Source organism: Acidocella aminolytica 101 = DSM 11237, from assembly GCF_900129125.1.
Classification (GTDB): domain Bacteria; phylum Pseudomonadota; class Alphaproteobacteria; order Acetobacterales; family Acetobacteraceae; genus Acidocella; species Acidocella aminolytica.
In genome coordinates, this window is sequence record NZ_FQVJ01000010.1 from 55,727 (window position 1) to 111,385 (window position 55,659).

55 protein-coding genes (2 of these 55 only partly in view) are annotated in these 55,659 nt (G+C 60.6%); 33 read left to right on the plus strand and 22 right to left on the minus strand.

Translation table 11 applies throughout. From position 1 onward, the window contains the following. Positions 1-1,458: the 3' portion of a hybrid sensor histidine kinase/response regulator gene (locus BUB54_RS07305; protein ID WP_082075636.1), read on the plus strand. The gene continues 633 nt to the left of window position 1, outside the view; 1,458 of the gene's 2,091 nt are visible here — the last part of the coding sequence; its start codon lies off the left edge, out of view; it ends in the stop codon at positions 1,456-1,458. Between the two features lie 3 nt (positions 1,459-1,461). Here BUB54_RS07305 and epsC read toward each other — a convergent pair whose 3' ends face one another. Further along, the gene (epsC, locus tag BUB54_RS07310; protein ID WP_048878572.1) at positions 1,462-2,403 is read right to left on the minus strand and encodes a serine O-acetyltransferase EpsC; all 942 of its coding nucleotides are present in this window, start codon (positions 2,401-2,403) and stop codon (positions 1,462-1,464) included. A gap of 295 nt (positions 2,404-2,698) precedes the next feature. On the opposite strand from epsC, the gene BUB54_RS07315 reads away from it, so the two are divergent. From BUB54_RS07315 to BUB54_RS07340, 6 genes are all read left to right on the plus strand, one after another. Continuing rightward, the gene (locus tag BUB54_RS07315; RefSeq protein WP_048878573.1) at positions 2,699-4,693 is read left to right on the plus strand and encodes a DUF2849 domain-containing protein; all 1,995 of its coding nucleotides are present in this window, start codon (positions 2,699-2,701) and stop codon (positions 4,691-4,693) included. Then, the gene (locus BUB54_RS07320; RefSeq protein WP_052948346.1) at positions 4,680-5,060 is read left to right on the plus strand and encodes a DUF934 domain-containing protein; all 381 of its coding nucleotides are present in this window, start codon (positions 4,680-4,682) and stop codon (positions 5,058-5,060) included. The genes BUB54_RS07315 and BUB54_RS07320 overlap by 14 nt, the downstream gene beginning before the upstream one ends. A gap of 153 nt (positions 5,061-5,213) precedes the next feature. Beyond that, positions 5,214-6,653, plus strand: a complete 1,440-nt coding sequence (locus tag BUB54_RS07325; protein WP_175556477.1) for a Hint domain-containing protein — start codon at positions 5,214-5,216, stop codon at positions 6,651-6,653. A 163-nt stretch (positions 6,654-6,816) separates the two neighbouring features. Continuing rightward, the gene (cysK, locus tag BUB54_RS07330; RefSeq protein WP_048878574.1) at positions 6,817-7,731 is read left to right on the plus strand and encodes a cysteine synthase A; all 915 of its coding nucleotides are present in this window, start codon (positions 6,817-6,819) and stop codon (positions 7,729-7,731) included. Positions 7,732-7,777: 46 nt separating this feature from the next. Beyond that, positions 7,778-9,142 carry an oxygen-independent coproporphyrinogen III oxidase gene (hemN, locus tag BUB54_RS07335; protein ID WP_073211400.1) on the plus strand — a complete coding sequence of 455 codons (1,365 nt, stop codon included), beginning with the start codon at positions 7,778-7,780 and terminating at the stop codon, positions 9,140-9,142. Next, the gene (locus tag BUB54_RS07340; RefSeq protein WP_048878576.1) at positions 9,126-9,638 is read left to right on the plus strand and encodes a ferritin-like domain-containing protein; all 513 of its coding nucleotides are present in this window, start codon (positions 9,126-9,128) and stop codon (positions 9,636-9,638) included. Before hemN ends, BUB54_RS07340 begins: the two co-directional genes overlap by 17 nt. Before the next feature lie 142 nt (positions 9,639-9,780). On the opposite strand, the gene BUB54_RS07345 is transcribed toward BUB54_RS07340, so the two are convergent. Further along, positions 9,781-10,464 (minus strand): CBS domain-containing protein, encoded by a 684-nt coding sequence (locus BUB54_RS07345; RefSeq protein ID WP_217652452.1) that lies wholly within the window; start codon positions 10,462-10,464, stop codon positions 9,781-9,783. A 179-nt stretch (positions 10,465-10,643) separates the two neighbouring features. Next, on the minus strand, positions 10,644-12,554 hold the full coding sequence (locus BUB54_RS07350) for a sigma-54-dependent Fis family transcriptional regulator (RefSeq protein WP_073211404.1): 1,911 nt from the start codon (positions 12,552-12,554) through the stop codon (positions 10,644-10,646). A gap of 288 nt (positions 12,555-12,842) precedes the next feature. Between BUB54_RS07350 and BUB54_RS07355 the strand changes: the two genes are divergently transcribed. After that, positions 12,843-14,267: a bifunctional aminoglycoside phosphotransferase/ATP-binding protein gene (locus tag BUB54_RS07355; RefSeq protein WP_052948348.1), complete on the plus strand. Its 1,425-nt coding sequence runs from the start codon at positions 12,843-12,845 to the stop codon at positions 14,265-14,267. Between the two features lie 37 nt (positions 14,268-14,304). On the opposite strand, the gene ssb is transcribed toward BUB54_RS07355, so the two are convergent. After that, positions 14,305-14,814, minus strand: a complete 510-nt coding sequence (gene ssb / locus BUB54_RS07360; protein WP_048878578.1) for a single-stranded DNA-binding protein — start codon at positions 14,812-14,814, stop codon at positions 14,305-14,307. Between the two features lie 124 nt (positions 14,815-14,938). Between ssb and uvrA the strand changes: the two genes are divergently transcribed. Both uvrA and BUB54_RS07370 read left to right on the plus strand, forming a co-directional pair. Then, the gene (uvrA, locus tag BUB54_RS07365; protein WP_048878596.1) at positions 14,939-17,806 is read left to right on the plus strand and encodes an excinuclease ABC subunit UvrA; all 2,868 of its coding nucleotides are present in this window, start codon (positions 14,939-14,941) and stop codon (positions 17,804-17,806) included. 4 nt (positions 17,807-17,810) lie between these two features. Further along, positions 17,811-18,530 (plus strand): C40 family peptidase, encoded by a 720-nt coding sequence (locus BUB54_RS07370; protein ID WP_048878579.1) that lies wholly within the window; start codon positions 17,811-17,813, stop codon positions 18,528-18,530. Between the two features lie 204 nt (positions 18,531-18,734). On the opposite strand, the gene BUB54_RS07375 is transcribed toward BUB54_RS07370, so the two are convergent. The 7 genes from BUB54_RS07375 to BUB54_RS07405 form a co-directional block, all read right to left on the minus strand. Continuing rightward, entirely contained in the window at positions 18,735-19,235 is a 501-nt protein-coding gene (locus BUB54_RS07375; RefSeq protein ID WP_048878580.1) for a type II toxin-antitoxin system RatA family toxin, read from the minus strand. Then, positions 19,232-20,185 (minus strand): lipoyl synthase, encoded by a 954-nt coding sequence (lipA, locus tag BUB54_RS07380; protein WP_048878581.1) that lies wholly within the window; start codon positions 20,183-20,185, stop codon positions 19,232-19,234. The genes BUB54_RS07375 and lipA overlap by 4 nt, the downstream gene beginning before the upstream one ends. 48 nt (positions 20,186-20,233) lie before the next feature. Beyond that, entirely contained in the window at positions 20,234-21,628 is a 1,395-nt protein-coding gene (lpdA, locus tag BUB54_RS07385) for a dihydrolipoyl dehydrogenase (protein WP_048878582.1), read from the minus strand. Positions 21,629-21,716: 88 nt separating this feature from the next. Next, the gene (locus BUB54_RS07390; RefSeq protein WP_048878583.1) at positions 21,717-22,988 is read right to left on the minus strand and encodes a pyruvate dehydrogenase complex dihydrolipoamide acetyltransferase; all 1,272 of its coding nucleotides are present in this window, start codon (positions 22,986-22,988) and stop codon (positions 21,717-21,719) included. Between the two features lie 18 nt (positions 22,989-23,006). After that, the gene (locus tag BUB54_RS07395; RefSeq protein WP_048878584.1) at positions 23,007-24,344 is read right to left on the minus strand and encodes a pyruvate dehydrogenase complex E1 component subunit beta; all 1,338 of its coding nucleotides are present in this window, start codon (positions 24,342-24,344) and stop codon (positions 23,007-23,009) included. 5 nt (positions 24,345-24,349) lie between these two features. Then, the gene (gene pdhA / locus BUB54_RS07400; RefSeq protein WP_139284829.1) at positions 24,350-25,309 is read right to left on the minus strand and encodes a pyruvate dehydrogenase (acetyl-transferring) E1 component subunit alpha; all 960 of its coding nucleotides are present in this window, start codon (positions 25,307-25,309) and stop codon (positions 24,350-24,352) included. A gap of 288 nt (positions 25,310-25,597) precedes the next feature. Further along, a complete protein-coding gene (locus tag BUB54_RS07405; RefSeq protein WP_158320096.1) occupies positions 25,598-25,885 on the minus strand; it encodes an FtsB family cell division protein in 288 nt (95 codons plus the stop codon). Positions 25,886-26,128: 243 nt separating this feature from the next. On the opposite strand from BUB54_RS07405, the gene BUB54_RS20720 reads away from it, so the two are divergent. Further along, entirely contained in the window at positions 26,129-26,596 is a 468-nt protein-coding gene (locus BUB54_RS20720; RefSeq protein ID WP_073211409.1) for a hypothetical protein, read from the plus strand. Positions 26,597-26,632: 36 nt separating this feature from the next. On the opposite strand, the gene hemF is transcribed toward BUB54_RS20720, so the two are convergent. Then, positions 26,633-27,484, minus strand: coding sequence for an oxygen-dependent coproporphyrinogen oxidase (hemF, locus tag BUB54_RS07415; protein ID WP_048879386.1), 852 nt, complete (start codon positions 27,482-27,484; stop codon positions 26,633-26,635). A 104-nt stretch (positions 27,485-27,588) separates the two neighbouring features. On the opposite strand from hemF, the gene petA reads away from it, so the two are divergent. The 6 genes from petA (at position 27,589) to BUB54_RS07445 (ending at position 32,731) form a co-directional block, all read left to right on the plus strand. Continuing rightward, positions 27,589-28,146, plus strand: a complete 558-nt coding sequence (gene petA / locus BUB54_RS07420; RefSeq protein ID WP_048879387.1) for a ubiquinol-cytochrome c reductase iron-sulfur subunit — start codon at positions 27,589-27,591, stop codon at positions 28,144-28,146. A 10-nt stretch (positions 28,147-28,156) separates the two neighbouring features. Continuing rightward, the gene (locus BUB54_RS07425) at positions 28,157-29,230 is read left to right on the plus strand and encodes a cytochrome b N-terminal domain-containing protein (RefSeq protein ID WP_048879388.1); all 1,074 of its coding nucleotides are present in this window, start codon (positions 28,157-28,159) and stop codon (positions 29,228-29,230) included. Beyond that, positions 29,227-29,934: a cytochrome c1 gene (locus BUB54_RS21430; RefSeq protein ID WP_073211412.1), complete on the plus strand. Its 708-nt coding sequence runs from the start codon at positions 29,227-29,229 to the stop codon at positions 29,932-29,934. The genes BUB54_RS07425 and BUB54_RS21430 overlap by 4 nt, the downstream gene beginning before the upstream one ends. 77 nt (positions 29,935-30,011) lie before the next feature. Continuing rightward, positions 30,012-30,500: a uracil-DNA glycosylase family protein gene (locus BUB54_RS07435; RefSeq protein ID WP_342351559.1), complete on the plus strand. Its 489-nt coding sequence runs from the start codon at positions 30,012-30,014 to the stop codon at positions 30,498-30,500. A 25-nt stretch (positions 30,501-30,525) separates the two neighbouring features. Beyond that, the gene (locus BUB54_RS07440; RefSeq protein WP_048879390.1) at positions 30,526-31,764 is read left to right on the plus strand and encodes an MgtC/SapB family protein; all 1,239 of its coding nucleotides are present in this window, start codon (positions 30,526-30,528) and stop codon (positions 31,762-31,764) included. Between the two features lie 337 nt (positions 31,765-32,101). Further along, positions 32,102-32,731 (plus strand): carbonic anhydrase, encoded by a 630-nt coding sequence (locus BUB54_RS07445; protein WP_217652455.1) that lies wholly within the window; start codon positions 32,102-32,104, stop codon positions 32,729-32,731. Positions 32,732-32,774: 43 nt separating this feature from the next. Here the strand turns inward: BUB54_RS07445 and BUB54_RS07450 are convergent, their stop codons facing one another. Both BUB54_RS07450 and rfaE1 read right to left on the minus strand, forming a co-directional pair. Continuing rightward, positions 32,775-33,458 (minus strand): GNAT family N-acetyltransferase, encoded by a 684-nt coding sequence (locus tag BUB54_RS07450; protein WP_048879392.1) that lies wholly within the window; start codon positions 33,456-33,458, stop codon positions 32,775-32,777. Continuing rightward, on the minus strand, positions 33,455-34,915 hold the full coding sequence (gene rfaE1 / locus BUB54_RS07455; protein WP_048879393.1) for a D-glycero-beta-D-manno-heptose-7-phosphate kinase: 1,461 nt from the start codon (positions 34,913-34,915) through the stop codon (positions 33,455-33,457). Before rfaE1 ends, BUB54_RS07450 begins: the two co-directional genes overlap by 4 nt. Positions 34,916-34,982: 67 nt before the next feature. On the opposite strand from rfaE1, the gene hslO reads away from it, so the two are divergent. From hslO to BUB54_RS07500, 9 genes are all read left to right on the plus strand, one after another. Next, positions 34,983-35,945 carry an Hsp33 family molecular chaperone HslO gene (hslO, locus tag BUB54_RS07460; RefSeq protein ID WP_048879394.1) on the plus strand — a complete coding sequence of 321 codons (963 nt, stop codon included), beginning with the start codon at positions 34,983-34,985 and terminating at the stop codon, positions 35,943-35,945. Then, a complete protein-coding gene (locus BUB54_RS07465) occupies positions 35,942-36,697 on the plus strand; it encodes a hypothetical protein (protein WP_048879395.1) in 756 nt (251 codons plus the stop codon). Before hslO ends, BUB54_RS07465 begins: the two co-directional genes overlap by 4 nt. Further along, positions 36,697-37,041 carry a cupin domain-containing protein gene (locus BUB54_RS07470; protein WP_048879396.1) on the plus strand — a complete coding sequence of 115 codons (345 nt, stop codon included), beginning with the start codon at positions 36,697-36,699 and terminating at the stop codon, positions 37,039-37,041. Before BUB54_RS07465 ends, BUB54_RS07470 begins: the two co-directional genes overlap by 1 nt. Positions 37,042-37,126: 85 nt before the next feature. Further along, on the plus strand, positions 37,127-37,393 hold the full coding sequence (gene rpsT, locus BUB54_RS07475; RefSeq protein WP_048879397.1) for a 30S ribosomal protein S20: 267 nt from the start codon (positions 37,127-37,129) through the stop codon (positions 37,391-37,393). A gap of 384 nt (positions 37,394-37,777) precedes the next feature. Next, complete coding sequence (dnaA, locus tag BUB54_RS07480; protein WP_082075697.1) at positions 37,778-39,223, plus strand: chromosomal replication initiator protein DnaA; 1,446 nt, start codon at positions 37,778-37,780, stop codon at positions 39,221-39,223. Positions 39,224-39,395: 172 nt separating this feature from the next. Further along, positions 39,396-40,520, plus strand: a complete 1,125-nt coding sequence (gene dnaN / locus BUB54_RS07485; RefSeq protein WP_048879398.1) for a DNA polymerase III subunit beta — start codon at positions 39,396-39,398, stop codon at positions 40,518-40,520. A 59-nt stretch (positions 40,521-40,579) separates the two neighbouring features. Then, complete coding sequence (gene recF, locus BUB54_RS07490; protein WP_241869404.1) at positions 40,580-41,740, plus strand: DNA replication/repair protein RecF; 1,161 nt, start codon at positions 40,580-40,582, stop codon at positions 41,738-41,740. 29 nt (positions 41,741-41,769) lie between these two features. Continuing rightward, positions 41,770-42,585, plus strand: coding sequence for a TIGR00282 family metallophosphoesterase (locus tag BUB54_RS07495; RefSeq protein ID WP_048879399.1), 816 nt, complete (start codon positions 41,770-41,772; stop codon positions 42,583-42,585). A gap of 74 nt (positions 42,586-42,659) precedes the next feature. Further along, entirely contained in the window at positions 42,660-43,052 is a 393-nt protein-coding gene (locus BUB54_RS07500) for a flagellar biosynthesis repressor FlbT (RefSeq protein ID WP_048879400.1), read from the plus strand. Here the strand turns inward: BUB54_RS07500 and BUB54_RS07505 are convergent. Then, positions 43,049-43,603, minus strand: coding sequence for an LOG family protein (locus BUB54_RS07505; RefSeq protein ID WP_048879401.1), 555 nt, complete (start codon positions 43,601-43,603; stop codon positions 43,049-43,051). The two genes, BUB54_RS07500 and BUB54_RS07505, sit on opposite strands and share 4 nt — an antisense overlap. Before the next feature lie 53 nt (positions 43,604-43,656). Here BUB54_RS07505 and BUB54_RS07510 point away from each other — a divergent pair, with 53 nt between their 5' ends. From BUB54_RS07510 to BUB54_RS07520, 3 genes are read left to right on the plus strand one after another with little or no spacing between them, the layout of a single operon-like run. Further along, a complete protein-coding gene (locus BUB54_RS07510) occupies positions 43,657-44,640 on the plus strand; it encodes an Ig-like domain-containing protein (protein ID WP_048879402.1) in 984 nt (327 codons plus the stop codon). Between the two features lie 17 nt (positions 44,641-44,657). Then, on the plus strand, positions 44,658-45,347 hold the full coding sequence (locus BUB54_RS07515; protein WP_048879403.1) for a phosphatidylserine decarboxylase: 690 nt from the start codon (positions 44,658-44,660) through the stop codon (positions 45,345-45,347). Further along, positions 45,344-46,186: a CDP-alcohol phosphatidyltransferase family protein gene (locus tag BUB54_RS07520; RefSeq protein ID WP_048879404.1), complete on the plus strand. Its 843-nt coding sequence runs from the start codon at positions 45,344-45,346 to the stop codon at positions 46,184-46,186. Before BUB54_RS07515 ends, BUB54_RS07520 begins: the two co-directional genes overlap by 4 nt. Positions 46,187-46,269: 83 nt before the next feature. Here the strand turns inward: BUB54_RS07520 and BUB54_RS07525 are convergent, their stop codons facing one another. Further along, a complete protein-coding gene (locus BUB54_RS07525; protein WP_048879405.1) occupies positions 46,270-46,509 on the minus strand; it encodes a DUF2188 domain-containing protein in 240 nt (79 codons plus the stop codon). A 41-nt stretch (positions 46,510-46,550) separates the two neighbouring features. Continuing rightward, the gene (locus tag BUB54_RS19920; RefSeq protein ID WP_048879406.1) at positions 46,551-47,576 is read right to left on the minus strand and encodes a GNAT family N-acetyltransferase; all 1,026 of its coding nucleotides are present in this window, start codon (positions 47,574-47,576) and stop codon (positions 46,551-46,553) included. 98 nt (positions 47,577-47,674) lie between these two features. Between BUB54_RS19920 and BUB54_RS20725 the strand changes: the two genes are divergently transcribed. The 3 genes from BUB54_RS20725 (at position 47,675) to BUB54_RS07545 (ending at position 50,224) form a co-directional block, all read left to right on the plus strand. After that, positions 47,675-47,818, plus strand: a complete 144-nt coding sequence (locus tag BUB54_RS20725) for a hypothetical protein (protein ID WP_158320125.1) — start codon at positions 47,675-47,677, stop codon at positions 47,816-47,818. A gap of 97 nt (positions 47,819-47,915) precedes the next feature. Next, the gene (locus BUB54_RS07540) at positions 47,916-48,608 is read left to right on the plus strand and encodes an SDR family oxidoreductase (protein ID WP_048879407.1); all 693 of its coding nucleotides are present in this window, start codon (positions 47,916-47,918) and stop codon (positions 48,606-48,608) included. A gap of 47 nt (positions 48,609-48,655) precedes the next feature. Beyond that, entirely contained in the window at positions 48,656-50,224 is a 1,569-nt protein-coding gene (locus BUB54_RS07545) for a peptide chain release factor 3 (protein ID WP_048879408.1), read from the plus strand. A gap of 27 nt (positions 50,225-50,251) precedes the next feature. On the opposite strand, the gene BUB54_RS07550 is transcribed toward BUB54_RS07545, so the two are convergent. The 4 genes from BUB54_RS07550 to BUB54_RS07565 are packed head-to-tail and all read right to left on the minus strand — an operon-like array spanning position 50,252 to position 54,815. Then, positions 50,252-51,304, minus strand: a complete 1,053-nt coding sequence (locus BUB54_RS07550) for an AI-2E family transporter (protein WP_048879409.1) — start codon at positions 51,302-51,304, stop codon at positions 50,252-50,254. After that, positions 51,301-51,867: a PqiC family protein gene (locus tag BUB54_RS07555; RefSeq protein WP_048879410.1), complete on the minus strand. Its 567-nt coding sequence runs from the start codon at positions 51,865-51,867 to the stop codon at positions 51,301-51,303. Before BUB54_RS07555 ends, BUB54_RS07550 begins: the two co-directional genes overlap by 4 nt. A gap of 2 nt (positions 51,868-51,869) precedes the next feature. Next, positions 51,870-53,567, minus strand: coding sequence for a PqiB family protein (locus BUB54_RS07560; RefSeq protein ID WP_048879411.1), 1,698 nt, complete (start codon positions 53,565-53,567; stop codon positions 51,870-51,872). Then, positions 53,568-54,815 (minus strand): paraquat-inducible protein A, encoded by a 1,248-nt coding sequence (locus tag BUB54_RS07565; protein ID WP_048879412.1) that lies wholly within the window; start codon positions 54,813-54,815, stop codon positions 53,568-53,570. Positions 54,816-54,961: 146 nt separating this feature from the next. Between BUB54_RS07565 and BUB54_RS07570 the strand changes: the two genes are divergently transcribed. Next, on the plus strand, positions 54,962-55,207 hold the full coding sequence (locus BUB54_RS07570) for a hypothetical protein (protein WP_139284826.1): 246 nt from the start codon (positions 54,962-54,964) through the stop codon (positions 55,205-55,207). A 122-nt stretch (positions 55,208-55,329) separates the two neighbouring features. On the opposite strand, the gene BUB54_RS19925 is transcribed toward BUB54_RS07570, so the two are convergent. Then, on the minus strand, positions 55,330-55,659 hold the 3' portion of the coding sequence (locus tag BUB54_RS19925) for a transposase (protein ID WP_158320126.1). It continues 108 nt past the right edge of the window; 330 of the gene's 438 nt are visible here — the last part of the coding sequence; its start codon lies beyond the right edge, outside the window; the stop codon is at positions 55,330-55,332.

The following is a 55,659-nucleotide window of genomic DNA, read 5'->3' on the forward strand; positions in this document are numbered from 1 at the left end:
GATGATATTACCGCCGACCCGCGCTATGGGCTGAATTTGCCGCTGAGCGGGATGCCGAAAGGGCATTTGCCGGTGTCCAGCTATATGGCCGTGCCCGTGGCCTCACGCGAGGGGCGGCCGATTGGCACGTTGCTGTTGGGGCACCCGGCGCGCGCGCGTTTTACCGCCCGGCATGAGGAACTGATGAGAGGCTTGGCAGCGCAGGCGGCGATTGCCATTGAGAATGCACGGCTGATCCAGCGTGTGCGTGAAGCCAATGAAACGCTTGAGCAACGCGTGGCCGCCAGCACCAAGGAACTGACCGAGGCGCATGAGGCGTTGCGCCAGGCGCAGAAAATGGAGGCGGTGGGCCAACTGACCGGCGGGATTGCGCATGATTTTAATAATCTGCTGCAGGGAATCAGCGGCAGCCTGGAATTACTCGGGCGGCGCCTGGAGCAGGGGCAGACGCAAGGGCTGGAGCGGTTTTTGCGCGGGGCGCAGGATTCTGCCCAACGCGCGGCGTCGCTCACGCAAAGGCTGCTGGCGTTCTCCCGCCGCCAGACGCTCGACCCGCGACCTGTGGATGCCGGGCGGCTGGTGAAGGGGGTGAGCGATCTGATCCAGCGCGCCGTTGGGCCAGCTATCACGCTGGATGTGATGGTGCCCGAAGAGTGCTGCGCCGTGCTGGTGGATGCTGTGCAGCTTGAGAATGCGCTGTTGAACCTCTCTATCAATGCGCGTGATGCGATGCCCAATGGCGGGCGCCTCAGTTTTGAGATTACCCATCAGCGGCTGGATGCAGAGAAGGCGCGCGAGTTTGATCTGCCGCTGGGCAAGTATCTGTCGATTTGCGTGACCGATACCGGGTTTGGGATTCCAAAGGATATTCTGGGACGAATTTTCGATCCGTTTTTCACCACCAAACCGGTGGGGCAGGGCACCGGGTTGGGGCTTTCCATGGTGCATGGGTTTGTCCGGCAATCTGGCGGACATGTGGATGTGCAGTCCATGCCTGGGCTGGGGACGCGGGTGTTTGTTTATCTGCCGTGCCATACGGGTGAGGCCGCGCCGGAGATGGAGCCGGTGGCGGGGCGTTTGCCGCGTGCCCGTCGGGGCGAGCGGGTGCTGGTGGTGGATGATGAGGTAATGGTCCGCGCGCCGATTGTGGAAATGTTGCGCGAGGCCGGTTTTGAGGTGCTGGAAGCCGAACACGCCTCCGCCGCGCAGAGCGTGCTGCGGGAGCAAAAAGGGGTGAGGCTGCTGGTGGCGGATCTTGGCCTGCCCGGCGGGGTAGATGGGCAGGAACTGGCGGTGCTGGCGCGCGCTGCGGACCCGACGCTGAAAGTGCTGTTTATCACCGGCTATGCGGAACAAGCTTTATCCGGCCAGGAGCTTGAGCCTGGGATGGCCGTCATCGCCAAGCCGTTCGCGATGACGGATCTGGCGCAGACCATTTGCGAGATGCTGCGCGGGTAGGGGTTATTCGCTGTCGGCTAGGCGGTTCTGGGCCTGGGAGACAAAGCTGCCCGGCGGCACGGAGCGGGTGAGCCAGACATTGCCGCCAATCACCGAATCCCGCCCGACGGTGACGCGGCCTAGAATGGTGGCGCCCGCATAGATCACTACATTATCCTCGATGATCGGGTGGCGCGGCTCGCCTTTGACCAGTGCGCCGGTCTCGTCCTCGGTAAAGCTTTTCGCGCCGAGCGTGACGTGCTGGTAGAGCCGCACATTCTCGCCGATGACGGTGGTTTGGCCGATCACCACGCCGATTCCGTGGTCGATGAAGAAATGCGGGCCGATTTTAGCTTCCGGGTGAATGTCGATGGCGGTTTCAGTCTGGGAGATGCTGGCCAGTAAACGCGGCACCAGGGGCGCGCCCAGCTTGTAGAGCGCATGGGCAAGGCGGTGATGGATAACGGCGCGTATGCCTGGATAGCAGAGCAGTACTTCCGCCAGGGAGGTCGCGGCCGGGTCACCGGAATAAGCGGCTTTGACGTCGCCCACCAGGGCGGTGCGGATAGCGGGGAGTTGGGCCGCGAAGTCGCGCACGATGTCGCAGGCGGCGCATTCAGCCTCCTCGAACCGGGCTTTGTTTTCCGGCGCCAGAAACAGCAGGCCGCGGCGTACTTGCTCGGTCAGGGCGGCCAGGGTGCGGGTGAGGGTGAGGCCGACAAAATAATCGATGGTTTCGTCAGTCAGGTCCGGGCAGCCGTAATGGCTGGGGAATAAGGCCGCGAATAGCCCGTCGCGGATGCGGATGAGTGCGTCACGGGACGGGAGTTCACGCACATGGCCCTGATAGCGGATTTTGTGCGTGACCTCGCGCGAATGGCGCAGGCCAGCAACAATGGCGTCCAGATTGGACGCGCTGGTTTGCGTGGCAGCGGGGACCTTGGCTGTCTGGTCGTCAATGCCCATGGGATGAACCCGGTATAGTTGGCAGTTTCATGATAGAGGCTAGTGCAGCCGCTGGTGGCTGTAAACGGGCTGAAAAGATGGGCAGGTTTGGCCTGGGTGTGGGAATTGCCTCTGGCCTATTGGACTCGTGGAAAAATTTGGTGCGGGCGCGAATGTGTAGAGCAAAACCGTCTATTATTTTTCTTTTTTGGCGGTTTGGTGTAGAAAAAAATCTCTCTGCTGGGTCCGTGCTGCTGGTGGAGAGGAGATTTTTGCCCGGCGCGGAAGTTTGGTGAGTGAGAGAGCAGACCCGAAAATGGCATTGCATGTGATTACAGGAAACCGGCTGGCGGATGGTATTTCCGTCTGGTTCGCCGGGGAGGCCGGGTGGGCTGAACATGTGGATCAGGCCCGCGCCTATGACGAGGTCGGGCTGGAGGCTGCTTTGGACCAGGCCAAGCCCGCGGACGCGGAGCTGCATGTGGTTGATATTCGCGCTGTGGATGTGACGCAGGAGGATGGCAAGCTGTTCCCTGTCGCGCATCGTGAGCAGATCCGCGCGCGGGGGCCGTCTGTCCGTGCGGATTTACCGGCCGGTGTGTGGCATGATGGTGCCAAGGCGCTGCCGCCGCTGCCCTCTGAGAGCTCAACCTCGCCTTTCGCAGGGATTTACCGTTACGATGATTATGATCGGGACTTTTTGCGCCAGCGCGCCAAGGAGTTCGGCGCCCAGGTGGCGCGGCGCCAGGCAGGGGAATTATCCGAGGAAGAATTCAAGCCGCTGCGGCTGATGAATGGTGTGTATCTGCAGCTTCATGCCTACATGCTGCGTATTGCAATTCCCTATGGAGTGCTGAGCGCCACCCAGCTTCGCCAGTTGGCTTATGTGGCCCGGCATTATGACCGTGGGTATGGACATTTCACCACCCGCCAGAACATCCAGTTTAACTGGCTGCGGCTCGAGGATGTGCCTGACGCGCTGGCAGCTTTGGCCGAGGCGGATATTCATGGCATCCAGACCAGCGGAAACTGCATCCGCAACACCACCACAGATGAATTTGCCGGGGCCGCCGCCGATGAAATTATCGACCCGCGTCTTTATGCAGAGATCATTCGCCAATGGTCCACGGACCACCCGGAGTTTACCTATCTGCCGCGCAAGTTCAAGATTGCCATTGTCGGCGCCGAGCATGACCGTGCGGCGGTACGGGTTCATGACATTGGGCTTGAAGCCTACAAGAATGACAAGGGTGAGCCAGTGTTCCGCGTGTTTGCGGGCGGCGGGCTGGGGCGCTCGCCGTATGTGGCGGTGAAGCTGCGTGAGGAGGTGAAGCTGGCGGAATTGCTGCGTTATTGTGAGGCGATTCTGCGTGTTTATAACGCGCTTGGCCGCCGCGATAATATTTACAAGGCGCGTATCAAGATTCTGATCCGCGAGATGAAGCCTGAAGCTTTCATCAAGATGGTTGAAGATGAGTACGCCGCGCTGCCCGCTGATTATTGCGTGCTGACGGATGAGATTGTGCAGGCCGTGGCCGCGCGCTTCCCGGCACCGGAATTCCCGCGTCAGGACACGGGTATTTTGAAAGCGGAGGTGCTGGATGACCGCGCGCTGGCCCGCTGGGTGAAGCAGAACACGCATCCGCACAAGGCGCTGGGCTATGTGTCGGCGGTGATTTCGCTGAAGCCTGTTGGCGGGATTCCCGGCGACGCCAGTGCCGAGGAAATGGAGATTATCGCGGATCTGGCCGACAAATATTCCAACGGCGAGATCCGTGTGTCGCATGTGCAAAATCTGGTTCTGCCGCATGTGGCCAAGGATGATGTGCCCGCTCTGTTCAGGGCGCTGGTGAAGGCCGGGCTCGCTTCCGATAATTTGGGACTGGTGACGGATATTATCGCGTGCCCGGGCATGGATTATTGCGCGTTGGCCACAGCGCGTTCCATTCCGGTGGCGCAGCGCATCGCCGAGCGGCTGGCGCCGCGTCAGCATGAGATCGGCACGTTGTATGTGAATATTTCCGGCTGCATCAATGCGTGCGGGCATCACCATGTTGGCCATATCGGGCTGCTGGGCGTCGATAAGAACGGCGAGGAAGTGTATCAGATCACGCTGGGTGGGGCTGCGGATGAGAAGGCGGCAATCGGCAAGATTATAGGCCCGGCCGTGCCGACCGCGAAGGTGCCGGACGCGATTGACGCGCTGGTGAATGCATATCTGAATGTCCGTGAAACGGGCGAACGCTTTATCGACACTTACCGGCGCCTAGGCGCCGCACCCTTCAAGGAAGCGATCTATGCCACTCATTGATGCCAAGGGCGAAGCGATTGTCGATGCTGCCGCGCCGGATGAGCTACTATCGCCCGACGCCGACCTGACAGCCCTGCTGCCGCGTTTGGGGGAATTGGCTGTGATTGCGGTGGAGTTTCCGAAATTTCGTGATGGGCGCGGCTTTACCCTGGCGCGCGGCCTACGCCAGCGCGGCTATCAAGGGGATTTGCGCGCCGTGGGGCATTTTCTGCCGGACCAGTTTGGCGCGCTGATTGCCTGCGGATTTACAAGCTTCGACACCCCGCCCGAACACAGTCCGGCACAATTTGCTGCCGCCTTGGCCAAGCACCGCCAGCCGGGGCAGTTGCTGCGGCGGTCTCTGGGGCGGGCGTTGGAAACGGCGTAAGCGCAACAGGCTTTCGGATTTGTTGAGAAAAGGCGGAGAGTTGGTCTTCGCCCTTTCTTTTTGGATAAAATGTCGTCGATATTATTTATAAATCAGTCAATAAATGGATAAATATAAAAAATAGATCCAAAATTAAGTCACTTTTCTGTTATTTTGTTGCTTTTTGTTTTTGAATCGTCCAGGCATGCCCTAAGCCACTCTCGATCTATTTGGTTTTTCACTGGAGGGTGCATGGTCGACTGGACTTGGACGGGCGCTGGGTCGAATACCGATTGGGAGACCCCAGGGAATTGGGTAAACAACGCGACTTATGACGTCGGCAACTATCCTGGGATGAAATACGCGACCGCTGTAACGATCAATAGTGGCGCGATTATTTCTTTTTCGAGTGAATCGATTGCAAATATCGCAACGATTCTTCTAGACGGCGATGTTTCAATATCTGGAACAGGCAAGCTTGCTCCCCAACATTTTGTTGTTGATACCGGCAGCGCAATCACACTTGGTGCCGATGTAAATTTTGTCGCGAGTAATGGTCTGTCGCTGAGCGGTACTGGTCTAGCGATTATTTCAGGCGGGACGTTAAGTGAGTCAGGACAGCCGCTGTCTTTGTCTGCTTCACAAACGTTGGAATTAAGCGGTGACGCGCAGGCGACGTTTGCAAATGGTGCAGGTACTGGCACGATTGTGTTGAGCGGAGCAGATTTAGCGTTCAATTCCGGTGGATCCACAGCAACAATTGATTTTGCTGATGTCGCGTCCGGCGGAACGGCTAATATCCTGAGCGTTCCAACTTACGCCTCCGATTTGACGATCACAAATCTTGGCTATGGCGACCAGATATATGCCGTGGGCGATATACTAGAGCTTCAGGCCAATGGCGGTGACACATATAGCCTGATTGATACGCATGGTGGTTCCTATACGTCCACCGTTGCGAGCAGCGTGGTCCTGGCCTCGGGTGCGAATGTCAATGATTTTGCCATGCAGGGCGGGTATTTTGTTTATACAGGCTCTGCCCCTTGCTTCTATGCGGGCACCATGATTGCCACGCCGTCTGGTGAAGTGGCGGTTGAAGAGATTAAAGCTGGGGATATGGTATTAACGCAGGCGGGCATGGCCTTGGCAGTGCGCTGGGTTGGGCAATCGACGGTTTCCACACGCTTTGCCGACTCGCTGCGGGCTTTGCCGGTTCGTATCAAGGCGGGGGCGTTGGCGGACGGTGTGCCGGTCCGCGACTTGTTGGTTTCCCCTGACCATGCTTTGTGGATCGACGGGCTTCTGGTTCAGGCGGGGGCGTTGGTGAATAACGTCAATATCATCCGTGAAGCGGATGTGCCGGAGATATTCTCTTATTATCATCTGGAGCTTGCCAGCCATGAAGTGCTGCTGGCCGATGGCGCGCCAGCCGAGAGCTTTGTTGATAATGTGGACCGGATGAGCTTCTCCAATTGGACCGGGCGTGAAGAGCCGCCGGCCTGGATTCCTGAAATGGCCTGCCCGCGTGCCAAATCCGCCCGGCAGATACCGCCTGCCTTGCGCGCGCGTTTGGACAAGCGAGCCGGGCTATTGATTGAACAAGCCGCCGCCTGAGCAGCTTTTACAAGTTGACGTAAATAATCTGGAGGGGCGTGCTGAAAAGCGCGCCCCTTATGCTTGTGAGAGCCCGATGCGCGCCTAATTTAGAGGTAGCTGTGTGCCCTTGCGCGAAAGTCGCATCGGCGCGACAAATTAGAAAAAACGCTTGGAGATCAACATGCCGGTCAGCTCTGTTCTCGATACTATAGGCAAGACGCCGCATATCCGCCTCTCCCGCCTGTTTCCCGAGGCGAATGTCTGGGTAAAGTCTGAGCGCACTAATCCGGGCGGCTCGATCAAGGACCGGATCGCATTAGCAATGATCGAGGCGGCGGAGCGTGCGGGGGAGTTGAAGCCCGGTGGACTGATTATCGAGCCGACCTCCGGCAATACCGGCGTGGGGCTGGCTTTGGTGGCGGCGGTGAAGGGCTATAAGCTGATTTTGGTGATGCCGGAGAGTATGTCCATCGAGCGGCGGCGGTTGATGCAGGCTTATGGTGCCAGCTTTGATCTGACGCCGAAGGAAAAGGGAATGAAGGGCGCCATTGCCCGCGCGATGGAGCTGAAAGCGCAGATCCCGGATGCGTTTATTCCCCAGCAATTTGAAAACCCGGCCAATGTCGAGGTGCATAGCCGTACCACGGCGCAGGAGATTCTGGCGGATTTCCCGGAGGGGCTGGATGTGATCATCTCCGGTGTGGGGACGGGCGGGCACCTGACCGGCTGTGCCGAGGCGTTGAAGAAACATTGGCCGGATTTGAAAGTGTTTGCCGTTGAGCCCGCAGCCTCGCCGGTGCTGTCCGGTGGGACGCCGGGGCCGCACCCGATCCAGGGGATTGGGGCTGGGTTTGTGCCGGGTAACTTCCACCCCGCGGCGATAGACGGGGTGATCACTGTGGAGGCCGAGGAAGCCAAGAGCTTCGCCCGACAATCCGCCATAACAGAGGGATTGCTGGTAGGGATTTCCTCCGGTGCCACGCTGGCGGCCATCGCCAAGAAGCTGCCGGACCTGCCCGAAGGCAGCAGAGTGCTGGGCTTTAATTACGATACAGGTGAGCGTTACCTCTCGGTGCCGGAGTTCCTCCCGGGTTGACCTTCATCAAGGCGGTGAGGGGGGCGGTGTGTCATGGCTCTGGGCCATGACCGACGCTGATCTTATTGCCCGTTATGACGGCCGTGTGCCGCGCTATACTAGCTATCCCACAGCCCCTCATTTCCACGATGGAATCGGCGTGGGCGAGTATGCGCATTGGCTTGTAGCCCTGCCGCCGGATGCGGCGATCTCGCTTTATCTGCATGTGCCGTTCTGTGATCGACTTTGCCTTTATTGCGGCTGCCATACCACCGTGGTGCATCATGACCGGCCCAAGCGGAACTACGCGCAGGCGCTGGCGCGCGAGATTGGGCTGGTGGCGGATAGGCTGGGGCGCCGGGCGCGGGTTTCGCAGATCCATTGGGGCGGTGGCACGCCGACCTCCTTGCCGGATGACTGCCTGGACGCACTGATGGAGCTGATCCGGGTGCGGTTTGACGTGGCGCCGGATGCCGAGATTGCCATTGAGATCGACCCGGCCTCGCTGCCGCCAGGAAAGTTGGAGGCGCTGGCGCAAATGGGGGTGACGCGCGCCAGCCTGGGCGTGCAGGATTTTGATGAGACGGTGCAAAAGGCCATTGGCCGAATGCAAAGCTTTGATGAAACACGGGACGCGGCTGAAGGACTGCGCCGGTTGGGGGTAGCCTCGGTCAATCTCGATCTGATTTACGGCCTGCCGCACCAGACCGAAGAGTCCGTGACACGAACCGCCCGGCTCGCGCTGGAGCTGGCGCCCGACCGAGCCGCAGTTTTTGGCTATGCCCATGTGCCCTGGATGAAAAAGCACCAGAAATTGATGCCTGAGGCGGCTTTGCCGATGGGCTTGGCGCGGCTGCGGCAGGAGGCGACGATTCGCGGGGTTTTGGCCGAGGAAGGTGGCATGGTTCCTGTTGGGCTAGACCATTACGCACACCCTGCGGATGCAATGGCCAATGCAGCCCACACGGGGGCGTTGCAGCGTGGTTTTCAAGGCTACACAACGGATGCCGCCTCTGTGCTGATAGGGCTTGGCGCAAGTGCCATTGGTGCGCTACCGGAAGGCTATGTGCAGAATCTGCCCAGCATTCCGGCCTATGAAGCCAGCCTCGCGCAAGGCAGGCTGCCGGTTGCGCGGGGCGTGGCGCTTAGCCATGAAGATAGGCTGCGGCGTGCCGTGATTGAGCGGATTATGTGTGACCTCGCGGTGGATCTGCCCGCCATGGCGCAAACTTTTGGCGCGCAGGCAGCCCCCTTGCTGGCGGCGGCCGCGCCGCTTTCAGGCTTTGAAAGTGACGGGCTGGTGGAATGGAACGGGGCACGTTTGCGCGTGACAGAGCGCGGGCGGCCTTTTGTGCGCAATGTCGCCGCCTTGTTTGATGCGTATCTGCGCGGCAGGGAGAGCAGCCAGCCACGCCATGCACGCGCCGTCTGACGTACAGCCGCAAGTTTTTTCCACGCTGATCGCCGCGTTGCGGGATGAAGCGGGGCAGCTTTTGGGCATTCGGCCAATTCCGGCCAATACCGGGGTGAAGCTGCTCGGCCTGCTCTACCGGGCGGAGGCGCTTTCAGCCCAGCGTTACCAGCTTTTATTGCTCCGCCTTGAGGGCGCGCCCAATGAGGCGCTGCAGGATACATTCACCCGCCGTGAGGCCATGGAGCGCCGGCATCTGGCGCAGCTTGCCCAGCGTATTGCCGCGCTGGGCGGCGAACCGCCTGTTCTGCTGGCGCATTCTTTGGGGGAGGTGGCGGAGACTTTGCCGGTGGTGGTGAGCAGCTTACTGGCCAAGCGCGGCATGGTGAAGCTCTACCGCGCGGCGATCCGGTTTCTGGCCCAGCGCGACCGCGACAGCGCGGCGCTTCTGCGTTTGATCCTGAAGGAGGAAGAAGCGCACATAGCCGCCATGCGGGCCTTGGTGGTGCCGCGCTGAGCGGTGTGTTTTGAAAGAAAAAACCCTGCCATGGATTGCCATGACAGGGCCAAGTTTGGGGAGTGTATCCGCTTTGGGATGAACAATTTATGCCTCTCCCTGGCGGCAAATTCCTTGATTCAAATCAAGCAACGACAAAAAGTCATTCCATTTCTGTTTCGAATGACATGGCGTGGCTGGTGATCTCCAGACAGTTCTCCACCGCTGTCACGCCGCGAGTGTTGCGGACTAGAATGCCCAAGGCGCGCGCCTCATGTGCAGAGCCAACCTTGCCTTCGATTTTCACATGCCCTTGCTGCACATACAGCCGCATGCCGGTGCGCGGCACCCAGGGCTCATCAGCCATGGCGGTTTCGATCGCGGTGAGAATGTCAGTGTCACTGGCTTCTTCGCAGGATTCATCCAGCCGGGCGGCCAGGGCGCGCAGAATGTCGAACCGGCTGAGCATACCCACCAAGCTGTCATCGCGTATCACGGGCAGGCGCTTGATCTGCTTGTGGCGCATCAGCTCAGCGGCTTTGGCCAGCGGCATGTCGGGGCGCACGAAGGTGGGGTTGCGGGTCATCACGTCGCCCACTTGGCGGCCGTGCGTGTGGGCATATTCAGCAGCCAGCGTTTCGGCGCGCATGATCCCGCGCATCCAGCCGCCATGGCGTCCACATGTGCCGAGTTCCGGGCGGTGCAGCAGGTCGCCCTCTGTCAGAATACCGATAAGCTTGCCGTCTGCATCCAGCACCGGCAGGCCGCTGACATGGTGACGCACCATCCAGCCGGCAGCTTCAGCCAAGCTGGTTTCCGGCTGCACGGCGACCACTTCGGTGGTCATGACATCGGCAACGATCATAATATCCTCTGATATGTAACGTAATCGCTACAATACCCTCATGACCGCCCTGGACACCTGGATTCATGTCAAGGCAGCCCCGCGTTCAGACCAGATTGCCCGGAACTGGCGTGAAGGCGCATGGTAGCGCGCCTTCACGCCAGTTTGGAGTCGCGCGCTGCCTAGTGTGTGCGCATGGCGGCGAGTCGACGGTACAGCGTGTTACGGCTGATACCCAACGCTCGTGCCGCGGCGGCGATATTGCCGCCCGCTTCGGAAACCGCCCCGGCGATCATCGCATCTGACTGCGCCCGGAGCGTGCCGCCAGGCTGCTCCACGTTTTTTGGTGCGCATTGCTGGGTGGTGAGGTCCAGCATGGCTTCTTCGCTGAGGTGGTGCAGGCACAGCTCAGTCTCGTCATCGTCCAGCATCAGGCAGGCGGTGCGCAATATGCCGGAAAGCTGCCGCAAATTGCCCGGCCAGCGATATTCCGCGAAGGCTTTGGCCAGTTCTGGAGAGAGGCGCGGCGTACCGACCTGACGGCCTTGGGCCTCGCGTTCCAGAATGCGGTTGATGAGGGCGGGCAGGTCCGTGCGTTCCCGCAAGGGGGGCAGGGACACGGCGAGGCCGTTGAGGCGGTAATACAGGTCCTCGCGGAAAGTTTTTTCAGCAATGCGGGTCGAGAAATCCGCATGGGTGGCGCTGACCAGCAGGAAATCCACCGCCACCGGCTTACCACCGATGGGGGTGACCACACCTTCCTCCAGAACCCGCAGCAGGCGGGTCTGCATGGAAAGTGGCATGTCGCCGATTTCATCTAGGAACAGGGTGCCGCCATGGGCCTCGCGGATGCGGCCCGCTGAACCTTCTTTACGGGCGCCGGTAAAGGCGCCGGGGGCGTGGCCGAACAATTCCGCTTCGATCAGCGTTTCCGGCAAGGCGGCGCAGTTTACCGCCACGAAGGGGCCATTGGCGCGCGGCCCGGCTTCGTGAATGGCGCGGGCGAAGAAATCCTTACCGGCACCGGTTTCACCTTGCAGCAGAACCGGCACTTTGCGCCCCAGTACGCGGCGGAGCTGGCTGATGGCGCGGTTCACGCGTTCATCCCCGGTATCCAGCGCGGCGAGGGCGTCCAGCTTTGGGGCTTCCGGCGCGCTGAGCGGCGGGCGGCGGATCAACGGCCCACGCGTTTGCTCCACGGAGACGTAAAGCGTTTCGCCCCGGCGTGGATGCACCACCAGCGGGCGGCCGCCAGCGCGGTGTTCCATGTCGATGAGATCGCGCATAGTGAGGCCGAAATAGCGGCCGAATTCCTGTGTGCCGATATCTTCCGGTCGCAGTCCCAGCAGGGCGAAGCCCGAGCGGTTGGCGCCGAGAATCACGCCTTCCTCGTCAATGGCGATGGCGCCTTCCACCATGCTGCCCAGGCACTCAGAGGAATAATGGAAGCGCAGCTTGGTGTTGTGGGCGAAGGAGATTTCAAAAATCCGGTTTTCGATCATCTGCGCCGCTGCCCGCACCAGCCCGAACGTATGCGGGTGATAGCGCCGTGAGTCGCAGGAAATATCGATCACTCCCAGAAGCTTGCCGCCTGGTTCGGTCAGCGGCGCGGCGGCACACGCCAGGAAACTGTTGTGGCGCAGATAATGCTCAGTGCCGTTCACCACGATCGGCTTACCCTCGATTAGGGCGGTGCCGATGGCGTTGGTGCCGCGTGCATCCTCCGCCCAGCTGGCGCCGGGTGTGAGGGCGACTTTTGCCGCGCGGTTGCAGAAATCCAGATCTCCAGCGGATTCCAGCAGCAGGCCAGTATCGTCTGAGAGTAGCATGACGCAGCCGGAATCTTTAATCTGGCCGTAGAAATAATCCATTATCGGCCGGGCGTGGGTGATGAGCGTGGAGCGGCGTTCCGCTGCGACGCGGCGTTCAGCCGAGGAAAAATGCGGCTGATCCACACGGTTTTGCTCCGGCGCCAGCCCCGCCATGCGGCAGCGTTGCCAGGAACGGCTGATATCGCCTGGGTCCACCCCTTGCGTTTGGCCCGCTGAAGCAGGTAACCTGTCGCTCAAAGCCGCGAGGCGAAATGGTTCCATGGATTGGCTGCGCTCCTATCCCATCTTCATTTTTATATTTTTGACGCTGTCACGCCTTGCAAGGGTTGATTTGTCGTCGCCCCTGGAAGACGTCGTAGGGACGCCGGGTATAGCTGGCAAGTGAAAAATACCCTGATCCATAATGACACAGTATATCGTTTCGGCACGGTATGAAAGTGGTGGTGTGTGGGGTATTATGCTGCCGCGTGCCAATTTGAAACAGGATGATGGACAGGATGTCCGGGAGTGTCGCGATCACACGCGTGACTAGTAAGGCCGCTGGGCCGCATGGCTGAAGCGGACCCGCCAAGGGAGGCAGTACAGGCCGAGGCCGTCGCTTTTTTGGCCCGTGACGCGGAGGCGGTGATCTCCACCCATATCTCGCGTGTGTATCTGGCAGAAGATGTGGCGCTGAAGCTCAAACGCGCCGTGCATCTGCCTTATGTTGATTATTCCAGCCTCGCCGCCCGGAAGCAGTTTTGCGAACGGGAGCTGGAGCTGAACCGTCGCACCGCGCCGGATTTATACCGGCGTGTGCGGGTTTTGACCCGTGCGGCAAGTGGTGGGCTGGAGTGGAATGGGCCGGGCGTGCCTGTGGAATATGTGCTGGAGATGCGGCGGTTTCCCGATGGCGCCTTGCTGGCCGCTCAGCCCTTGCCGCTGGCGCCGGGTATACTTCGGGAACTGGCGGATACAATTGCCGCGTTTCATGCCCAGGCCGAGATTGTATCAGGGGCGGGACTGGCGCCGGTGATTGAAGGCAATGCCGCCCAGCTTTGTGCCGCTTGCCCGCCTTTTGATGCCGAAGCCGTGGCGGCGTTGAACGCGGCGGTGAGGGCGGCTTATGCGCTGCACGCGCCTTTGCTTGCCCGGCGGGCCAAGGCGGGCAAGGTGCGGCGCTGCCACGGGGATTTGCATATGGGCAATATCCTGCTGCTGGAAGGGCGGCCGGTATTGTTCGACTGCATTGAATTCTCGGAAGAATTCGCCAGAATCGATGTTTTGTACGACCTCGCTTTTCTGCTGATGGACCTTCTGCACCGGGGCGATAAAGCCGGTGCCGCGCTGGTGGCCAACCGCTATTTAGATGTCAGCGCCGATGAGGAGGGACTGGTCTTGCTGCCGCTATTCATCGCGGTGCGGGCTTGCATCCGGGCGCATGTGAGCGTGGCGCAGGGGCTGGTGAACGCTGATTATTTGACGCTCGCGGCAACGGCGCTGCGGCCCGGTCAGCCGTGCCTGTTGGCGGTGGGGGGGTGCAGCGGCACCGGAAAATCCACCCTGGCGGCGAAACTGGCGCCTGATTTTTCGCCTTATCCGGGGGCGCGGGTAGTGCGCTCCGACGTGCTGCGCAAGCGGCTGGCTGGGGTGGCGCCGGAAACAAGGCTACCGGAAAGTGCTTATACCCGTGAGGCCAGCGCACGGGTTTATGCTCACATGCTGACCCTGGCCGAAGCGGATTTGCGCGCGGGATATAGTGTTATTCTGGATGCGGCGTTTTTGCGCCGGGCGGAGCGCGACGAGGCCGCAGCCCTGGCCGTGCGGCTCAACGTGCCGTTTCAAGGTCATTGGCTTGATGCGCCGGATGCAGTGCTGGAAGCCCGCCTGACCGCGCGGCGAAACGATGCGTCTGATGCCGGGGTGGAAGTGTTGCGCGCCCAAAGGCGCTTGGCTGAACCCGCAGCGGAGTGGAGACAGGTTCTGGCCGGTTGATGGACGCCCCGTGGGGCATCCATCAGGATTGAGCCGATTAGAACGGAATTTCGTCGTCCAAATCGTTACCTGGGCCACTACCCGGGCGCGTGTCCCAGCCGCCGACGGCGCGGGCAGGAGCTTTGGCGGAGGTTGCGGGGCGGGGCGCGTAATCCTCACCGCCGCTGTACCCGCCACCCATGCCGGCATTGTTCGAAGGACGGTCGAGCAGAACCAACTCGCCATTGAAGCGGCCGATCATGATCTCGGTGGTATAACGTTCCTGGCCGGACTGGTCGGTCCATTTCCGGGTTTGCAGCTTGCCTTCCAGATAGACCTTGGAGCCCTTGCGCAGATATTTCTCCGCTACGTCGGCCAGCCGGTCGTTCATGATGACGACACGGTGCCATTCGGTCAGTTCCTTACGTTCGCCGGAGGCTTTGTCGTTCCAGCTCTCGGAGGTGGCCACTGCCAGATTCACGACTTTCATGCCGGATTGCGTGTTGCGGACCTCCGGGTCGCGGCCCAGATTGCCCACGATAATTACCTTATTCACACTACCAGCCATACGGACCTCTACAACTCAAAATTGTTTTCCAGAATAGCGCATCTGGCACCCGGAGACCAGCGTTGCTTTATACGGCATGAGCCCCTATTCTTCAAGAACATTACACGAACATTTGGGGCAGAACATGGCGGAGCAGAAGGGCGCGGGCTTCATTACCGTCCGCGGTGCGCGCGAACATAATCTGAAAAATATCGACATCCAGATTCCCCGCGAGCAACTGACCGTCATTACCGGCCTCTCCGGGTCGGGAAAATCCTCGCTGGCGTTTGATACCATCTATGCCGAAGGACAGCGGCGCTATGTGGAGAGCCTCTCCGCCTATGCGCGGCAGTTTCTGGAACTGATGGGCAAACCGGATGTGGATGCGATTGAGGGGCTTTCGCCCGCGATTTCGATCGAGCAGAAAACCACCTCGAAAAATCCGCGCTCCACCGTCGGCACGGTGACAGAGATCCATGATTACATGCGTCTGCTTTGGGCGAGGGCGGGGGTGCCGTATTCACCCGCCACTGGCCTGCCGATTGAAGCGCAGACCGTCAGCCAGATGGTGGACCGGGTGATGGCGATGCCGGAGGGCACCCGCCTGTTGCTGCTGGCCCCAGTGATTCGCGGCCGCAAGGGGGAGTACAGAAAAGAACTGGCGGAGTTTCAGCGCAAGGGTTTCACCCGCGCCAAGATTGATGGAAAAATCTACGAGATCGATCAGGCGCCAGCGCTGAACAAAAAGCTGAAGCACGATATTGAAGTGGTGGTGGACCGGGTGGTGGTGAAGCCCGGTTTGGAGCAGCGGCTGGCGGATTCCTTCGAGACGGCGCTGGGGCTGACGGAAGGAATTGTTTATGCCGAGAACGCGGATAATGGTGAGCATACGGTGTTTTCCTCGCGCTTTGCCTGCCCGGTCTCCGGCTTCACCATCGAGGAGATCGAACCGCGCCTGTTCTCCTTCAACTCCCCCCACGGTGCCTGCCCGGTTTGTGACGGGCTGGGGCATGAGATTTATTTCGACCCGCATCTCGTGATCCCGGATGAGCAGCGTGCGTTGGATGATAATGCCGTCGCCCCTTGGGCCAATGCGCAATCGCCTTATTACGACCAGACCATCGCCGCCCTTGCCAAGCATTATGGCGTGAAGCTGAACACCGCCTGGGAGGATGTGCCGGAGGATGTGCGGGAGGTGTTTCTCTTTGGTTCTGGAAAGGAGGATATAAAATTCACTTACAAGGATTCTAGCCGCGCTTATAATGTCGTGAAGCCATTTGAGGGTATCATTAAAAACCTTGAACGGCGATATAAGGAAACGGATTCCGCCTGGGTGCGTGAGGAACTGTCCCGCTATCATGCCGAGCGCCCGTGCGCGGCCTGTAACGGCGCGCGGCTGAAGCCCGAGGCGCTGGCGGTGAAGGTGGCGGAGAGAAATCTCGCCGAGGTAGCGGAGCTTTCAATTGATGATGCGCGTGACTGGTTTGCGGGGGTGGCGGCCACGCTGACGCCGCAGCGTTTGGAAATCGCAGCACGTATCCTGAAGGAAATTGAGGAGCGGCTGCAATTTCTGCTGGATGTCGGGTTGAATTATCTCACGCTGGCGCGCAGCTCAGCGACGCTTTCAGGCGGGGAGAGCCAGCGTATCCGGTTGGCTTCACAAATCGGGTCCGGGCTGACCGGGGTTCTGTATGTGCTGGATGAACCCTCCATCGGCCTGCATCAGCGTGACAATGAGCGGCTGCTCGGCACGCTGAACCGGCTGAAAAATCTCGGCAACACCGTGCTGGTGGTGGAGCATGATGAGGATGCGATCCGCGCCGCTGATCATCTGGTGGATATGGGGCCGGGAGCCGGGATTAATGGCGGGCATGTGGTGGCGCAGGGTGCGCCCAAGGCGGTTGCTGCCAATCCCAAATCCATCACCGGCGATTATCTCTCTGGCCGCCGGGCCATCGCAGTGCCGATGCGCCGCCCGGTCCAGCGCAGCCGGAAGATAAAACTTGTTGGCGCGCGTGGGAATAATTTGAAGAACGTCACAGCGGAATTTCCGCTGGGGCTGTTTACCTGCGTGACTGGCGTATCTGGCGGCGGCAAGTCCACGCTGGTAATCGACACGCTCTACAAAGCGCTTTCACGGCGGCTGATGGGGTCCGGCCAGGTGCCCGCGCCGTTCGACAAGATTGAGGGAATGGAGCAACTCGATAAGATCATCGACATCGACCAGTCGCCCATTGGCCGCACGCCGCGCTCCAACCCCGCGACCTATACGGATTTGTTCACGCCGATCCGAGATTGGTTCTCTGAGCTGCCGGAAAGCCGGGCGCGCGGGTACAAGCCGGGGCGCTTCAGCTTCAACGTGAAAGGCGGGCGCTGCGAGGCGTGTCAGGGCGACGGCGTGCTGAAGATTGAGATGCACTTCCTGCCGGATGTGTTCGTGACCTGCGACACCTGTAAGGGCAAGCGCTATAACCGTGAGACTCTGGAGGTGAAGTTCCGCGGCAAATCCATTGCCGATGTGCTGGATATGTCGGTGGATGAGGCACTGGCGTTTTTCTCCGCCGTGCCGAAAATTCACGACCGGCTTAGCATTCTTGTCCGCGTGGGGCTGGGCTATATCAAGCTCGGCCAACAGGCCACCACGCTTTCGGGCGGTGAAGCGCAGCGTATCAAGTTGGCCAAGGAACTTGCCCGCCGCGCCACCGGCCGCACGCTTTATATTCTGGACGAGCCCACCACCGGCCTGCATTTCGAGGATATCCGCAAGCTGCTGGAGGTGCTGCACGCGCTGGTAGATGCGGGCAATACCATCATCGTGATTGAGCATAATCTTGAAGTCATTAAAACTGCCGATCATATCATTGATATCGGCCCGGAAGGTGGGGATGGCGGCGGTCGGGTGATCGCCACCGGCACGCCGGAGCATATCGCGGCCGCGAAAGGGAGTTACACCGGGAAGTTTCTGGCCCCGCTCTTGGCGCAGAAGCCGGTGAAGGCCAGGAAGAAGGCATAAGACCATGAATCATATCCGCCGGTATATTGGGCGTTGGATTGCGGGCTTTCTCACTCAGGAAATGCAAACTGCGCCCGCCTTGCCGGTGGATATCGCGGTGTTGACATCGCTGTTGCATAAAGGTGATGTGATTCTAGTGGAGGGGAATCTGCGTGTCAGTGCGGTGATCAAATATCTCACCCAATCCACTTGGTCGCATGCCGTGCTTTATGCCGGGGACGGCGTCTGCATCGAGGCGGATATGCTGCTCGGCGTGCGGCGCTTTTCCGTGGCGGAGCTTGAAAATTATCATTTGCGCGTCTGCCGGCCGATCAGCCTGACGGTGGAGGATGCGGACATTATCATTGCCCATGCCGAGTCACGTTTGGGCATGCAATATGACTTGAAGCATGTGTTCGATCTGGCGCGGTATATGCTACCGCTGCCGGTACCGAGCGCTTGGCGCCGCCGGGCGATTGCGGTGGGGTCGGCGGACCCCAGTCGCGCTATCTGCTCCACCTTGGTGGCGGAGGCGTTTCAGGCCGTGCGGTATCCCATTCTGCCGGAGATCACCACGGTGATGGCAAGCAGCCGGGCCGCCAGCGCCAAGATGAAGGAAATCTATCATATCCATGATACCGGCCTGTTCACGCCGCGCGACTTTGATATTTCCCCTTATTTCCACGTCATCAAGCCGGATATGCCGCGGCCGTTCGACCATCATAATCTCATCTGGGCGACCTAAGTCGCGCATGGACGATATAAAAGCGGTGCGCTAGCGTCTGTCCGAATGTCGTTACAATCATCCCGCCCCCTGCCGCGTATTGTGTTGTTATCCTGGTTCGGGGGGAATTGTTTGTTTTGACCGGCGGCAAAGGTATTATCCCAGTCTGCTCGCGCATTTTAGGGAGCAGGGGGAGCGCTGGGGTATAAGCCGGTGCCGTAGCCGTTATTTGGTCTGTGTGGCGGGCTGAGAGCTGGCGTTGGTGGGGCGCGCGGCGGGGAGGGCGCCATAAACCGCGGCGGCGCGTTTAAGGAAGGCGTTGACCATCATATGCACCGCCTCAGTAAACACCGAGCCGATGGCTTTTTGCAGAAGCGCATTGCGGAACTCGAAATCCACGAAGAAATCTACTTGGCAGCCCTGGCTGTGCGGGGCGAAGTCCCAACGGTTATACAGATATTTGAACGGGCCCTTTTCATATTCCACGCGGATGGCGCAGGGCCCCTCGCCTGAGCCGGGCAGGAGCGTGACGCGGGAGGTAAAGCTCTCCCGGAAGGGGCCAAAACCGATCGTTAGATCCGCTATCATCAGGTTATTGATGTGGCTGCGGACCCTTGCCCCCACGCACCAAGGCAGAAATTTTGGGTATTTCCCTACGTCCGCCACCAGCGCGTAGAGCTGTTGCGGGGTGTAGGGAACAATCTTTTGTTGCGCGTGCTTGGTCACGCCGCTGCCAGCTGCTTTGCCCGCGCCGCGCGCAGCCCCTCAAAATCGGCATCAGCATGGTAGGAGGAGCGGGTGAGCGGCGTGGCCGCCACTTGCAGGAACCCCTTGGCGCGGGCCATGGCTGCCAATTCCTCGAACTCCTCCGGTGTCCAGAATTTCTCCACCGCCGCGTGCTTCGCGGTGGGTTGGAGGTACTGGCCGATGGTGATGAAATCCACATCCGCGATGCGCAGATCGTCCATCACCTGGGAGATTTCGGACTTGCTTTCGCCCAGTCCGACCATGAGGCCGGACTTGGTGAAGATCGACGGGTTGATTTGCTTCACCTGATCCAGAAGGCGGATGGACTGATAATAGCGCGCACCTGGGCGGATGGTGGGGTAGAGGCGCGGCACGGTCTCGAAATTATGGTTGAACACGTCTGGCTTGGCGCGGGTGACAACCTCCACGGACCCTGGCTTGCGCAGGAAGTCCGGGGTGAGAATCTCAATGGTGGTTTCCGGTGCGGTCTGCCTGACAGCGGCGATGACGGCGGCAAAATGTGCAGCACCGCCATCGGGTACGTCGTCACGGTCCACGGAGGTGATAACCACATGCCGCAGGCCAAGCTGGGCCACGGCCTCTGCCACGCGCTGGGGCTCCTCAGGGTCCAGCGCGGATGGCAGGCCGGTGGAAACGTTGCAGAAGGAACAGGCGCGGGTGCAGATCTCGCCCATGATCATCATGGTTGCGTGACGCTGGGACCAGCATTCCCCAATATTCGGGCAAGAGGCTTCCTCGCACACGGTGGCGAGCTTCTTCTCGCGCATCAGCGCCCTGGTCTCGTGATACACGGGGTGGGTTGGCGCTTTCACGCGGATCCAGGACGGCTTGCGGGCAATCGGGTTGTCCGGGCGGTGCTGCTTTTCCGGGTGGCGGACCCGGTGGTCGATCTCGATACGTGTGGCCATTTCCGTCTTTACCTAAAAAAGCGCCCCCTCGCGGGGGCGCCGGGTAGATTAGAAGTGGATGACCCGTCCAAATGCGTCAAGGACGGATTCGTGCATGGCTTCCGAGATGGTGGGGTGGGGGAACACCGTTTCCATCAATTCAGCCTCCGTGGTCTCCAGTTGGCGGGCGACCACATAGCCCTGGATCATCTCGGTGACTTCCGCGCCGATCATGTGCGCGCCGAGCAGCGCGCCGGTCTTGGCGTCGAACACGGTTTTCACCAAACCTTCTGGCTCGCCCAGGGCAATCGCCTTGCCGTTGCCGATGAACGGGAAGCGGCCAACTTTTACCTCGTAGCCCTGCTCCTTGGCCCTGGCCTCGGTCAGGCCCACGCTGGCCACCTGCGGGTGGGCGTAGGTGCAGCCGGGGATGTTGCCGGTCTCGAACGGGTGCGGATTGAGGCCCGCGATGTTTTCAACGCAGACGATCGCCTCGTGGCTGGCTTTATGCGCCAGCCAGGGCGGCCCCGCGAGGTCGCCAATGGCGTACACGCCCTTTTCGCCAGTCTGGCCATAACCATCCACGACGACGTGGGTGCGATCCACCTGTACCTTGGTGCCATCCAGCCCAATATTCTCGACATTGCCGACAATGCCTACCGCCGAGATCACCTTCTCGACCTCGAACACCTGGCTCTTGCCGCCGACCTCAACCGTGACCTTCACGGCATTTGGTCCTTTATCGGTCTTCTTCACCACAGCTGAGGTGAGGATCTTGATGCCTTGCTTCTCGAAAGCCTTGCGCGCCAGGGCGGAGATTTCGGCGTCCTCGACCGGCATGATCCGGTCCACCATCTCCACCACCGTCACATCCACGCCAAGCGTGTTGTAGAAGCTGGCGAACTCAATGCCGATGGCGCCCGAGCCCATGATCAACATGGATTTCGGCAGGGTTTCTGGCACCATCGCCTCGAAATAGGAGATGATCTGCTTGCCATCCACCTCCAGCCCCGGAATCTGGCGCGGCCGCGCCCCGGTGGCCAGGATGATGTGGGGGGATTCTAGCTCCGCGACGGGCTTGCCGTCCTTGGTGACGGAGAGCTTGCCGTTGCCGGCCAGCTTGCCAAAGCCATCATACACGGTGACTTTGTTTTTCTTCATCAGGTGGCCAATGCCGCTGGAAAGCTGCTTGGAGACGGCCCGCGAGCGCGCCACCACCTTCGCCAGGTTCACTTTCACATCGCCAACCGAGATGCCGAACGCATCGGCATGGTCGATCAGATGTTTAACTTCAGCCGAGCGAAGCAGGGCCTTGGTAGGGATGCAGCCCCAGTTCAGGCAGATTCCGCCGAGATGCTTGGCCTCGACCAGCGCCACTTTCAGCTTGAGCTGCGCGGCGCGGATGGCGGCGACATAGCCGCCTGGCCCGCCGCCCACCACGATCACGTCGAATTTGTCAGCCATTTTGGAGTTCCTTTTTTAAGCCACCTTCTGAGAAAAGCGGCGCAAAAACGTTGGGACCTTGGGGCCGGGGCGTACCCCGGCCATTGGTTTAGAGCAGCAGGCCGAGCGGCTCTTCGATCAAGGCTTTCAGCGTTTGCAGGAATTCAGCGCCCGCCGCGCCATCCACCACGCGGTGGTCGGTGGAGAGGGTGGCGCTCATCACGGTTGCGATCTTGATCTCGTCATCCTTGACCACGGGGCGCCTCTCACCCGCACCCACGGCCAGAATGGCGGCCTGGGGCGGGTTCACAATGGCGCAGAAGTCCGAGATGCCGAACATGCCGAGATTGGAGATGGAGAAGCCGCCTCCCTGGAATTCCTCGGGCTTCAGCTTGCCCGCCTTCGCGCGGCCCGCCAGATCCTTCATGTTGTTGGAGATCGCGGCCAGACCAAGCTTGTCTGCCCCCTTCACGATCGGGGTGATGAGCCCATCCGGGATCGCCACAGCAACGGAGATGTCCACCTCGTCATACTGAATGATCGCTTCATCGGTCCAGGATGCATTCACGTTCGGGTGACGGCGCAGCGCGATGCCGCAAGCTTTGATAATGAGATCGTTTACCGAGAGCTTGAACGCGCCTGGGCCATCCTTGGGGGATTTGCCGTTGAGTTCGGCGCGCAAGGCCAGCAGCTTGTCGAGCTCGATATTTACCGTGAGGTAGAAATGCGGGACGTTCTGCTTGGACTCCGTCAGGCGCCGGGCGATGACTTTACGCATGGTAGAGTTCGGTAGCTTCGTGTGCGGCGCAGTGATGACCGGTGCGGGGGCAGGAGCCTTTGCGGCCGGTGCGGCTGCCGGTGTGGGCGCGGCTTCGGACTTCGGTGCGGCGGCGGGCTTGCCTTCTACATCGGCCTTCACGATCCGCCCATTCGGGCCGGAGCCCTTGATGGTGGACAGGTCAATGCCGCTCTGCTTGGCAATGCGCTTGGCCAGCGGCGAGGCGAAGATTCGCTCACCCTGCGCAGTTGGAGCTGGAGCCGCTGTGGTAGCGGGGACGGGGGCTGGCGGCGCGGCAGCTTCCGCCTTCGGGGCGGGGGCCGGCGCGGGTGATGCGGCCGGGGCATCCACCTTCTCGCCTTTTTCAGCGGTAATCACGCCGATCACGCTGTTCACCACCACGCCCTCGGTGCCTTCCGGCACGAGGATCTTGGCGAGGAAGCCTTCATCCACGGCTTCCACTTCCATGGTCGCCTTGTCGGTCTCGATCTCGGCAATCACGTCGCCGGATTTGATCTCGTCGCCTTCCTGCTTGACCCATTTGGCAAGCTTGCCCTCGGTCATAGTGGGCGAGAGGGCGGGCATCAGAATATTAATGGCCATGTTTGAACGCCTCCCGGATCAAAAGAGCTTTTTCACGGCGTCCACCACCCAGTCAGGCTGGGGCAGCGCCAGTTTTTCGAGGTTCGCAGCATAAGGCATGGGTACATCCACACCAGCCACGCGGGCGGGCGGGGCGTCCAGCCAGTCGAAACAATGCTCGACCACGGTGGAGATGATCTCGGAGCCGATGCCCGCGAACGGCCAGCCTTCTTCCAGGCTCACCACGCGGTTGGTCTTTTTCACCGAGCTCACGATGGTCTCGATATCCAGCGGGCGTATGCTGCGCAGATTGATCACCTCGGCAGAGATGCCTTGCTCTGCCAGCTTGTCCGCCGCCTTCAGCGCGGTGTCCACCATGATGGAGAAGGCGGTGATGGTGACGTCCGTGCCCTGGCGTTCAACCTTGGCCTTGCCAATCGGCAGGATGAAATCCTCGTCTTCCGGCACCTCGAAGGAGTGGCCGTACAGGATCTCGTTTTCCAGGAAGATCACCGGATTCGGGTCGCGGATGGCAGCGCGCAGCAGACCCTTGGCGTCAGCCGCGGACCAGGGGGCAATCACCTTCAGGCCGGGGCAGTGCGCGTACCAGGAAGCATAGCACTGGCTGTGCTGGGCCGCGACGCGTGCCGCCGCACCATTCGGGCCGCGGAACACGATGGGCGCGCCCATCTGGCCGCCGGACATATAAAGCGTCTTGGCGGCGGAGTTGATGATCTGGTCAATCGCCTGCATGGCGAAGTTGAAGGTCATGAACTCCAGGATCGGCTTCAGCCCGTTCATCGCCGCACCCACGGCAAGGCCGGTGAAGCCATGCTCGGTGATCGGTGTGTCGATCACGCGCTTGGGACCGAATTCGTCTAGCAAGCCCTGGGAGACCTTGTAGGCGCCTTGATACTGGGCGACTTCCTCACCCATCAGGAACACGTCCTTATCCGCGCGCATTTCGGCGGCCATGGCTTCGCGCAGAGCTTCGCGCACTGTCATGGTCTTGGTCGGACCCCATTCCTTTTCCACCGGCTCCTGCACGGTGGCGGGAACGTGGTGCTTTGGTGCGGGAGAGGCCGGGGCTGGCGCCTCGGCCTTTGGCGCAGGTGCGGGGGCAGGCTGGGCGGTTTCAGAACCACCATTCAGCTTTGCGATAACGGCGTTAACCGCAACGCCCTCAGTGCCTTCCGGCACCACAATCTCGGTGAGGGTGCCTTCATCCACGGCTTCCACTTCCATGGTCGCCTTGTCGGTCTCGATCTCGGCCAGAATATCGCCGGACTTCACCTCATCGCCCACATTCTTGAGCCATTTGGCGAGCTTGCCCTCGGTCATGGTGGGGGAGAGAGCGGGCATCAGAATATCGGTCATGGCGCTTAACCCTCCACCAGCACGTCAGTATAAAGTTCGGAAGGATCAGGCTCCGGCGAGCTTTGGGAGAAATCCGCCGCTTCCTGCACGCGCGCCTTCACGGCCTCGTCCAGCTTCTTCAGCTCGGCTTCAGACATGCCCAGCTCTTCCAGCTTCTTCTTGGCGGAATCCAGGCAGTCATGCTCAGCGCGCATCTTCTGCACTTCCTCGCGGGTGCGGTACTTCGCCGGGTCGGACATTGAGTGGCCGCGATAACGGTAGGTCTTCATCTCCAGCAGGAAGGGGCCTTTGCCCGCGCGGCAATGCGCCACGGCCTGCTCACCCGCCGCCTTCACGGCCATGACGTCCATGCCGTCCACGGCGAGGCTCGGCATGCCCCAGGGCAGGCCATTATGCGAAAGGTCATGCGAGGCGGTTGCGCGTTCGACCGAGGTGCCCATGGCGTAGCGGTTATTCTCGATGATGAACACAACCGGCAGCTTCCAGAGCGCGGCCAGATTGTAGCTCTCATAAACCTGCCCCTGGTTGGAGGCGCCTTCACCGTAATAGGTCAGGCAGACATTATCGTTCTCGCGGTACCAGTTGGAAAAAGCGAGGCCCGCGCCCAGAGACACCTGCGCGCCCACGATGCCATGTCCGCCGAAGAAGCCCTTCTCCTTCGAGAACATGTGCATGGAGCCGCCCTTCCCCTTGGAATAGCCGCCGATGCGCCCGGTCAACTCGGACATAACGCCTTTCGGGTCCATGCCGCAGGCCAGCATATGGCCGTGGTCACGGTAAGAGGTGATGACCTCGTCACCCTCCTTCAGGCAATGCTGCATGCCGACAACAACAGCTTCCTGCCCGATATAAAGATGGCAGAACCCGGCAATGAGGCCCATGCCGTAGAGCTGACCAGCTTTTTCTTCAAAGCGGCGAATTAGCAGCATGTTTTCATAGGCGGAGAGAAGCTCGTCCTTACCCATCATATCAACGGGTTTTTTAGTGGCTTTCCTGGTTTTGTCAGGGCTTGTGGCCATGTCTCTTGGCTCCCGGTTTGTGCTCAGACTGTTGGCAGCTAGGCCAATGTTGCCATGCAGCGCAAGTAGAGTTTTTGAAAAACCCTGCTTCGCAAGTGCAAAAAATTAAATTAACTTACTTATGGTTAATTGGCGCTTCCAGCCGTCACTATGTAGTTGGAGTATGAAATAAAATTACAAAAGCAGACGCTCAGGGCACTGCTGCCGCATAGGCTGGGGCGCAAAAGGAAATGTTTATTCGTCTGATTTTGAAGTGGGTAGGTCGACGACCAGATCCCCGGGATTGGCAAGATTCAGCACGTTCCGGGCTTCCTCGTCCAGCATGTCTGGCTGGATGGCCTGGCCAGAGAGAGAGGCCACCTTGGTCTGCCACATCACTAGGCGTTGATGCACAGCGTCCGCTTGCTGCTGCGCGGTGGCAAGCTGCTGATGCTCTTTGGCCTGAGCCTCCAGCCCGCTTTTTCCATGTACGGCGTTCCAGCCGAAATAATAGGTCAGCGCCAGAAAGATCGCTGGCGCCACTAACCCACGAAGACGGTTTTTAATTGCACGAAGCAAAAGGAAAACCCTGACAGTTGTGAAGCCTGAAGTGATTGCAACTTTTCGCCAATCTGCCGGATTTCGCAAGAGGTTTTTGCTGTATCTTTATGATTTTAATAAATTTAACGAAAGTTCATGCCGCGCCATGATTCTGCCCTGGTTGCGGCGTGGTGTTGCCATGGCCGGACACCATATAAGTAGAGTTTTGGTAAAGGGGACACCCTGATGAATATGCGACATTGGCTCTTAACCGGCATTGTGGCCTCGGGCCTGGCCGCGGCCACTGCCGCCCCCGCCATGGCGGATTGGGATAATCACGGCGGGTATGGTGACCATGGCCCTGGCGGCTGGCATGGCGGCCCGCCCGGTGGCCCCGGTTGGGGCGGCGATCATGATCATTGGCACGGCCAACCTTATCATAACTGGCATGGCCATGGCTGGTGGGATTACGACCATCATTGGCATTGGTATGTGGGGTGGGGGCCTGCTTATGGGTATGTAGGCCCGATGCCAGTCTGGAGGCCAGGGATTCCGGTTTATGCCGCGCCGCCGCCGGTTTATTATGCACCCCCGCCGCCCCCGCCGCCCCCGCCGCCGGTTTATTATGCACCCCCGCCGCCTCCGCCGCCCGTAGTGGTGGCACCGATGCCATTCATCGTGATCACGCCGGGCGGCATTGGCATTACCCCCTGACAGGAATAGCCGGAGTCAACTCCGGCTATTTTGCAGTCAGGGCCATTTCACCTCGGGCGGCATAGACATTAAAATTGCTTCTGTATTGCCGCCAGTTTTCAGGCCGAATGTCGTGCCGCGGTCGTAAAGCAGGTTGAACTCCACATAACGCCCGCGGCGGATGAGCTGGGCTTCGCGCTCCGCCGATGTGTAGGGTGCGCCCTGGCGGCGCCTGACGATAGGCGGATAAGCGGCCAGGAAGGCTTCGCCCACATCGCGGGTGAAGGCGAAATCATCCGCCGTGTTGCCGCTATCCAGATAGTCGTAGAAAATACCGCCCGCGCCGCGCGGTTCGCCTCGGTGCGGCAAGTAGAAATACTCGTCGCACCATTTTTTGAATTTTTCGTAATAACCAGGGTCGTGCTTATTACAGGTGGCCTTGTAGGCAGCGTGGAAAAAGGCGGCGTCTTCCTTGGCTTCTGGCGTGCCGGGTTGTAGGGGGGTGAGGTCGCCACCGCCACCAAACCAGCCCTTGGCGGTGACGATCATGCGCGTGTTCATGTGCACGGCCGGGACCTTTGGACTCCGGGGATGTGCCACGAGGGAGATGCCCGCCGCCCAGAATTTGGCGCCAGCCTCGGTGCCAGGGATTTTGGCGGCGAAGTCCGGCGTGAACTCGCCCTCCACCACCGAGATGTTGACCCCGGCTTTTTCGAACACCTGGCCCCGCAGAACGCTCATCATGCCGCCGCCGCCGCCGGGCCGGTCCCAGCTGGTGCGGGCGAAGCGGGCGGTGCTACCGGCTTCTTGTTCGATGGCTTCGAATTCAGCGCAGATGCGGTCGCGTAAGGTGGCGAACCAAGCACTGGCCTCGGATTTTAGCTGTTCATGCGGCGGGATGCTGGTCATGGCGCCTGCTTAGGCCATGCTCCGTCTTCAATCCACTCTTGAAATTTTCGCGGGCAGCCGCCACGCTGGGAATCAGGGAGAGGCAATCTTCCAGGGAGCGAAACATGGCTGAACCAACAGCGGACGCGACTGCGGCGCATGGGGCAGAATCCCGGCGCGATTTCTTGAGAATTCTGGCCATGGCGGGGGGCGCCGTGGGGACGGTCACGGTTATCTGGCCGTTGATCGATGCGTTGAACCCGGATGCGGCTAGCACGGCGCGCGCCCGGCCGATTGTCACGATTTCGGACATTGCCCCGGATAGCGTGAAAACCGTGCAATGGGTGGGGCTGCCCGTGTTGATTAGGCGGCTGACGGATAAACAACTGGCCGATGAAGCGGCGGTTGCCGTTTCTAGCCTGCCGGACCCGGCGAGCGTGGCGTCGCGCGTGGCACCTGGCAATCCGCATTTCGTGGTGGTGTTTGGGCAGAATACCGGTACGCCTTGCGAGCTGGAGGGAAGCAACCCTGGGGATTCGCAAGGGGATTATGGCGGCTGGGTCTGCCCGTGCGATGGCAGCCAGTATGACGTGCTGGGGCGGGTGCGCGTCGGCCCGGCGCACCGGAATCTCGTGATTCCCCGGTTCAGCTTCATCAATCCAGATCAGATTCAACTTGGCTAAGGGGGCGGACATGCAAATGGAAGCAAAACAAGCCGGGCTGACATGCCTCTGTGCCGGTTGGACGCGCAAGGACAGAGCGCCCGGTGCGCCATGGGCGGCGACATTGCCAGTGCTGCTGGCAGCGTTGGTTCTGGTGCTACTTGCCTCGGGCGCAGTGCTGGCGGTTTATTATGATCCGCGTCACGCGTTTTGGTCGGTGCAGGGGATCATGCGCGGGGTACAAGGTGGCTGGCTGATGCTGGGTTATCATCGTGTTGGTGCAGGGCTCGTGTTCGCGCTGCTGGGGCTGCATCTGTTCCGCACGTTGCTGGTTCGCGGTTATCGAGGGGCAGGAGCGATGTCCTGGATGCTCTGGGTGACGCTGCTGGCCGTCCTGCTGCTGACCGGGTGGCTGGGGTTTGTACTGCAAGGTGGAGCGGGCGGGCATTGGGCGCTGCTGAATGCCACGCGCGCGGCGGTGATGATGTCCGGATTTCCTGGCACGGTGGCGATGTGGTTCTTCGGCGGCCCAGCGGGGGGCGATACGCTGGCTAGGTTGCTGGTGTTGCACGCCGTGCTGGCGCTGGGGGCGGCAGGGCTGATTTGCATGGCCAGCCGGGCGGCCAAGCGGGCCAAACCGGTGCCCAATGGCCAAGTGGTGGCCTTCTGGCCGGTTTATGCGTCGCAATATTTCGCGGCGCTGGCCGGGCTGGCTTTGGTTTTTTCCCTGCTGCTGGGGTTTGCCCCGCATTGGGGGCAGGGGATGCAAAGCGTTTTCGCGCCCACGCCGCTGCTGGTGGCCGTGCCGGTTTCCTATCCATGGTATCTGTGGCCGCTGGCCAGGCTGGCCGGGCTGCTGCCTGGCGTGGGTGGACAGGTTCTGGCGGTTATGGTGCTGTTTGTATTGTTATACGCGTTGCCCTGGCTGGACCGCTCCAACGGCGCGCCGCCTAGGCGGCTATATAAGGTGCTGATCTGGTTGTTAGGGCTGGATATTCTGGTGCTGGGCGTGGCAGGGCCAATGCTGGCGGCCTTGTGCAGCGCCTGGGTTTTTTTCCATTTCCTCGTTCTCACCCCGCTTGTGACCGCGATGGAGGCCGCATGATGCGTCGTTTTTTTGCGCCCCTGCTGGCGGTGGGGGTGTTGGCAAGCGGTGCGGCGCGGGCGGAGGACACGCTATCACCTCTGCATTTTCAGTCCCAGGGCTGGTCCGGCACCATCGACAAAGCCGCCGCGCAACGTGGTTTTGCCGTGTATGAGGGTGTATGCGCGAGCTGCCATAGCCTGCATGGCCTGCATTACCGGGATTTGGAAGGGCTAGGGCTGACGCCAGCGCAGGTGGCGGGCATTGCCGCCAATGTGAGGCTGGCGAATGGGCAGCCCGCCACGCTGAATTCCCGGTTCAAGACGCCAGGGGCGATCAGTATGGGCGGGGCAACGCCGCCTGATCTTTCAAACATCGTGGCGCAGCGCCCTGGCGGAACCCGGTATGTCTATGATTTTCTCACCGGCTTTGGACCTCCCCCGGCGGGTGTTTCTCTGTTGCCCGGGCACTTTTATAATGCCGTCTTTCCGGGCGGGCAGGTTTCCATGCCCGCCGTGCTGCGCGATAACGCAGTAACCTATGCCGATGGCGCCAAGGCCAGCACGGCACAGGAGGCGGCGGATGTGGCGGAGTTTCTAACATGGGCTTCAGACCCCAATCTTTCGGCACGGCATGCGGTGGGGCTGCGGGCGGTGCTGTTCTTCGCGTTCCTCACGATTGTAGCGCTGCTGGTCAAACGGCGGATCTGGCGGGAGGAGGGCTGAACGGCGTTGCGGCAGAGGCGCGGGCGTGCCGCCTGTGCCACGAGGCATTGCCGTTGGGCGCGCGACCGGTGTTCCGCGTGTCCCGCACCGCGCGGCTGTTGGTGATCTCTCAGGCGCCGGGGACGAAGGTGCATGCGAGCGGTCTGCCGTTTGACGATGCTTCCGGCGACCGGCTGCGGGGCTGGATGGGAATTGGCCGCGAGATTTTTTACGATGAGGCGAAGCTCGCCTTCATGCCGATGGGTTTTTGCTATCCAGGCCGCTTACCCAATGGCGGGGACGCGCCGCCGCGGCCGGAATGCGCGCCGCTCTGGCATGAGAAATTGCTGGTGGGGATGGAACGGTTGGAACTGATTCTCCTTGTGGGCGGTTACGCGCAGCGGCGGTATCTGGGCAAGGGCAGCATGACGGAAAATGTCCGGGTGCAGATGCCAGGCGGGCGGTTTTTGGCCTTACCACATCCGTCCTGGCGGACAAGCGGATGGGAGCGGAAAAACTCTTGGTTTGGAGAAGAGATTTTGCCGCGATTGCGGGCGGAGGTGGCGCGGTTGACGCAAGCCGGATGAGGAGAAGCGGGGTAAGAGCCGGGTCATGATTGCATCCGCGTGGTTTGGACTGAGCGTCTCACTTGGCATTGGGCTGCTGATTGGCCTTGAGCGCGAACGCTCCAAGGGAGGCGGAGCAGGGCGGCGCCCGGCGGGCATACGGACCTTTACGCTTGTGTCTTTGCTGGGGGCGGTTGCGGTGCATCTGGGCGGCCGGATATTTCTGGCACTTGTGATGGTTGGCGTGATGGTGCTCACGGCTTTATCTTACTCCCGGGACCGGGGCGATGACCCGGGGCTTACAACTGAAATGGGCTTGCTGGTCACGCCGTTGCTGGGTGGTTTGGCGATGTCCGATGCGAGTCTGGCTGCCGGTCTTGGCGCGGCGGTTGCGGTTATTTTTGCCGTGAAGGAGGCGTTGCACAGCTTTGTCACGCGCGTTCTGACCGCCGGGGAGGTAACGGACGGGCTGATTTTCGCGGTTGCGACGCTAATTGTTTGGCCGCAATTACCTGACCGTTATTTGGGGCCGTTTCAGGCGCTTAATCCGCATAGTCTCTGGTTTCTGGTGATCTTGATCATGGCTATCGGCGCGGGCGGCCATGCTGCGGCGCGAGGGCTGGGGGCACGCTTTGGTTTGCCGATTGCAGGGCTTGCTTCCGGATTTGTGTCCAGCACGGCGACGGTTGGCGCGATGGCGGGGCGGGCAAAACGCGCCTCCGCCAACCTGGATGCGGCCGTTGCGGGGGCGATGTTTTCGACCGTGGCGACTTTTGTGCAGATTGCGTTTTTGCTGACGGCGGTTTCGCGCCCCACGCTGCTGCTGCTGGCGCCCGCTTTGCTCGCGGGGGGCGGGTTCGCGGCGCTTTACGCGGGCGGGTTTGCGTTGCGGAAGGCGGGTGCCGGCGGGAAGGCTGAAATTGAGCCGGGGCGGGCTTTCAATATCGCGGGGGCGCTTGGGTTGGCCGCGATGATCGCTATGATGCTGGTGGGGGCGGCGGCTTTGAGAGACTGGTTGGGAGAAGCAGGAGTAACGGTCGGTGCGGCTGTTGCGGGCTTTGCGGATGCGCATTCTCCGACGATCTCCATCGCGTCGCTGGTTGCTTCCGGCAAAATGGTTCCGGCGGCGGCTGTTATGCCGATTCTTGTGGCGGTGACGAGTAATACCATGTCGAAATTGGTGGTGGCGGCGAGTATTGGCAGCCGTGCATTTGTGCTGCGTATTGTGCCGGGCATTGTGGGGGCAACCGTAGCAGCGTGGCTGGCTGTTTCTATGACGGTTTAAGAAGTTATTTTGATTAGTGACATTAGCAGCAGTAGTTTGGAGTTTTGTTGCCGTTTGCGATTAAATTTAGTGAGCTAGCAGTCTTTGCGTCATGGCTACTTTAGGGGGCGTTGGGCATTTTGCTACTTTTGCTTTAATTTCCTCTTATGCCTGCTATAAAAGAAATTAACGCTATCGATATGGCCTCGCGGCAGTGCACAGACCGTACAACATATAAGCCCGATAGCAGAACAACGCAGGGAGATTTATTATGGCGGATTTCGTTTGCAGTTGTTGTGGTGGAAAAAGGCATGAAGTTGGTAGGCCCTCGCGGCGCGGTTTTATACGTACAGGCTTGATGACGGCGGGTGTTATTGGCGCGTCGGCTATGTTGTCCCGGAAAGCGATGGCGCAAACGGCTCTCGCCCCGGAAGCGTCGCTCGCTAAACTGATGGCGGGTAATAAGCGGTTTATGAAGGCCCAGCTGACGTCTTTCGATGAAGATTTGTCGGTTTTGAAGAAAAATACGGTGGCAAAACAAGAGCCGTTTGCCGCTGTGCTGTCCTGCGCGGATTCACGCGTGCCTCCGGAGATTATATTCGACCAGAGCATTGGCCACCTGTTTATCACCCGTGTGGCGGGCAATATCGCCACGTCTGAAGTGATTGCCAGCCTTGAATATGGTGCGGCTGTGCTGGGCACCAGCGTGATTTTGGTGCTGGGGCATAGCGGCTGCGGCGCGGTAAAGGCGGCAATGGCGGGCAAGGAAGTGCCAGGGCAGATCAGCGACCTTTATGCCCCGTTACGTCAGGCGGTTGATGAGGGCGATGGTAATTTCGAAGCGACAATCAAGGATAACGCTGAAATTCAGGCGCATATTCTGGCCACGGCGTCGCCGGTCCTCGCGGCGCTGATCAAGCAGAAGAAACTCAAAGTCGCGTCCGGCTATTATGCGTTGGATACGGGAGAGGTCACGTTGCTGAGCTGAACCAGCCTAAAGCGTGGGAGGCTGCTACTTTGGCCTCACCGCCTCAAGATTGTTCGCGTAGCTCCGCCAGTGACTTCACCGCATTGCCCTCGGCATCGAAATTCGCCTCATCCAGCCACGACAAAATCGCATCGCGCCGAGTGGGCCATTCAACGCCGAGAAGAGAGAACATGGCCGTGTCGCGTATGCGGCCTTTAACCACCATGTGTGCGCGCAACGTGCCTTCGTACGAAAAACCCAGACGGAGCGCGGCGCGTTTGGAGGGCTCGTTAAGGGCGTTACACTTCCAGACGAGGCGGCGATAGCCAAGGTCATCCGCCGCGTGGCGCAGGAGCAAGAATATGGCTTCCGTCGCGGCGCGGGTGCGGCGGAGTTCGGGACCGAACCAGATGCTGCCGAGTTCAATGGCGGCGTTGTGCGGTTCGACATTCATCAGTGACAAGAACCCGCAGACGCGCCCCAGCGTGACCGGACGAACCGCCCAGAAGGCGGCCGAGGGGTCGGCGCAATGGGCGGCGATCAGTGCTTCCACCGCCGCCACGCTGGGCCAGGGGCCGAAGGACATATAAGTGAAGCTGTCCTCGGCAAATTGAGCGGCCTCGAACAACTCCCGCGCATGGCGGCGGGAGAGCGGTTCCAGTGCCACGCGGTTGCCCTGGAATTTCTGGCGGGAGGGTAACGGGCGCGGCCAGCTATCCACCTCGGGGCCGATGGGCAGGGACATCATCCGCGCAATCGGGCCAGCGTGGCGGTGGTGGAGTGGCCGGGCAGAAGGTCCGCCAGCGCCACGCTGCCGCCCCAGCCTTCAACCAGATCCGCGCCGACCACGGTCTCACGCGTGTAGTCGGCGCCTTTGATCAGCATATCTGGTCGGATGCGCTTGATCAGCTCGATCGGCGTGTCTTCATCGAACACGCAAACTAGGTCGACGGAGGCCAGGGAGGCCAGCACGGCGGCGCGGGCGGCTTCGCCCTGGGCTGGGCGCGTGGGGCCTTTCAGCCGGGAGACCGAAGCGTCGGAATTGATGCCGACGATGAGTCGGTCGCACATGGCGCGGCATTGTTCCAGCAAATGCACGTGGCCAGGGTGCAGCAGGTCGAAACAGCCATTGGTGAAGCCGACCTTATAGCCGCGCAGGCGCCAGCGCTCGGCCATTTCAGCTGCGGCGGAGGCGGTGACGACTTTTTGCAGCGCTCCGGTGGCGGGGGCGATGTGGCTGAGAATGTCGGAAGGCCGTGCTACGGCGGTGCCGACCTTGCCCACCACGATGCCTGCCGCGATGTTGGCTAGGCGAGCGGCTTCCGGCAGCGGAACCTCGGCGGCAATGGCGGCGGCCAGAGCGGCGACCACGGTGTCTCCGGCGCCGGAGACGTCGAACACTTCCCGCGCTTCACCGGGGTAATGGCGGACCTCGGCGGAGGTGATCAGGCTCATCCCGTCCTCGGAGCGGGTGACCAGCACCGCGCCGAATTCGTGCTTCTCGCGCAGAGCCTGGGCGGCGGCGACGATCTGCGCCTCCGTGTCCACGGGCATGCCGGTGGCCTCGGCCAACTCCTTACGGTTGGGGGTGAGCACGTCGGCGCCGCGATAACGCTCATAATCCCGCCCTTTGGGGTCGACGATGAGGGGGCGACCCAGCTTCTTTGCGCCTTCGATCAGAGCCACGCACACCGGGGCGCTGAGCACACCTTTGCGATAATCGGACAGCACAGTGACGGAGGTGGCGGCCATGGCGTCCAGCGCGATGCGGATTAGGCGTTCGCTCAGCTTTTCGGGCAAGGCCAGCGTTTCCTCGCGGTCGGCGCGGATGAGGTGTTGGCCTTGCGCGATATAGCGGGTTTTCAGGGTGGTGGTGCGGCCGTTTTGCACCAGTAGCCAGGGCTCCACCCGCTCTTGCCCGCCGATGAGGCCGGTAAGGTCGGACCCGGCCTGGTCGTCTCCCACCACAGAGACGAAGGCGGCAGAGGTATCCAGCGCCGTGAGGTTACGCACTACATTGCCCGCCCCGCCGGGCATCGCCACCTCCCGAGTGACGGTGAGAATGGGCACCGGCGCCTCGGGGCTTACGCGATTGACTTCGCCATAGACATAGCGGTCCAGCATTGCGTCGCCCACCACCAGCACGCTGGCGCGGGAGAGTTTCTTCACATAGGCGCCGAGGTCGGCAGAGGAATCATTGGCCATGGGAAACCGCTAACGCGCCCCCGGCCTTCTGGCAACGGCGCAAAAACATGCTTATTTGTCGTACATCATGACAGAACTTCCGGCTTTTCTCGATTCCACCCGGCCGCAAGTGCCGGACCTCTCCGTGCCGCGCGGCGTGACGCCGTTCTATCTGCCCGAGCGCCCGGTGCGCGGGCGGCTGGTGCGGCTGGGGCCTTTGGGCGCCACACTGCTTTCCCGCCATGAGTATCCGGCTCCGGTGCGCGTGCTGCTGGGGCAGGCGCTGGCGCTGGCGGCGGGGCTTTCCACGGCGTTGAAATTCAAAGGCTCTTTTTCCATCCAGATCCGTGGTGACGGCCCGGTGCCGATGCTGGTGGTGGATTGCACCGAGGCCGGCGCCCTGCGCGGCTATGTGCGCGTGAGCGAAGATGCTGACATTCCCGAGGCGGCCACGGCACGCCAGCTTTTGGGTAAAGGCTATATCGCCTTCACGGTGGACCAGGGGCTGGACCGCGACCCGAGCCAGGGTATTGTGGCGATTGAGGGCGAAAGCCTAGCGGATATGACGGAATATTACTTCGCCACCTCTGAACAGCTGTCCGCGCGCGTTTTTTTGGCGGCGGGAGAGACGGAGGCGGGATGGCGGGCCTCTGCCCTGGTGATGGAGCGCGTGGCGGGCGCTGGCGGCGTGGGGCCGGAAATTTCGGAGGATGAACAGGCGGAAGCATGGCGCACCGCAAGTATTCTGGCCGAGACGGTGACGGCGGAAGAGTTGCTGGATGACGTGCTCTCCCCCGAGCGGCTGCTCTACCGGCTGTTCCATGGCGAGGGGGTGGCGGTTTCCAAGCCGCGCACGCTTAGTTTCGGCTGCCGCTGCTCGCGCCAGCGCCTGGGCGGCATCCTCGAAGGGTTCAACCAGGAGGATCTGGACCACATGGCCGTGGAAGGGCAGATCGTGATGACCTGCGAATTTTGTAATTTCGATTTCCGCTTTGCGCGCAATGATGTCGCCGGGCGGCCAAACCCGACTGAAGCTGGAGCGAGTGAATGAAACGACTTGTTTTTGCGCTGCCCTTGTTGATGCTGGCCTCTTGCGGCTCAACCCCGCCCGCGCCCAGCTTTCGACCACTGGATTATTCGTATTTGCCGCCGATCCTGCTGAAAGTGTCGCAGGTCAATGTGGTGAACGCCTACACGCCGACGCCATCCCAGGCGCAGACTGCGGCAATGGACCCCGCTCCGCCTGCCGATACGCTGATTGCGATGCTCAAACAGCGTTTGCAGCCTGCGGGCCAGCCCGGCACGGCGACGGTGACGGTGCAGAATGTATATGTGGATGACGTGAACGGCACCCTGACCGGGGCGATGACGGTGGACCTGAATCTGGCCAGCGCCAACGGGCATTCCACCGGTTTTACCGAGGCCAGCGTCAGCGCCAGCCAGACCGCACCGGATTCCGGCCATGCCGATGATATGCGGGCCGCGCTTTACGGCCTGACCAAGCGGTTGATGACACAGATGAATGTGCAGCTGCAATATGAGATCCAGAAGAACATGCCGAACTGGGTCTCCTGGACCAATAGCGGGGCCAGTGCCGCTTCGGCCTCCGAGGCGGCTGGGGATGGAGGCGGTGCCATTCAGGCAGCGCCACTGACTGCCCCTCCTGGCGTGGCGACGGTGTCCGGTGCTAAGAGCAGCGGCACCAGCGCGGCAACCGCCGCGTCCGGGCAGACCAACAATAACAAGGCCGTGCCCACTTACCTGCCCGGAGCAGGCCCGGCCGCTCTAGGAAGCGCTCAATAATGACCAAGCTTGCTTTGCTGCCGCGAGCCGGTATCGCCGAATGGGAAAAGATACCAGCGGAAAAAGTGCTCGAAGGCGAGCCCATGGCGCGGACCTTCGTGCTGTATGAAAACACCGCCAGGAAGCTGGCCGCCGGTGAATGGGAGGCGAGTCCTGGCAAGTGGCGCATCGCTTATAGCGAGTGGGAATATATGGAGATCATCTCCGGCGCTTGCGTGGTGGAAGGTGATGATGGCCGCCGGATTGAGGCAGGACCTGGGGATAAGTTCGTGATTGAACCCGGGTTTACAGGCACATGGGAGGTGCGCGCCCACATGCGCAAGAGCTGGGTGATCCACGAATAGGAGCCCTTCAGCTTAATGCTTGACGCGGCGCGCTGGCCGGTTTAGAGGGCGCGCTCCATTACACACCAATTTTTGTTCGGATAACATGGCCAATATCGCATCTGCCCAGAAACGCATCCGCCAGACGCTGAAGCGCACGGCGCGCAATAAGGCGCGTAAGTCTCGTGTGCATAGCTTCATCCGTAAGGTGGAAGAAGCTGTGGCTGCTGGTGACAAAGCTGCCGCCCAGGCTGCTTTCATCGCCGCTCAGCCGGAGCTGCAGCGTGCTGCTGGCAAGGGCGTGCTGAAGGCGAACGCGGTTGCGCGGAAGCTTTCTCGTCTTTCTGCCAGCGTGAAGGCTGTTGCTGCCTGATTAAGGAGTGATGCGGAGGTTTAGCCTCTGTATCAAAAACTGTACATTTTCTCAGCCGCCGTCATCTTGTTGTAATGGCAAGATGCGGCGGTTTTCTGTGTCTGGGTTTGAGACGATTTGGGTAACTCCATAAAGAATCGGGCGCAAGAAAGTTTTTTCTTTGTAACTCGTTGTTTTTTATGTTTTTTTCTGGATTGTCAGAGGTTTGTTCGCGATGGCAGAGATTTTGCCCGCTTGCTTCGGCCGGGTGTTTGGACCTAAACTCAAGCCCTCATATTGACCGTTCTGGGCTGTCTCATTTCTGGGAAAGTAGAGCTTTCTTAAAAGCGCTGCTTTGCGGAAGGGTGGTTTGCGGCGGTTTTACGCGGGATCAGGTGAGGCAGAATGGGGATCAACCTGGAGATCAAAACTTCTGGTCAGGGCGGCGTCGGGCTGCAAACCTCCGCGGTTTGGAATGACGAGTCGCAGTTGGCTGAGCAGTGGGCACGGGTACGCGCGCGCCTACAGGCCGAAGTGGGCGAGGTGGAGTACCGGACCTGGTTGAAGCAGGTCAGCTTTGCTGGGCTGGCGGGGGACGAGGTGGTGGTGATGCTGCCGACCCGCTTTCTGCGCGACTGGGTCAACAAGGAATATGGCGAGCTGATCGCCTCGTTCTGGCAGCAGGAGAACCAGCTGGTGAAGCGGGTGGAGTTCCGCACCGGCGCGCCTGCCTCGCGCCCTGCGGCGCCGGACTTGGCGGAGCCTGTGCAGGCGCCGTCCGCCGGGCAGCCCGCTATGGTCGCGCCGCGCCAGGAAAACATGGCGGCGCTGGACCAGCGTTTTACCTTTGAGACCTTCGTGGTCGGTAAACCCAATGAATTCGCCTATGCCTGTGCCCGTCGCGTGGCGGAAGCACCGGCAACGGCGGGCTTCAACCCGTTGTTTCTTTATGGTGGGGTTGGCCTCGGCAAAACGCATCTGATGCACGCGATTGCGTGGGAGCTTTCTACCAATGCGCGCGGCGGGCGGCCGGTCTCGGTGGCGTATATGTCGGCTGAGAAGTTCATGTACCGCTTCATTAACGCGCTGCGCTCCCAGTCCACGCTGGAGTTCAAGAACGAGTTGCGCTCTGTCGATGTGCTGATGATCGATGATCTGCAGTTCCTTATAGGCAAGGACAACACACAGGAAGAGTTCTTCCACACATTCAATGCGCTGGTGGATGCGGGCAAGCAGATCGTGATTTCAGCGGACAAGTCGCCGTCTGATCTCTCCGGGCTTGAGGATCGGCTGCGGACCCGGCTGGGCTGCGGCATGGTGGCCGATCTGCATGCCACTACCTTCGAGCTGCGCTATTCCATTCTGGAGGCCAAGGCCCAGCGCGCCGGGGTGGAAGTGCCGCCGAAGGTGCTGGAATTCCTGGCCCGTAAGATTACCAGCAATAACCGTGAGCTGGAAGGCGCGCTCAATCGTCTGGTTGCCCATGCCAATTTGTTCAACCGGCAGGTGACGATCGACACCGCTCACGAGGTGCTACACGATGTGCTGAAGGCCCATGACCGCAAAATCTCCATCCAGGAGATTCAGAAGCGCGTCTGCGAGCACTATAATATACGTATCGCGGAAATGTCCTCCGCCCGGCGCGCGCGCAATATCGCCCGTCCGCGTCAGGTGGCGATGTATCTGGCCAAGCAGTTGACCTCCAAGAGCCTGCCGGATATCGGGCGGCATTTTGGCAACCGGGACCATACCACAGTGATGCATGCAGTCTCGCGCGTGACGGAGCTGATTGCCCAGGATGCCGCCTTCGCGGAGGATGTGGAGCTGCTGAAGCGGCTTCTAGAGAACTGAGCAGGCGGACGGGTTGAGGAAAGGGCGCTGAACGCGCCGCCGCCGGGGGGGCAAAAATGCCCCCTTTGTTTTACGCCGTAACGCTGACTTTCCTCCTTTTGTTCACCTTGCTAGTCTAAGGTACGAATCGGCCAATAAATTCGGGGATTCGATCGCTGTCTGGAAGGGTACCATGAAGTTCAAGGCCGATCGCGCCACGCTGATGAAGTCTCTCGCCCATGTGCAGAACGTGGTGGAGAAGCGGAATACCATCCCCATCCTGGCCAATGTGTTGCTGCTGGTGAAAGAGGGCAAGCTGACCATCGCCGCGACGGATCTTGAGATCGCGCTGGTTGAGGAGGTGGCGGCAGAGCCCTTGCGCGATGGCGCCATTACCGTGCCCGCTGCGACTCTGTATGAGATTGTCCGCCGCCAGCCGGAAAATGCGGTGATCGAACTGGACCACCCGGGTGGAGACGCGCAGCTGGCATTGCGGGCAGGGCGTTATTCGACCAGCTTAGTTGCGCTTTCGGTTGAGGAGTTTCCGAAGCTCGATGCGGGCAAGCTGTCCCATAATTTCGTGCTTTCAGCGCAGGAGCTGCGCGGGCTGATCGACCGTACGCGCTTTGCGATCTCTACCGAGGAGACGCGGTATTACCTAAACGGCATCTATCTCCACGCCGCTGAGGGCCAGGACGGCCCGGTGCTGCGCGCCGTGGCGACGGACGGGCACCGCTTGGCGCGTGTTGAGGAACCGCTGCCGCAGGGCGCGGCGGGTATGCCGGGCATTATCGTGCCACGTAAGACCGTGACCGAACTGCGCAAGCTGCTGGATGAGGCGAGCGGTGAGGTGGAAGTGGCGCTGTCTGAAACGCGTATCCAGTTCACCATCGGCACGATGAAGCTGACCAGTAAGCTGATCGACGGTACCTTCCCTGATTATGACAGGGTGATTCCGCGCGGAAATGATAAGATTCTGCGCGTGGATAAAAGGGATTTCAACGATGCGGTAGGACGCGTTTCCGCGATTTCCGCCGAGAAGCATCGCCCGGTTAAGCTGTCGTTGGCGAAGGATCTGCTGGTGATCTCTGCGGCGTCCGCCGAGCAGGGCTCCGCGTCCGAGGAGTTGGGCGGGGATCTGGTGGATTATCAGGCCGGGCCTTTGGAAATTGGCTTCCAGGCGCGTTATCTCTCGGATGTGACAGACCAGATTAAGGGCAAGGTGGAATTCGCCTTCGCGGACGGGGCCGCGCCGACCCTGGTGCGTGACCAGGAGGATAATTCCGCCGTCTATGTGCTGATGCCGATGCGGGTGTGAGCGGCGTGGCTTTTCTGTAAAAGAGCCGAGCTCTCGTAAAGCTTTTGCAAGCTGGTCTGTTGAGGGCTGCTCGGCTGGGGCAAGACCTCGAAGAGCTGCAAAGGAATCCGAAAACGACTCTGACACGCCTCATTCTTTCTGATTTCCGCTCCTACGCCGCGCTGCGTTTTGAACCGCAGGCGCGGCGTTTGGTGTTTGCGGGGCCGAATGGGGCGGGCAAGACCAATTTGCTGGAAGCCGCGTCTTTGCTGGTGCCAGGGCGGGGGCTGCGCGGTGCGCGGTTTTCGGAGCTGGCCCGGCAAGGTGGGGCAGGAGGCTGGGCGGTGGCTGCGCGGTTCGACAATGGGCTGGAAATTGGCACCGGCGCGGTCGAAGGCGCGCCGGACCGGCGGGAGTTTCGCCTGAACGGGGTTAAGCCGCGCGCGCAGAGCGAGGTGGCGGAACAGTTTGCCGCAGTTTGGCTCACCCCGCAGATGGACCGGCTGTTTACCGACACGACATCCGGCCGGCGTAAATTTTTGGACCGGTTGGTGATTGCGCTAGAGCCGTTTCATGCCCGTGAGATCGCGGCGTTTGAGAGTGCCTCTGCCCAGCGTAACCGTCTATTGGCAGAGCCGCCTTTTGACCCGGCCTGGGTGGCTGCGCTTGAGGATTCCATGGCGCGCCATGCGGTGGCAGCTGTTGCGGCGCGGGCGGCGTTGATCGCGCGTTTGAATGCCACGCTGGCGGCAGGGGGCGCTGATCCGTTTCCGCGTGTGGTGCTGGGGTTGGCGTGCCCCATTGCTCAGAAACTGGCTGAAGCCCCGGCCCTTGATGTCGAGGAGTGGCTGCGGGCGGCCTTGAGAAGCGCGCGCCGGGCCGATGCGGCGGCGAAAGCGGCAGGTTACGGGCCGCAAAAAACTGATTTGCTGATTATGGACGCGCTCACCGGTCGCCCGGCGGTGTTGTCTTCCACCGGGCAGCAAAAGGCGATGCTGATAGGTATTGTGCTGGGCCATGCCGCGATGATCGCCGCCGCACGGGGGGAGCCATCGCTTTTACTGCTGGATGAACCGCTGGTGCATCTGGACGCTGAACGTCGCCAGGCGTTGTTTGTGGCACTGGAAAAGGCAGATTTTCCGGCCTGGCTGACCGGTACGGATTTGGAGGTTTTCAAGGGGCTGGATGCCGCCTGTTACCGCGTGCAGGGTGGCGTGTTGACGGTGCAGCCAGGTTTTTGACTCATGGTCATTCCATCGTAAGAACCCTCATGCGTATTCTTATACTTGGTGACCTTCTTGGTCGGTCGGGCCGGGAGGCGGCCCTGAACCATATTCCTGCTCTGCGTAAATCCCTTAAACTCGATTTTGTCGCAGTGAATGCCGAGAACGCCTCTCATGGGTTTGGGCTGGGGCCGGATATGGCGGAAGCGCTGTTTGCCGTCGGGACGGATGTGATTACTCTGGGCAACCATGCCTGGGACCGGCGGGAGATTATTCCTTACATCGCTAATGAGAAGCGATTGGTGCGCCCGATCAATTTTCCGCCTGGCACGCCGGGGGCAGGGGCTTGTCTAGCCGTGCTGCCGGACGGGCGCAAAGTGTTGGTGGCGCAGGCCATGGGGCGGCTGTTCATGGATCCAATGGATTGCCCATTCCGCGCGATTGAGGAACTGCTGACCCGCCACCGGCTTGGGATAACCACCCAGGCGATCCTGCTGGATATTCATGCCGAGGCGAGTTCCGAGAAAATGGCGTTCGGCCATGCGTTTGACGGGCGGGTGAGTGCGGTGACCGGCACCCATACCCATGTGCCCACGGCGGATCATCAGGTGTTGCCAGGGGGCACGGCCTATGCCTCGGATCTTGGCATGTGCGGGGATTATGATTCGGTCATCGGCATGACCAAGGCGCCCGCGCTGAACCGGTTTATCCGTAAAATGCCGGGGGAAAGGCTGAGCCCGGCGGAAGGCCCGGCAACGCTCTGCGGTGTGTTTGTGGAGACGGATGACGCGACGGGGCTGGCGCGCAGGATTGAGCCGGTGCGGCTGGGCGGACGGTTGATCCCCGCCTTGCCGGAGATTTGAGGTGTTTCATGGGCTGTTAAGCAGCAGGGTGCAGAATCAGGAAGGTTTTATCATCCCGTTCAGGCAGGAATTTGATGTCTTCTTTGGTTTTGGAGCTGAAACAGGGCGAATCGATGATCCTCAACGGCGCGGTCATCCGGTTCAAGACGCGGACGAAGTTGGAGCTGAACAACCATGCGCGCTTCCTGTTCGGCAAGCAGGTGATGCGTCTGGAGGATGCGACCAGCCCGGCGCGCCAAGCCTATTACGCGCTGCAGCAGGTTTATATCGGGCCCGAGGAGGAACGCGCCGCCGCGTTAGATGAAGCGCGAGAGGTGATTGGCGGTTATCTGGCCGCGGCTGGTCCGAAAGGGAAGGCGGATTGGGCTGCGCTGCAGCGCCTTGCCACCGAGGAGACGGCGTTGGAGGCGCTGAAGCTGGCGCGACGGATAATCCGGGACGAGGAAACGTCGCCCCGGGGTAACTAGGCGGCGCTTAGCGCTTCCAGCCGGTTCAGCAGGGCGGGTACGTCCGGCAGCACCTCGAACAGATTACGCACCTCCGGCTTCGCGAAGCCACGCTTGATCGTCTCGTCCACCATAGCGATGAACGGGTCCGCCCAGCCGAGAATATTCACCAGAATAATCGGCTTTTTATGCTGGCCTAGCTGTTTCCAGGTTAGAATTTCGAACGTCTCATCATATGTGCCAAGCCCTCCCGGCATCACCACGAAGGCGTCGCCCAGCGCGAAGAGGCGGCGCTTGCGTGTGTGCATCGAGTCGGTGACGATCAATTCGGTCAGGCCCTGGAATTCAACCTCGCGCTGACGCAGAAAATCCGGGATGATGCCTGTGACCTCGCCGCCCGCTGCCAGTGTGGTGCCCGCGGTAATGCCCATCAGCCCCACATTGCCACCGCCAAAGACCAGGTTCATGCCGCGCGCGCCCAGCCCTTTGCCCAAAGCTTCAGCCGCCGCCGCATAGGCCGGGTCCTGCCCCGAATTGGAGCCGCAAAAAACGGTGACGGAAAAACTACCCATATGGTTCTGCCTCGCTTCCAGTTCTGCCCTGTTCGTGGCAGGCTGTGGCCGCCATGGCAAGCAACGACAATACCGGGACAGCCGCGCCGAAGCGGCATAATAGGCGCGTTATCGCCCTGATCGTGCTGGCTGTGCTGGCGGTGGGGGATGCGGTGCTGCTATTTTATGTGCATCGCGGCCACAAAGTGCCGCCCGCACCCTCCGTGCCGGCGGCTGCGCCGCCGCCCGCATCAGCGCCGCCCGCCAAGGCCGGGCCGCCTGTACCGAGCTTCGACATTGTGCGGGTTGACCCGCAGGGCAATACCGTGGTGGCGGGCCGAGCCGTGCCGGGGGCGACTGTCACGGTGAAGGACGGTGATAATGTGCTGGGCACGGTGAAGGCTGATTCGCAGGGGGCTTTTGTATTGATTCCCGCTAACCCGCTACCGCCCGGCGCGCATGAGATCACGCTTTCGGAGACTTTGCCCGATGGCAAGACGCTGGAAGGCACGCAGAGCGCCTCCATCAATCTGCCTGGGAATGGTCAGCCTGTCTTGGCCGTGGTCTCCGGGCCGGATGGCAGCAAGGTTGTCACCGGCCAGGGGCCGAAGCCCGGGCAGCTTGGCATGGGGGCGGTGGATTATGACACGCATGGCCATGCCGTTTTCAGTGGCACGGCGCCAGCGGGGGCGAATGTTACGGTTAAGCTGGGCAATATGACGCTGGGCACCGCCAGGGCGGATTCAACCGGGCATTGGCATTTGCAGGCGCCTGTGCCGGATGAGCCGGGGATTATCACCTTGAATGCCACCGCGCCGGACGGCGGGGGCTTGCCCGCGGTGAGTGTGCCATTCGCGCCTGAAGCGCTCTCCAAGGCGCTGGGAGACGGCCATGTGATTATTACCCCCGGTGACAATCTCTGGATGATCGCCCGGCAGGTTTATGGGAAGGGGACCTTGTACACGCTGATCTATTCCGCCAATGCCGGTAAGATCCGTAATCCAAATCTGATTTTCCCGGGGCAGACGTTCACTCTGCCCCCGAAAAAGGCGAACTGAACAAGGCGAGGCGCTGAATGAATATTGCTGAAACTGTGAAATCGGTGATGAGCCCGCCGCATAAGGCGGGGTATCCGTTCATCATCGGCGGCGTTGTGGTGGCATTGGTCGGGCTTGTGCTCTGGACGCCGTTGGCTTGGCTTGGTGTACTTTTCACCTTGTTCTGCCTCTATTTCTTCCGTGACCCGGAGCGTGTGCTGCCGCCGCGCAAGGATGTGCTCGTGGCTCCCGCGGACGGGCTGGTGGTGAGCATTGAGCAAGCCGTTCCGCCCGCTGAACTGGGCTTGTCATCAGAGCCGCGCACCCGTGTGGCGATTTTTCTCTCGGTGCTGGATGTTCATGTGAACCGCGCCCCCATCTCCGGGGTGGTACAGAAGATTGCGTACCATCCTGGTTTGTTCCTGTCCGCAGCCGAGGACAAGGCGAGTGATGATAATGAGCGGAATTCCATGCTGCTGCACACCCATGACGGGCGTGAAGTGGTGGTGGTGCAGATTGCCGGGCTGATTGCGCGGCGGATTCTGTGCGAGGTGACGGAAGGTCAGCCGCTGCTTGCCGGACAGCGTTTTGGCATTATCCGCTTTGGCTCGCGCACCGATTTGTATTTGCCGGAAGGCTGTACGCCACTGGTGACGGTGGGGCAGCGCATGATTGGCGGTGAGACGGTGATTGCCGAGATGCCGCCGAAGGACGCGTCCTTTCCATGAGAAAAATCCGCCGCCTGCCCAGGCGGCAGCGTTTTTCGGGTCTCAGCTTCAATCGCATGCTACCCAATCTCATGACGCTGCTGGGGCTTTGCATCGGGCTGTCTTCCATCCGGCTGGGGTTAGAAGGGCGATATGGCACGGCGGTGCTAGCCATTGCTGTCTCCGGTGTGATCGATGGGCTGGACGGACGGCTGGCCCGGCTGTTGAAGGCGACCTCGCGCTTTGGGGCGGAGTTTGATTCGCTGGCCGATTTCCTGTGTTTCGGCGTGGCGCCGTCTTTGCTGCTGTATATGTGGTCGTTGCAGCCTTGGGGGGCGATAGGGTTTTTGCCGCCTTTGATGTTTACCTCGGCCATGGCGCTGCGGCTAGCGCGGTTTAACGCGGCGCTGGATTCCGCGCCCAAGGCGGCCTTCGCTTATAATTTCTTCACCGGCGTACCCGCCCCCGCTGGGGCGGTTCTGGCGCTGTTTCCGCTGTTTATCGGGCTGGCGGCCGGGGAGCATGGGCAGCTCTGGCTGTTGGCGCTGGTGAGCTATCCGCTGTTCACGGCGGCGGTGCTGGCGGTCACGGCGGTGCTGTGCGTTTCCAATCTGCCGATCTGGAGTTTCAAGAACTTCAAAATTCCCACGGCGGGGGTACTGCCCTTGCTGCTTGGCGTGGTGGTGTTCGCCGCACTGACTTTTGCGGACCCGTTCATGGCGGGGGCGTTGGCAGGGCTGGCTTATATTGTGATGCTGCCGTTTTCGCTACGCAGCTATCGGAAGCTGGCGCGTGAGGCGGAGGCGCGGCGCGCAGCGGCTGAGATGGAAGATGAGGAAGACGGCCAGCCGGCGGTTTAGCGGGTTGGTTTCTTATTCTGGCGCCAGCGGTTTTGAGCGGGCATTCTGAAACGCCCGCTTCATGGTTTGTGCTGTGCCGGCTTTCAGCCCTGCACGTCGATATCCGGCCGGTCGATGCCGAGGGTTTCCTCGGTATGCCAGACGCCATCTTCGGTTTCGTACATGATGGTTGTGGTGTCGCCCGGCACGCGCTGTTCGAGCGCCACGCGGCGGGCGGCCTTCAACGCGGCTTCGTGCGTTGGGAAGGTCTCTGAAAAGCTGCCATTCAACGTATAGGCGAAGCCGCCATCATGCGGGACGATCTTATAATGCGTGGTGCTCATGGGCGCACTCCTATGGTTGCGTTTACAATTAATATGGGTGCTCAGCGCAGCCGTGCCATGGCCAGCGCATCAGCATAGGCTCCATTGCGAAACACGTCCGCGCGCAGATATCCCTCGGTCTCGAAGCCGAGTGATTCATAGAGACGGATGGCGGGGTGGTTTTCCGCCAGCACGGCGAGGCTGACGCGGCTGAGTCCTAGCCAATGATCGGCAAGGTCCAACGCGGCGTTGAGCAACGCGCGGCCGATCCCTTGGCCTTGATAAGCGTCGTGCACCATCATGGAGGTCAGGGTGGCGCTGTGTAAAGCGCGGCCCTGACCCTGCTGCAGCACGGCGAGGCCAGTGAGGGCCGTCCCGGAAAGGGCGGCAATGGCATGTTGCCCGGTGGCGGAAGCAAGACCGTGCATGGCTGTTTCCGCCATGAACGGGATCGCGGTGGTGCCGTGGCGTATGCCGGGCAAGTTCATCAAACCGGCCAGGGCCGGGGCATCCTCCGGCTCCAGCGCGCGCAGGGTGAAAGGCTGCCGTGGCGCTTGCGGCGGGCGCGGCGGTGGGCTGGTGCGATCCACAACCAAGCCCGGGCGCAGCCGGGCCATGGCGAAATTATCCGCCAGCACGCCGTCCTGCATGGCGAAATGGTGCTGGGTGACTTCAACCTCAAAACCCGCTGAGCGGTAAAGCGCAATGGCGGGTTCGTTATTGGTGAAGACGTCCAGCTCCAGCTTTTGCAGGTTCAACCAGTTATCCGCGAGGTCCAGCAATGCGGTGAGCAGGGCGCGGCCAATGCCCTGGCGGCGTGATTCTTCCGCCACCATCAGTCCCAGAGATGCCGCATAAGCCCGGCGGAGAGAAGATTCGCGGGTTAGGCTAGCCTCGCCCAGAATTGTTCCATCTGCCCCGCAGGCAACGAGGCTGGTGCGCAAGGACTGATTGGCCGCGAAGAAGTGTGCGGAGGCGTCCAGGCTCACGAACGGCAGCCCCATGGTGAAGCGCCGCACGCTGGGCTGGTTATAAATGCGGTTGATGGCCGGAATATCGGAGGGTCGGGTGGCACGGATGGTGGTCATGCTTGCGCCCGCGCCAGCGGCGTGCCGTCTAGGAAAGTTAAAACCAGGGAAAACATGCGGGAAGGCTCCTTTGCGGGACGGCAGGCGGAGCGTTTTGCTTGAAAAACCCCGCCGGTTGGTTGCGGGCGGGGGAAGCTGGCGGCTTAGCCAGCCAGTTGCCCGAGCGCGCCCGCGCCGCCAATTTTAATGGCGGCTACGTTCATAAGGAGGGCGCGAAGGTGGATCATAGCGTAAAAAGCTAGTGAGAAATGCGTGGCTTGCCAAGCTCCTATTTTACACTGGCACTTGTTTCCCGTGCCGGGAGGCGTTTTGGTGCATACAAAGAGCGAAGGAGTGAACATGGCCCTGAAACCGCAGGTGAAACAGGCTTTGATTATCGGGGCGTCGCGCGGGCTTGGGCTGGGACTTATGAAGGAATACCTTCGTCGGGGCTGGAATGTGACCGCCACGGTGCGTACGGCTGTCTCCGGCGCGGGGCTGGAAAATTATTTCGATCAGCTCACTATGGACACGCTGGATATCAATAATTCGCACATGGTGGAGGCGTTCCTGGCCCGGATGAAGGGGCGGGTATTCGATGTGATTGTGCTGAATGCCGGAATTTATGGCCCGCGCGAGAAAAAAGTGAGCGAGGCGACGCAGGAGGAGGTCACCCATCTGATCCTCACCAACGCCATTGCCCCGGTGCGGCTGGCGGAACGGCTGGTGCCGTTACTGCGGCCTGAGATGGGGGTGCTGGCGTTCATGTCCTCCGTGCTGGGCAGTCTGGAGGTGAATGCCAACGATGCTAGCCCACTTTATGCCGCCAGCAAGGCGATGCTGAACCGGCTTACCCGTGCTTTTGCCGCGGAACATGAATATCTGACCATCGTGAATCTCCACCCTGGCTGGGTGAGAACCGATATGGGCGGCGAGAATGCGACGCTGGATGTGGAAACCAGCGCGCGGGGCATGGCGGATGTTCTGGGGGCCCGCGCGGGGCAGGGCGGGCACGAGTTTTTGGACTATCGGGGTAAGATCATTCCCTGGTAGCGCGTTGCCAGGTTGGTTTCAGTGGAAAACCTTGCTAGATCGCCGCGATGGATCAGGCCCTTCCCAAGAGCGAGAGCGTTACCGGCATTCCGCCGCGCCGTACCTTCGCGATTATTTCCCACCCAGATGCCGGTAAAACGACGCTGACCGAAAAGCTGCTGCTGTTCGGCGGTGCCATCCGCGAGGCGGGTATGGTGAAGGCGCGCCAGGACCGGCGCCAGACGCGCTCCGACTGGATGAAGATTGAACGGCAACGGGGTATTTCCGTAACCTCCTCGGTGATGACCTTTGAGTTCGGCGGCGCGGTGTTCAATTTGTTGGATACGCCAGGCCACGAAGATTTCTCTGAGGATACCTACCGTACCCTCACGGCCGTGGATTCCGCGGTGATGGTGATTGACGCGGCCAAAGGCATTGAGCTGCAGACCAAGAAGCTGTTTGAGGTCTGCCGCCTGCGCAATATTCCCATCACCACCTTCATCAATAAGATCGACCGTGAGGGGCAGAATGCCTTTGCCCTGCTGGACGAGATTGCCGACACGCTGGCGCTTGATATCTGCCCGATGGTCTGGCCGGTGGGTATGGGGGGGCTGTTCAAGGGCTGCTACGATCTGCGTAACGACAAGCTGGTCTCCGCCAAGAAGCCGGGAGAGGAGAACGCACCGGGGGATTTCGCTATTCCCGCGGACCAGAAGGCGCAGCTCGATGAGGATGTGGAACTTATCCGCGCAGCTTACCCGGAATTTGACCAGGAAGCTTATGGTGAAGGACATCTGACGCCGGTCTATTTCGGTTCCGCGTTGAAGGATTTTTCCGTGCGCGAGCTGCTGGAAGGGCTGGTGGCCAATGCGCCCCCGCCGCAGCCACGCGCGACCGACCAGCGTGAGGTGGCACCGGAGGAAAAGCCCGTCAGCGGCTTTGTATTCAAGGTGCAGGCCAATATGGACCCGCAGCACCGCGACCGCATTGCTTTTACCCGCATCTGTTCGGGGCGCTTTACGCGCGGCATGAAGCTGACCCATTCGCGCACCGGCAAGCCTATGGCGATTCAGGCGCCGATCTTTTTCTTTGCCCAGGATCGGTCCTTGGCGGAGGAGGCGTATCCAGGCGACATTATCGGTATTCCCAACCATGGCACGCTGCGGGTGGGGGATACGCTGACCGAGGGTGAGAAGCTGCGCTTTACGGGTATCCCGGACTTCGCGCCGGAAATTCTGCGCCGTGTGCGGCTGACGGACCCGATGAAGACCAAGCAGATGCGCAAGGCGCTGGAGGACCTGGCCGAGGAGGGCGTGACCCAAGTGTTCCGCCCGATGACCGGGGCGGATTGGATTGTCGGCGTGGTGGGGATGCTCCAGCTTGATGTTCTGGGCAGCCGGATTGAGCAGGAATATAACGTGCCGATCGGCTTTGACCCGGCGCCCTTCGACACTGCCCGCTGGATCTTCTCAGAGGACACCGCCCGGCTGAAATTCTTTATCGAAGTGAATAAGAGCGCCATGAGCGAGGACCGCGACGGTGCGCCGGTCTATCTCGTTCGTAATGCTTGGGAGTTGAACCGGATGACGGAGAATTTCCCTGAGATCACTTTCTCTGCCACGCGTGAGAGGCTGTAAGGCGACCAGAAACCGTTGGGGAATTGCCTATTGGGGCAGGCCGTGTGGTCTGAACCGGCCTTCATGCGCGGAATCCCCTAATATGTCCTGGATGTAGATTTCCTGCACCATAACGATGATGGTCGCGGTGAGGGGGGTGGCGATCAGAACGCCGAAAAATCCGTAAAGCTCACCTAGAAACACCATCGATAAAACAGTGAGGGCGGGGGGCAGGTTCACGGCTTTGCGCATCACGATGGGGGAGACGACATAGCCTTCTATCAGATGGCAGGCCGTGTAGAGCAAAATCACCCAGAGGATCGCGGTTGGCCCGACTGTGGCTGCAACGATAATACCGGGAATACCAGCCAGGATGGCGCCGAGATAAGGGATGAAGGTGAGGGCGCCCGCCAGCACGCCCAAGGCGACAGGCATGGGAATATGCAGCAGCATCAGTCCCGCCGTGGCGAGAATGCCGACCACGCTCATATCGATCAGTTGCCCGAGCATCCAGTGGCGCAGCGTTTCACCCAGCGTTCGCATGATCTCCCGCCCGCGTGGGCGGTAGGGCGCGGGCATCAGGCGTATAAAGCCTTTGATGTAGAGTTGCGGTGAAACCGCGAGATAAAGGGCCGTGACAATCAGCAGGAGAATATTACCCGCCGTGCCGAAGGTGAAGCTGAGCAGGCGGGGGGCAAATGGTCCCAGCACCAAAAAGGGGCCTGATGAGCTGTAAGAATGGGCCAGGATCCGGCCAAGTATGGTGTGGGCGTATTGTTTCTGTAAGGCGTGAAAGTCCGCGGAAAGCTGACTGATGAGCTGCTGCCCCTCCGTGACGAAGCGCGGGCCGACAAGCCAACCGAACAGCGCCACGCCGCCGATAAAAACCAGAAATACCAGAGCCAAACAGAGGCGCCGAGGCAGGTTGGTGACGCGGGCAAAGGATTGCGAAGCGCCATCCAGCAGGACAGCGAGCAGGATGGAGGTGAAGATCAGCAGCGCCATACCGGACAGCAACCACAAAACCAGTCCGGCTATGGTCAGCATGACGATGAGGCGCAGCAGGCTCGCGGTGGAGCGTACGAGATGGGGGCGGCTCATAGCTGTTCGGCGATCCGTGTCGACAAGGTGGCCAGCGCCAGGCTCATTGTGTGTGCGGCGTCAGCGGGGGTGGGGCCGCCTTGCTGGGTGAATTGGATGTGTCCTTGATACAGGCTTTGCCCGCTGGGAGACTGGACAGACCAGTCCGCTTGCAGCCGGACCGCGCCGGACGGCGTTGGCATGAAATACTGAATGTTAACCAGAACCTGCTGCGCGCCGCCCGGAGGTACCGGGTCACCCGGCATGAGCACATTGGCGTTGGGCAGCCGGGTTGAAAGGTCTTGTGCCAGCGTAAGCTGGATCATGCCGCTGAGCGGCGCTGCCCAGGCGGTGTTTCCGGCCACATGCAGGGTGGAGGGGCCGGTTTGTATGATGAAATGCTGCCGGTCGATAGCCGGTGGAATATTGGGATGCGATACCGCGATGGGGTGTTGCGGGGTGGTTGGCCATGTTTGTGCAGGCGCTACGGTGGAGAGGGTGAGGTAGGTTGTGGGAGACCCAGCACAGGCGCTTAGCGTCAGTATGGCGCATAGCAGCAGTGGCAGGCGATGTGTAAGCTTCATTATCAATTCTCCCGCCCGGCGAGCAGCGCGTTGGGATGGCTGTTCAGAAAATCGGTCAGGGCGCGCAGGGATTTCGCGGCCTCGCTGATTTCGTACAACGCATGTGCGAGGCCAGTGGACTCAGGCCCCGCATTCACCGGCCCGTTGGCGCTGGCCAAGCCTTGCAGGGACGCCAAAGCGGCCTCAGCTTCAGCCGTGGTACGCTTGACATCGTGCAATATGGTCGGGAGCTGGGCTTTGGTCTGCTGAGTTATGTCGTTGATGTGAGCTACGGTTTCGTCCAGCCGTTGCAGGGTTTGTCTGGTTTGCGGCGTCGTGGAGAGATGGGCGAGTTGCGCGCTGACCTGTTGGACGTTTCCGGCGATCTGTGACAGCGGCAAAGCGTCTAGCTGGGCCAGGATGGCATTGATGCGGGTGATGGCCGTGCTGACCCCGCCGCTGCCGGGCATGGAGGGGATGAGCGGCGGAGTGCCGGGCTGCAAGGTGGCCGTAGGGGCGTTGGGCACCAGAGACAGCTTGATCATCTTGCCGCCTACGACCGGCATGCCACGGCCAAGTTGCGCACGCAGCCCTTGCTTGATTAGGGTTGAGAGCATGGCGTCCATTTGCGGGCGCGGGGTTTGCAAATCCCAGCCTGTGCCCGCGCGGCCGATCAATTCAGGTTCCAGCATGAGGGTCACGTCGGTTTCCAGGCGTTGCTTGGATGGGTCGAACCGGACGTTGACATGGGTGACGCTGCCTACCGCCGCGCCTTCAAGCTGTACTGGCGCCCGTGCCGCCAAGCCATGCGGCCCGCCGGGGAAGACAACGCGATAGGCTACCGCGCCTTCGCCTGGGGCGTCGAGCGCTGTCTGGCGGCTGCTGTAAAGGGGGAACTGAGCGCCGTCTTTTACGCCGCGACTGGGAACACCGTCCGGCGTTGTGAAGGCGATTGCCCCCGATAGCAGGGCGGGCACAGAGGCGAACTGCACCGCCGCGCCGCTGCCGCTTGGGGTGAGTTGAATGGCGCCCTCACCCCAGAACCTCGTGCTGCTGGTGATGAGATGCGCCCATTTTTGCTGGATGAAGGCACCGATCTCAAAATGTGAGCCGTTGGGCGCGAGGATGATGGAACTGACTTCGCCCACCTTGAAACCGTTATAGTTGATGGGCGACCCGGTGGAGAGATGCTCCAGCTTGCGGGTGGAGAGGATGAGATGTTCACCAGGCGGGGTGAAAGCCGGTACGGGCGGTGAGGCCATGCCGGTGGCGTGGCGGACAATCGGGCCATTCTGCGGGGCAATGGCAATAACGGGGCCGGAAATAAGATCCTTGATCTCTGACAGATTGGTGATGCTGAGATTGGTGCCCGCGATCCAATATTCGGTGCCTTTGCCGAGATGACCCTCCATCTCTTTCACGAAGCGGATTTTGACGGATAGCTGGTTCAGAGATTTAGAGAGCTTGATGGCCTCGACATGGCCTACGGTGAAGCCTTTATATTTTACCGGCGTGGAGCCCGCGCCGAGCCCGCCCGTGACGGGAAAGGTTACGGTGACTGATGGCCCGCTGCTGAGCAATGCGCCGATCCCCAGCCAGAGAATGATGATAAGCGCCGCAACCGGCAGTGCCCAGATTAGTCCTGGCCAGCGGGAGGGGCGAAAGACGGCTTCCTCCAACGGCAGATTGTCGTCAGGTGGCTGGGTGTTGCCGCTTGGCACTTATAACGCCCTCCTGTTGTGAAGAGTGCCCGCCAGCCACAAGGCGCGGGGGTCGAACACCGTGCTGGCAAACATGGTCAGCACCACAACAGCCAGAAACGCTGGCATCGCGCGACCAACGACAGTACTCAATAATCCCGGCAGATGCATGAGCGGTAGAAAGACTGACACGGTGAAAACGTCGATATGCGACCAGCGCCCGATGACGTCGATTAGCCGGTAAAGCCGGGTTTTCAGCCGCAGCCGGGAGGCGGAGTGGCGATGGATGGAAATGCCGAACCAGGCGAAGGCGAACAGCTTCAGAAACGGGATAAGAACGCTGGCGAAAAAAATTAGCCCCGCGAAAAACCAGAGATGCGCCTGCGCCAGTTTCACCACGCCGGTCATGATAGAATAGCCGTGTGGCGTGGAAAGCTGGTCACTATATTCCATGGGATATAAATACGCGACCGGATAGAAAATGAAGGCGGCGATGGTGAGTGCCATGGCGCGCATGGTGGAAAACGGGCGGCAGTGCCAGATACGTGCGCCGCAGCGCGGGCAGGGACAGCCTTCCTGGCTAGTGGGAACAGGAAAATCACAAACGGTGCAGCCGATCATGTCGGTGCTGGCATGGGTAACGTGCGGCCCCATGGCGCGCCATAATTCCCGGCGCTCCAGCGAGGCGCGGGTAATGAGAGTGAGTAAGGCAGTGGCGATAACGCAATAGCCGCCAGCCTTGATATGAATTGGCAAAAAGGGGGCGACGCGCGCGTAACCAACCATGCCGCCGATGAGAAATACATCCAGCATCGCCCATTCATCGAGACGTTCGGCCCGGCGGAAGATATGGCCGAGCCAAGCGGGGCGGTACCCAAGACGTAGGGCGCCGAGCACGAAACTCAACAGACCGAAACGCAGAAAAGGCAGTAGAATAATCTCCAGCCCGATCACGATGGCCAGCAAGGGCCAATGCTGCAGCCAAATGCCAATAACACCGGAAACAATCAGGCTGCGATTGGTGACGCCGATAACGTCAACCTGCAATATCGGCAGGAAATTGGCTGGAAAAAGAAGAAGAAATGTGGTGACGGCGCAAATGAGCGCTGTGTCGAGATCGCGGCCGTTCATGCGCTCCAGCGTGAGGCCGCAGCGTTCGCAAATGAAATTGCCGTTATTTTTTACGCTGGGGACGGCCTGAACCAGCCCGCAATGCGGACAGCCGACAATTTCACGCAGCTTGTGCATGGGCCCCACGGACTTTGACATAAACGCGCAAATTCACCCGCGGAGAGACCTGCAAAATAATCGGGAGGTTCTCTTGCATATGCTCGATCCCCGTAAAATAATCATGAACTTTGGCCGTGGGCTTCAAACTCCTCCAGCAATTTCATGTGATTTCAGGGGATCGAACCATGGATTCCGATATTGGTCAAATTTTATGTCATGATGAGCCGCTCATAAATGAGGTGACTGGAGATTTTAGCGGAAAAATCAATGCCGATACAATCCTTGGTTTTTTCGAGGGTTTTCAGGGGATCCTGCGAGGCTCCAAGGACAAAATAGGCTTATTCAATGTTTTCACTATGATCGAAACAACTGGTGTGAAATCCAGGAGGTCATTTTCTGGAACTATAAACATGCTGGATTTGACGTATTGATTGAAAGAGAGAGATTTTTCGTAAACTTGGCGCATGGCTAATAGTAGGCTAAAAATTTTCAGGTTGAAGATTTGGTTGATATTCACCGGATGTTTCGGCGAACATTATTATAATCGTTTCATTTAAGAATGGCACGAGATGAGTTCTCCGACTTTTCGCCCTGAGAATTGCCTCTGCCGCTTGAGGATAGCGAATGCCTGTTCGATTGAGTTGAAATCTGGCGAGTAACGGGGCAGTGGCAGCAGCGTGTGACCTGCTGCGGCGAGAAGTTGTAAGATTTTGGGTTTATTTTGGAACGGTGCGTTGTCCATGATTACCAAGCTGTTTGACCGCAGGGCAGGCAACAGCATCTTCTCAATCCAAGTGGTGACGGTCAGATGCGTGCAACTGGCTTCAAACCGCATCGGTGCCAACCAGTCCGACACGCGTTGCGCCATGATCAGGTTGGTACG

What these genes read in the sequence shown, in the direction of transcription:
- epsC (WP_048878572.1), bottom strand. Translation starts at nt 2,403, where the DNA reads ATGGGCATTGACGACCAGACAGCCAAGGTCCCCGCTGCCACGCAAACC.
- BUB54_RS07315 (WP_048878573.1), top strand. Translation starts at nt 2,699, where the DNA reads ATGGCATTGCATGTGATTACAGGAAACCGGCTGGCGGATGGTATTTCC.
- BUB54_RS07320 (WP_052948346.1), top strand. Translation starts at nt 4,680, where the DNA reads ATGCCACTCATTGATGCCAAGGGCGAAGCGATTGTCGATGCTGCCGCG.
- cysK (WP_048878574.1), top strand. Translation starts at nt 6,817, where the DNA reads ATGCCGGTCAGCTCTGTTCTCGATACTATAGGCAAGACGCCGCATATC.
- hemN (WP_073211400.1), top strand. Translation starts at nt 7,778, where the DNA reads ATGACCGACGCTGATCTTATTGCCCGTTATGACGGCCGTGTGCCGCGC.
- BUB54_RS07340 (WP_048878576.1), top strand. Translation starts at nt 9,126, where the DNA reads ATGCACGCGCCGTCTGACGTACAGCCGCAAGTTTTTTCCACGCTGATC.
- BUB54_RS07345 (WP_217652452.1), bottom strand. Translation starts at nt 10,464, where the DNA reads ATGACCACCGAAGTGGTCGCCGTGCAGCCGGAAACCAGCTTGGCTGAA.
- BUB54_RS07350 (WP_073211404.1), bottom strand. Translation starts at nt 12,554, where the DNA reads ATGGAACCATTTCGCCTCGCGGCTTTGAGCGACAGGTTACCTGCTTCA.
- BUB54_RS07355 (WP_052948348.1), top strand. Translation starts at nt 12,843, where the DNA reads ATGGCTGAAGCGGACCCGCCAAGGGAGGCAGTACAGGCCGAGGCCGTC.
- ssb (WP_048878578.1), bottom strand. Translation starts at nt 14,814, where the DNA reads ATGGCTGGTAGTGTGAATAAGGTAATTATCGTGGGCAATCTGGGCCGC.
- uvrA (WP_048878596.1), top strand. Translation starts at nt 14,939, where the DNA reads ATGGCGGAGCAGAAGGGCGCGGGCTTCATTACCGTCCGCGGTGCGCGC.
- BUB54_RS07370 (WP_048878579.1), top strand. Translation starts at nt 17,811, where the DNA reads ATGAATCATATCCGCCGGTATATTGGGCGTTGGATTGCGGGCTTTCTC.
- lipA (WP_048878581.1), bottom strand. Translation starts at nt 20,185, where the DNA reads ATGGCCACACGTATCGAGATCGACCACCGGGTCCGCCACCCGGAAAAG.
- lpdA (WP_048878582.1), bottom strand. Translation starts at nt 21,628, where the DNA reads ATGGCTGACAAATTCGACGTGATCGTGGTGGGCGGCGGGCCAGGCGGC.
- BUB54_RS07390 (WP_048878583.1), bottom strand. Translation starts at nt 22,988, where the DNA reads ATGGCCATTAATATTCTGATGCCCGCCCTCTCGCCCACTATGACCGAG.
- BUB54_RS07395 (WP_048878584.1), bottom strand. Translation starts at nt 24,344, where the DNA reads ATGACCGATATTCTGATGCCCGCTCTCTCCCCCACCATGACCGAGGGC.
- pdhA (WP_139284829.1), bottom strand. Translation starts at nt 25,309, where the DNA reads ATGGGTAAGGACGAGCTTCTCTCCGCCTATGAAAACATGCTGCTAATT.
- BUB54_RS20720 (WP_073211409.1), top strand. Translation starts at nt 26,129, where the DNA reads ATGAATATGCGACATTGGCTCTTAACCGGCATTGTGGCCTCGGGCCTG.
- hemF (WP_048879386.1), bottom strand. Translation starts at nt 27,484, where the DNA reads ATGACCAGCATCCCGCCGCATGAACAGCTAAAATCCGAGGCCAGTGCT.
- petA (WP_048879387.1), top strand. Translation starts at nt 27,589, where the DNA reads ATGGCTGAACCAACAGCGGACGCGACTGCGGCGCATGGGGCAGAATCC.
- BUB54_RS07425 (WP_048879388.1), top strand. Translation starts at nt 28,157, where the DNA reads ATGCAAATGGAAGCAAAACAAGCCGGGCTGACATGCCTCTGTGCCGGT.
- BUB54_RS21430 (WP_073211412.1), top strand. Translation starts at nt 29,227, where the DNA reads ATGATGCGTCGTTTTTTTGCGCCCCTGCTGGCGGTGGGGGTGTTGGCA.
- BUB54_RS07440 (WP_048879390.1), top strand. Translation starts at nt 30,526, where the DNA reads ATGATTGCATCCGCGTGGTTTGGACTGAGCGTCTCACTTGGCATTGGG.
- BUB54_RS07445 (WP_217652455.1), top strand. Translation starts at nt 32,102, where the DNA reads ATGACGGCGGGTGTTATTGGCGCGTCGGCTATGTTGTCCCGGAAAGCG.
- BUB54_RS07450 (WP_048879392.1), bottom strand. Translation starts at nt 33,458, where the DNA reads ATGATGTCCCTGCCCATCGGCCCCGAGGTGGATAGCTGGCCGCGCCCG.
- rfaE1 (WP_048879393.1), bottom strand. Translation starts at nt 34,915, where the DNA reads ATGGCCAATGATTCCTCTGCCGACCTCGGCGCCTATGTGAAGAAACTC.
- hslO (WP_048879394.1), top strand. Translation starts at nt 34,983, where the DNA reads ATGACAGAACTTCCGGCTTTTCTCGATTCCACCCGGCCGCAAGTGCCG.
- BUB54_RS07465 (WP_048879395.1), top strand. Translation starts at nt 35,942, where the DNA reads ATGAAACGACTTGTTTTTGCGCTGCCCTTGTTGATGCTGGCCTCTTGC.
- BUB54_RS07470 (WP_048879396.1), top strand. Translation starts at nt 36,697, where the DNA reads ATGACCAAGCTTGCTTTGCTGCCGCGAGCCGGTATCGCCGAATGGGAA.
- rpsT (WP_048879397.1), top strand. Translation starts at nt 37,127, where the DNA reads ATGGCCAATATCGCATCTGCCCAGAAACGCATCCGCCAGACGCTGAAG.
- dnaA (WP_082075697.1), top strand. Translation starts at nt 37,778, where the DNA reads ATGGGGATCAACCTGGAGATCAAAACTTCTGGTCAGGGCGGCGTCGGG.
- dnaN (WP_048879398.1), top strand. Translation starts at nt 39,396, where the DNA reads ATGAAGTTCAAGGCCGATCGCGCCACGCTGATGAAGTCTCTCGCCCAT.
- BUB54_RS07495 (WP_048879399.1), top strand. Translation starts at nt 41,770, where the DNA reads ATGCGTATTCTTATACTTGGTGACCTTCTTGGTCGGTCGGGCCGGGAG.
- BUB54_RS07500 (WP_048879400.1), top strand. Translation starts at nt 42,660, where the DNA reads ATGTCTTCTTTGGTTTTGGAGCTGAAACAGGGCGAATCGATGATCCTC.
- BUB54_RS07505 (WP_048879401.1), bottom strand. Translation starts at nt 43,603, where the DNA reads ATGGGTAGTTTTTCCGTCACCGTTTTTTGCGGCTCCAATTCGGGGCAG.
- BUB54_RS07510 (WP_048879402.1), top strand. Translation starts at nt 43,657, where the DNA reads ATGGCAAGCAACGACAATACCGGGACAGCCGCGCCGAAGCGGCATAAT.
- BUB54_RS07515 (WP_048879403.1), top strand. Translation starts at nt 44,658, where the DNA reads ATGAATATTGCTGAAACTGTGAAATCGGTGATGAGCCCGCCGCATAAG.
- BUB54_RS07520 (WP_048879404.1), top strand. Translation starts at nt 45,344, where the DNA reads ATGAGAAAAATCCGCCGCCTGCCCAGGCGGCAGCGTTTTTCGGGTCTC.
- BUB54_RS07525 (WP_048879405.1), bottom strand. Translation starts at nt 46,509, where the DNA reads ATGAGCACCACGCATTATAAGATCGTCCCGCATGATGGCGGCTTCGCC.
- BUB54_RS19920 (WP_048879406.1), bottom strand. Translation starts at nt 47,576, where the DNA reads ATGACCACCATCCGTGCCACCCGACCCTCCGATATTCCGGCCATCAAC.
- BUB54_RS07540 (WP_048879407.1), top strand. Translation starts at nt 47,916, where the DNA reads ATGGCCCTGAAACCGCAGGTGAAACAGGCTTTGATTATCGGGGCGTCG.
- BUB54_RS07545 (WP_048879408.1), top strand. Translation starts at nt 48,656, where the DNA reads ATGGATCAGGCCCTTCCCAAGAGCGAGAGCGTTACCGGCATTCCGCCG.
- BUB54_RS07550 (WP_048879409.1), bottom strand. Translation starts at nt 51,304, where the DNA reads ATGAGCCGCCCCCATCTCGTACGCTCCACCGCGAGCCTGCTGCGCCTC.
- BUB54_RS07555 (WP_048879410.1), bottom strand. Translation starts at nt 51,867, where the DNA reads ATGAAGCTTACACATCGCCTGCCACTGCTGCTATGCGCCATACTGACG.
- BUB54_RS07565 (WP_048879412.1), bottom strand. Translation starts at nt 54,815, where the DNA reads ATGTCAAAGTCCGTGGGGCCCATGCACAAGCTGCGTGAAATTGTCGGC.
- BUB54_RS07570 (WP_139284826.1), top strand. Translation starts at nt 54,962, where the DNA reads ATGGATTCCGATATTGGTCAAATTTTATGTCATGATGAGCCGCTCATA.